52 protein-coding genes and 1 tRNA gene are annotated in these 51,438 nt (G+C 68.0%); 25 read left to right on the top strand and 28 right to left on the bottom strand.

Going from position 1 to position 51,438, the window contains the following annotated elements; translation table 11 throughout:
* From GVY64_RS32745 to GVY64_RS37435, 3 genes are all read right to left on the bottom strand, one after another.
* Window positions 1-1,627: amino acid adenylation domain-containing protein (locus GVY64_RS32745; RefSeq protein WP_159849908.1), on the bottom strand; the 1,627-nt coding region annotated here is incomplete at its 3' end.
* Between the two features lie 294 nt (window positions 1,628-1,921).
* On the bottom strand, window positions 1,922-2,905 hold the full coding sequence (locus tag GVY64_RS32740) for a LuxR C-terminal-related transcriptional regulator (RefSeq protein ID WP_159849906.1): 984 nt from the start codon (window positions 2,903-2,905) through the stop codon (window positions 1,922-1,924).
* A gap of 143 nt (window positions 2,906-3,048) precedes the next feature.
* Window positions 3,049-3,924, bottom strand: coding sequence for a M23 family metallopeptidase (locus tag GVY64_RS37435; protein WP_201298262.1), 876 nt, complete (start codon window positions 3,922-3,924; stop codon window positions 3,049-3,051).
* A gap of 206 nt (window positions 3,925-4,130) precedes the next feature.
* On the opposite strand from GVY64_RS37435, the gene GVY64_RS32730 reads away from it, so the two are divergent.
* The 3 genes from GVY64_RS32730 to GVY64_RS32720 all read left to right on the top strand — a co-directional run bounded on the left by GVY64_RS32730 (window position 4,131) and on the right by GVY64_RS32720 (window position 6,302).
* Entirely contained in the window at window positions 4,131-5,177 is a 1,047-nt protein-coding gene (locus tag GVY64_RS32730) for a nitronate monooxygenase (RefSeq protein WP_201298261.1), read from the top strand.
* A gap of 59 nt (window positions 5,178-5,236) precedes the next feature.
* Window positions 5,237-5,629 (top strand): SCO5389 family protein, encoded by a 393-nt coding sequence (locus GVY64_RS32725; RefSeq protein ID WP_159849904.1) that lies wholly within the window; start codon window positions 5,237-5,239, stop codon window positions 5,627-5,629.
* 124 nt (window positions 5,630-5,753) lie between these two features.
* A complete protein-coding gene (locus GVY64_RS32720) occupies window positions 5,754-6,302 on the top strand; it encodes an HD domain-containing protein (protein ID WP_159849902.1) in 549 nt (182 codons plus the stop codon).
* Window positions 6,303-6,317: 15 nt separating this feature from the next.
* Here GVY64_RS32720 and GVY64_RS32715 read toward each other — a convergent pair whose 3' ends face one another.
* From GVY64_RS32715 to GVY64_RS32695, 5 genes are all read right to left on the bottom strand, one after another.
* Window positions 6,318-7,955, bottom strand: a complete 1,638-nt coding sequence (locus GVY64_RS32715) for a long-chain fatty acid--CoA ligase (RefSeq protein WP_159849900.1) — start codon at window positions 7,953-7,955, stop codon at window positions 6,318-6,320.
* 30 nt (window positions 7,956-7,985) lie between these two features.
* Window positions 7,986-8,372 carry a hypothetical protein gene (locus tag GVY64_RS32710; protein WP_159849898.1) on the bottom strand — a complete coding sequence of 129 codons (387 nt, stop codon included), beginning with the start codon at window positions 8,370-8,372 and terminating at the stop codon, window positions 7,986-7,988.
* 343 nt (window positions 8,373-8,715) lie between these two features.
* Window positions 8,716-9,750: a cation diffusion facilitator family transporter gene (locus tag GVY64_RS32705; RefSeq protein ID WP_159849896.1), complete on the bottom strand. Its 1,035-nt coding sequence runs from the start codon at window positions 9,748-9,750 to the stop codon at window positions 8,716-8,718.
* Window positions 9,747-10,139, bottom strand: a complete 393-nt coding sequence (locus GVY64_RS32700; RefSeq protein WP_159849894.1) for an ArsR/SmtB family transcription factor — start codon at window positions 10,137-10,139, stop codon at window positions 9,747-9,749. Before GVY64_RS32700 ends, GVY64_RS32705 begins: the two co-directional genes overlap by 4 nt.
* Window positions 10,140-10,256: 117 nt before the next feature.
* On the bottom strand, window positions 10,257-10,442 hold the full coding sequence (locus GVY64_RS32695) for a hypothetical protein (protein ID WP_159849892.1): 186 nt from the start codon (window positions 10,440-10,442) through the stop codon (window positions 10,257-10,259).
* A gap of 206 nt (window positions 10,443-10,648) precedes the next feature.
* Here GVY64_RS32695 and GVY64_RS32690 point away from each other — a divergent pair, with 206 nt between their 5' ends.
* From GVY64_RS32690 to GVY64_RS32675, 4 genes are all read left to right on the top strand, one after another.
* The gene (locus GVY64_RS32690) at window positions 10,649-11,791 is read left to right on the top strand and encodes an acyl-CoA dehydrogenase family protein (RefSeq protein WP_159849890.1); all 1,143 of its coding nucleotides are present in this window, start codon (window positions 10,649-10,651) and stop codon (window positions 11,789-11,791) included.
* Between the two features lie 81 nt (window positions 11,792-11,872).
* Window positions 11,873-13,345 carry a flavin-containing monooxygenase gene (locus GVY64_RS32685; protein ID WP_159849888.1) on the top strand — a complete coding sequence of 491 codons (1,473 nt, stop codon included), beginning with the start codon at window positions 11,873-11,875 and terminating at the stop codon, window positions 13,343-13,345.
* 73 nt (window positions 13,346-13,418) lie between these two features.
* Entirely contained in the window at window positions 13,419-14,219 is an 801-nt protein-coding gene (locus GVY64_RS32680) for a DUF1542 domain-containing protein (RefSeq protein WP_159849886.1), read from the top strand.
* A 93-nt stretch (window positions 14,220-14,312) separates the two neighbouring features.
* Window positions 14,313-14,388 (top strand) — tRNA-Arg (locus GVY64_RS32675).
* Window positions 14,389-14,533: 145 nt separating this feature from the next.
* Here the strand turns inward: GVY64_RS32675 and GVY64_RS32670 are convergent.
* The gene (locus tag GVY64_RS32670) at window positions 14,534-15,148 is read right to left on the bottom strand and encodes a hypothetical protein (RefSeq protein WP_159849884.1); all 615 of its coding nucleotides are present in this window, start codon (window positions 15,146-15,148) and stop codon (window positions 14,534-14,536) included.
* 500 nt (window positions 15,149-15,648) lie between these two features.
* On the opposite strand from GVY64_RS32670, the gene GVY64_RS32665 reads away from it, so the two are divergent.
* Window positions 15,649-16,743: a fatty acid desaturase family protein gene (locus tag GVY64_RS32665; RefSeq protein ID WP_159849882.1), complete on the top strand. Its 1,095-nt coding sequence runs from the start codon at window positions 15,649-15,651 to the stop codon at window positions 16,741-16,743.
* A 190-nt stretch (window positions 16,744-16,933) separates the two neighbouring features.
* Here the strand turns inward: GVY64_RS32665 and GVY64_RS32660 are convergent, their stop codons facing one another.
* Both GVY64_RS32660 and GVY64_RS32655 read right to left on the bottom strand, forming a co-directional pair.
* Window positions 16,934-17,443 (bottom strand): putative immunity protein, encoded by a 510-nt coding sequence (locus tag GVY64_RS32660; protein ID WP_159849880.1) that lies wholly within the window; start codon window positions 17,441-17,443, stop codon window positions 16,934-16,936.
* On the bottom strand, window positions 17,440-18,042 hold the full coding sequence (locus GVY64_RS32655) for a putative immunity protein (protein WP_236567434.1): 603 nt from the start codon (window positions 18,040-18,042) through the stop codon (window positions 17,440-17,442). The genes GVY64_RS32660 and GVY64_RS32655 overlap by 4 nt, the downstream gene beginning before the upstream one ends.
* 937 nt (window positions 18,043-18,979) lie before the next feature.
* Here GVY64_RS32655 and GVY64_RS32650 point away from each other — a divergent pair.
* Window positions 18,980-19,630, top strand: a complete 651-nt coding sequence (locus GVY64_RS32650) for a hypothetical protein (protein ID WP_159849878.1) — start codon at window positions 18,980-18,982, stop codon at window positions 19,628-19,630.
* An 88-nt stretch (window positions 19,631-19,718) separates the two neighbouring features.
* On the opposite strand, the gene tuf is transcribed toward GVY64_RS32650, so the two are convergent.
* From tuf to hppD, 7 genes are all read right to left on the bottom strand, one after another.
* The gene (tuf, locus tag GVY64_RS32645) at window positions 19,719-20,909 is read right to left on the bottom strand and encodes an elongation factor Tu (RefSeq protein WP_063053050.1); all 1,191 of its coding nucleotides are present in this window, start codon (window positions 20,907-20,909) and stop codon (window positions 19,719-19,721) included.
* Window positions 20,910-21,009: 100 nt separating this feature from the next.
* Window positions 21,010-23,112: an elongation factor G gene (gene fusA, locus GVY64_RS32640; protein ID WP_159849877.1), complete on the bottom strand. Its 2,103-nt coding sequence runs from the start codon at window positions 23,110-23,112 to the stop codon at window positions 21,010-21,012.
* 137 nt (window positions 23,113-23,249) lie between these two features.
* Window positions 23,250-23,720 carry a 30S ribosomal protein S7 gene (gene rpsG / locus GVY64_RS32635; protein WP_014353063.1) on the bottom strand — a complete coding sequence of 157 codons (471 nt, stop codon included), beginning with the start codon at window positions 23,718-23,720 and terminating at the stop codon, window positions 23,250-23,252.
* Between the two features lies 1 nt (window position 23,721).
* Entirely contained in the window at window positions 23,722-24,096 is a 375-nt protein-coding gene (rpsL, locus tag GVY64_RS32630; RefSeq protein ID WP_039801925.1) for a 30S ribosomal protein S12, read from the bottom strand.
* Between the two features lie 342 nt (window positions 24,097-24,438).
* The gene (locus GVY64_RS32625; RefSeq protein WP_236567433.1) at window positions 24,439-24,996 is read right to left on the bottom strand and encodes a DUF3558 domain-containing protein; all 558 of its coding nucleotides are present in this window, start codon (window positions 24,994-24,996) and stop codon (window positions 24,439-24,441) included.
* A 10-nt stretch (window positions 24,997-25,006) separates the two neighbouring features.
* The gene (locus GVY64_RS32620; RefSeq protein WP_159849875.1) at window positions 25,007-25,528 is read right to left on the bottom strand and encodes a DUF3558 domain-containing protein; all 522 of its coding nucleotides are present in this window, start codon (window positions 25,526-25,528) and stop codon (window positions 25,007-25,009) included.
* 59 nt (window positions 25,529-25,587) lie between these two features.
* Window positions 25,588-26,790: a 4-hydroxyphenylpyruvate dioxygenase gene (gene hppD, locus GVY64_RS32615; protein ID WP_159849873.1), complete on the bottom strand. Its 1,203-nt coding sequence runs from the start codon at window positions 26,788-26,790 to the stop codon at window positions 25,588-25,590.
* A gap of 160 nt (window positions 26,791-26,950) precedes the next feature.
* Here hppD and GVY64_RS32610 point away from each other — a divergent pair, with 160 nt between their 5' ends.
* Complete coding sequence (locus GVY64_RS32610; protein WP_159849871.1) at window positions 26,951-27,475, top strand: Lrp/AsnC family transcriptional regulator; 525 nt, start codon at window positions 26,951-26,953, stop codon at window positions 27,473-27,475.
* Between the two features lie 10 nt (window positions 27,476-27,485).
* Here GVY64_RS32610 and GVY64_RS32605 read toward each other — a convergent pair whose 3' ends face one another.
* Both GVY64_RS32605 and GVY64_RS32600 read right to left on the bottom strand, forming a co-directional pair.
* The gene (locus GVY64_RS32605) at window positions 27,486-28,598 is read right to left on the bottom strand and encodes a winged helix DNA-binding domain-containing protein (protein ID WP_159849869.1); all 1,113 of its coding nucleotides are present in this window, start codon (window positions 28,596-28,598) and stop codon (window positions 27,486-27,488) included.
* A gap of 22 nt (window positions 28,599-28,620) precedes the next feature.
* Entirely contained in the window at window positions 28,621-29,595 is a 975-nt protein-coding gene (locus tag GVY64_RS32600) for an NADPH:quinone oxidoreductase family protein (RefSeq protein WP_159849867.1), read from the bottom strand.
* Between the two features lie 175 nt (window positions 29,596-29,770).
* On the opposite strand from GVY64_RS32600, the gene GVY64_RS32595 reads away from it, so the two are divergent.
* The 3 genes from GVY64_RS32595 (at window position 29,771) to GVY64_RS32585 (ending at window position 32,174) form a co-directional block, all read left to right on the top strand.
* Window positions 29,771-30,070: a type VII secretion target gene (locus tag GVY64_RS32595; protein WP_236567432.1), complete on the top strand. Its 300-nt coding sequence runs from the start codon at window positions 29,771-29,773 to the stop codon at window positions 30,068-30,070.
* The gene (locus GVY64_RS32590) at window positions 30,067-31,191 is read left to right on the top strand and encodes a transglycosylase SLT domain-containing protein (RefSeq protein ID WP_159849863.1); all 1,125 of its coding nucleotides are present in this window, start codon (window positions 30,067-30,069) and stop codon (window positions 31,189-31,191) included. Before GVY64_RS32595 ends, GVY64_RS32590 begins: the two co-directional genes overlap by 4 nt.
* 188 nt (window positions 31,192-31,379) lie before the next feature.
* Window positions 31,380-32,174: an acyl-[acyl-carrier-protein] thioesterase gene (locus tag GVY64_RS32585; protein ID WP_201298260.1), complete on the top strand. Its 795-nt coding sequence runs from the start codon at window positions 31,380-31,382 to the stop codon at window positions 32,172-32,174.
* Between the two features lie 271 nt (window positions 32,175-32,445).
* Here the strand turns inward: GVY64_RS32585 and GVY64_RS32580 are convergent, their stop codons facing one another.
* Window positions 32,446-34,116 carry an FAD-dependent oxidoreductase gene (locus GVY64_RS32580; protein WP_159849914.1) on the bottom strand — a complete coding sequence of 557 codons (1,671 nt, stop codon included), beginning with the start codon at window positions 34,114-34,116 and terminating at the stop codon, window positions 32,446-32,448.
* 181 nt (window positions 34,117-34,297) lie between these two features.
* On the opposite strand from GVY64_RS32580, the gene GVY64_RS32575 reads away from it, so the two are divergent.
* On the top strand, window positions 34,298-34,789 hold the full coding sequence (locus GVY64_RS32575) for a SixA phosphatase family protein (protein ID WP_159849861.1): 492 nt from the start codon (window positions 34,298-34,300) through the stop codon (window positions 34,787-34,789).
* 23 nt (window positions 34,790-34,812) lie between these two features.
* Here GVY64_RS32575 and GVY64_RS32570 read toward each other — a convergent pair whose 3' ends face one another.
* Window positions 34,813-35,016 carry a hypothetical protein gene (locus GVY64_RS32570; protein ID WP_159849860.1) on the bottom strand — a complete coding sequence of 68 codons (204 nt, stop codon included), beginning with the start codon at window positions 35,014-35,016 and terminating at the stop codon, window positions 34,813-34,815.
* Window positions 35,017-35,074: 58 nt separating this feature from the next.
* Here GVY64_RS32570 and GVY64_RS32565 point away from each other — a divergent pair, with 58 nt between their 5' ends.
* The 9 genes from GVY64_RS32565 to GVY64_RS32525 all read left to right on the top strand — a co-directional run bounded on the left by GVY64_RS32565 (window position 35,075) and on the right by GVY64_RS32525 (window position 42,471).
* Window positions 35,075-35,446, top strand: coding sequence for a glyoxalase superfamily protein (locus GVY64_RS32565; RefSeq protein WP_159849858.1), 372 nt, complete (start codon window positions 35,075-35,077; stop codon window positions 35,444-35,446).
* A 97-nt stretch (window positions 35,447-35,543) separates the two neighbouring features.
* Window positions 35,544-35,975, top strand: coding sequence for a MerR family transcriptional regulator (locus GVY64_RS32560; protein ID WP_236567431.1), 432 nt, complete (start codon window positions 35,544-35,546; stop codon window positions 35,973-35,975).
* Complete coding sequence (locus GVY64_RS32555; protein WP_159849854.1) at window positions 35,972-36,982, top strand: aldo/keto reductase; 1,011 nt, start codon at window positions 35,972-35,974, stop codon at window positions 36,980-36,982. The genes GVY64_RS32560 and GVY64_RS32555 overlap by 4 nt, the downstream gene beginning before the upstream one ends.
* A 22-nt stretch (window positions 36,983-37,004) precedes the next feature.
* Window positions 37,005-37,298 (top strand): putative quinol monooxygenase, encoded by a 294-nt coding sequence (locus GVY64_RS32550; protein WP_159849852.1) that lies wholly within the window; start codon window positions 37,005-37,007, stop codon window positions 37,296-37,298.
* A gap of 162 nt (window positions 37,299-37,460) precedes the next feature.
* Complete coding sequence (locus GVY64_RS32545; RefSeq protein WP_159849850.1) at window positions 37,461-38,255, top strand: GNAT family N-acetyltransferase; 795 nt, start codon at window positions 37,461-37,463, stop codon at window positions 38,253-38,255.
* Complete coding sequence (locus GVY64_RS32540; protein WP_159849848.1) at window positions 38,252-39,241, top strand: pirin family protein; 990 nt, start codon at window positions 38,252-38,254, stop codon at window positions 39,239-39,241. The genes GVY64_RS32545 and GVY64_RS32540 overlap by 4 nt, the downstream gene beginning before the upstream one ends.
* A 166-nt stretch (window positions 39,242-39,407) precedes the next feature.
* Entirely contained in the window at window positions 39,408-39,911 is a 504-nt protein-coding gene (locus tag GVY64_RS38205; protein WP_236567430.1) for a hypothetical protein, read from the top strand.
* Window positions 39,908-41,068 (top strand): MAB_1171c family putative transporter, encoded by a 1,161-nt coding sequence (locus tag GVY64_RS32530; RefSeq protein WP_159849846.1) that lies wholly within the window; start codon window positions 39,908-39,910, stop codon window positions 41,066-41,068. Before GVY64_RS38205 ends, GVY64_RS32530 begins: the two co-directional genes overlap by 4 nt.
* Entirely contained in the window at window positions 41,065-42,471 is a 1,407-nt protein-coding gene (locus GVY64_RS32525; RefSeq protein ID WP_159849844.1) for a cytochrome P450, read from the top strand. Before GVY64_RS32530 ends, GVY64_RS32525 begins: the two co-directional genes overlap by 4 nt.
* A 53-nt stretch (window positions 42,472-42,524) precedes the next feature.
* Here GVY64_RS32525 and GVY64_RS32520 read toward each other — a convergent pair whose 3' ends face one another.
* Both GVY64_RS32520 and GVY64_RS32515 read right to left on the bottom strand, forming a co-directional pair.
* Complete coding sequence (locus tag GVY64_RS32520) at window positions 42,525-43,001, bottom strand: SRPBCC family protein (RefSeq protein WP_159849842.1); 477 nt, start codon at window positions 42,999-43,001, stop codon at window positions 42,525-42,527.
* On the bottom strand, window positions 42,998-43,330 hold the full coding sequence (locus GVY64_RS32515; protein ID WP_063025390.1) for an ArsR/SmtB family transcription factor: 333 nt from the start codon (window positions 43,328-43,330) through the stop codon (window positions 42,998-43,000). Before GVY64_RS32515 ends, GVY64_RS32520 begins: the two co-directional genes overlap by 4 nt.
* Before the next feature lie 275 nt (window positions 43,331-43,605).
* On the opposite strand from GVY64_RS32515, the gene GVY64_RS32510 reads away from it, so the two are divergent.
* On the top strand, window positions 43,606-44,229 hold the full coding sequence (locus GVY64_RS32510; protein WP_159849840.1) for a hypothetical protein: 624 nt from the start codon (window positions 43,606-43,608) through the stop codon (window positions 44,227-44,229).
* On the opposite strand, the gene GVY64_RS32505 is transcribed toward GVY64_RS32510, so the two are convergent.
* A complete protein-coding gene (locus GVY64_RS32505) occupies window positions 44,226-45,080 on the bottom strand; it encodes a helix-turn-helix transcriptional regulator (RefSeq protein ID WP_159849838.1) in 855 nt (284 codons plus the stop codon). The genes GVY64_RS32510 and GVY64_RS32505 overlap by 4 nt on opposite strands.
* A 100-nt stretch (window positions 45,081-45,180) precedes the next feature.
* Here GVY64_RS32505 and GVY64_RS32500 point away from each other — a divergent pair, with 100 nt between their 5' ends.
* Window positions 45,181-46,191 (top strand): aldo/keto reductase, encoded by a 1,011-nt coding sequence (locus GVY64_RS32500; RefSeq protein WP_159849836.1) that lies wholly within the window; start codon window positions 45,181-45,183, stop codon window positions 46,189-46,191.
* A 341-nt stretch (window positions 46,192-46,532) separates the two neighbouring features.
* On the opposite strand, the gene GVY64_RS32495 is transcribed toward GVY64_RS32500, so the two are convergent.
* The 3 genes from GVY64_RS32495 to GVY64_RS32485 form a co-directional block, all read right to left on the bottom strand.
* Window positions 46,533-47,039, bottom strand: coding sequence for a PaaI family thioesterase (locus tag GVY64_RS32495; protein WP_236567429.1), 507 nt, complete (start codon window positions 47,037-47,039; stop codon window positions 46,533-46,535).
* A gap of 96 nt (window positions 47,040-47,135) precedes the next feature.
* Window positions 47,136-51,089 carry a DNA-directed RNA polymerase subunit beta' gene (locus GVY64_RS32490; RefSeq protein WP_159849834.1) on the bottom strand — a complete coding sequence of 1,318 codons (3,954 nt, stop codon included), beginning with the start codon at window positions 51,087-51,089 and terminating at the stop codon, window positions 47,136-47,138.
* Between the two features lie 99 nt (window positions 51,090-51,188).
* Window positions 51,189-51,438 (bottom strand): DNA-directed RNA polymerase subunit beta (locus GVY64_RS32485; protein WP_159849832.1); only part of this gene is annotated, 250 nt, incomplete at its 5' end.

Genomic DNA, 51,438 nt, shown 5'->3' with positions numbered 1-51,438 from the left:
CCACCGGCGTCGACGGCGCCCGGAACGCCCGCGCCGCGAACACCGGCTCCGGCAACGCCGCCCGATCCAACTTCCCCACCGGCGTCAACGGAATCTCGTCCAGCACCATGATCGACGCGGGAATCATGTACGCGGGCAAGGACTCACCGAGGAACTCCACCAGCGCGGCGGTGTCCACGTCGGCTCCCGGACGCGGCAGCACATAGGACACCAGCGCGGTCGCGCCCGAGGGCAGCGGTTTGCCCAGGGTGGCCGCGAAGTCGATGTCCGGGTGGCTGGTGAGCGCGTTGTCGATCTCCCCCAATTCGATACGGAAGCCGCGGATCTTCACCTGGAAGTCCGAACGGCCCAGGTATTCGATGACACCGCCGTCCTGGCTCGCGGATTCGGTACGCCGCACCAGGTCGCCGGTGCGGTAGAGCCGCGCTCCGGGGTTGCCGGTGTCGGCGCCGAACGGGCTGGCGACGAATCGCTCCGCGGTCAGGCCCGGCCGGTTGAGATAGCCCTGCGCCAGCGCGGGACCGGACAGATACAGCTCGCCGACCACGCCGGCGGGCACCGGCCGGAGCCGCGAGTCCAGCACGAACGCGCCGACTCCCGGGATGGCCGTGCCGATCGTGATGGGCTCGCCCGGCGCCATCGGCGGCGTGCTGGTGGCCAGGATCGTCGCCTCGGTGGGCCCGTAGCCGTTGTAGAACTCGCGCTCGGCCGCCCAGCGGCCGACCAGTTCGGGACCGAACTTGTCCCCGGCCACCACCACGGCCTGCAGGTCGTCGAGCCCCGCCGGGTCGACCGACTCCAAGGCGCCCGGCGTGATGAGCATGTGCGTGACGTGCTCGCGACGCAGCAGATCGGCCAGCTCGAAACCGCCGAACACCGACGGCGGCGCGATGACCAGCGTCGCGCCGGAGGAGAAGGCCAGCAGCAGTTCGAGCACGGAGACGTCGAAGTTCGGCGAGCAGACGTGCAGCACGCGCGACTCCTCGGTCACGCCGTAGTGCTCGCGCTCGGCGGCGACCAGCCCGGCCAGACCGCTATGGGTCACCACGACGCCCTTGGGCTTGCCGGTGGAGCCGGAGGTGTAGATGACGTAGGCCGGGTGCCGCTCGTCCAGCGGGCGGACCCGGTCGGTGTAGGAGATGGGGTGCTCCGGGCGCGCGGCGATGCGCGCGGCCTGCACCGGGTCGTCCAGCTCGATCCAGTACACGCCGGTGCCGAGCACCGGGCGGTGCGCCGAGGTGGTCAGGCCCACCGTGGCGCCGGAGTCGGCGACGATGTGGTTGATCCGGTCGGTCGGGTAGGTGGGATCCACCGGCACGTAGGCCGCGCCGGTCTTGGCGATGGCCCAGACGGCGAGCACCGACTCGACGCTGCGCGAGATCCCGATGGCGACCACGTCGCCGGGCCCGACGCCGCGCTCGATCAGCTCCCTGGCCAGCCGCGAGGACGCCGCGTCCAGCTCGGCGTAGGTGAGTTCCCGATCGTCGGCCGGATCTCCCGTGGGGTTGAACCGGATCGCGACCTCGGTGGCGGCGGACTCGACCGCGGCGGTGAGCAGCTGCGCGAAGAGCGGACTGCCCGACCTGCGGCGACGGCTACCGCGAGCAGAGCGACGGGCGGTTTCCATTCGAGTGCATTCACCTCTCGCATCGAGCCAGGACCCGGGGCTAACCCTGCTCAGGGTTCGTTATCCGGGGCCAGCGCGGACCGAGCAATCATATAGGGGCTTGACTGCCCAACCCGCGCGCTGTATCGGATTGCCGCGGCTGCCGTCGGTGCGGTCCGCGTCCCCCTTCAGTGGTGCTGTCCTCTCGTCGGACGCCGCCCACTCCCCCATGGAATCGGTGTCTTGCTTGCCGCCTGCCGTTATATCGGCGCCGCGCCCATCATGTTGCAGGACTCCCTGGATCGGTGAGCTTGCTCACAACCAGCCGCGCCGGGTGGCTTGCACCCCCGCTTGGAACCTGGTGCTCGCCCCGAGCCGCTCCAGCAGCCGTGCGGTGCGGCGGACCACCGTGCGCCGGGACATGCCGAGCCTGCGCGCGATGGTGTCGTCGGTGGCGCCCAGCCCCATCAGGGTCAGGATCGCGCGATCGCGTTCGTCCAGCGCCTCCGCGGACGGATTCACCGAGATGGGCGCGGCCATCGTCCACAGTACGTCGAAGGTCTTGATCAACAGCTCGAGCGTGGGCGAACCGGTGATGCGCAGGCCCATCGGGTCGGGCCTGCGTTCGTCGGCGTGCAGCACCAGGCTGGCCCGCTCGTCGTCACTGATGATCAGTTTGAACGGCGGATCCGGCAGGGTTCTGGCCTGCGCACCGCTGGCGTTGGTGGACAGGGCGTGCCGCAGTCGCTCCGGATCGTGATAGACGGAGTCCTGGTACAGGGTCTGATAGCGGATGCCGTCGCCTAGCCTGGCGCGTTTGAGCTCGAACAGCCGGCGTTCGCGTTCCGGATCGCTGAGATAGGGGCCGCGCTCGACGAGCTTGACGCAGCTGCGCGCACCGGTCTGCATCTCCTCGAAATCGGCCAGCATCTCCAGGCGCTCGTACACCGGCACGACCGCGCCGTTGCCGCGGGGCGAGCGACGCACCGAACGGAACGTCTCGCTCAACCGGGCTGCGGCGGCGTGCATCTGATTGATCTCCTGTTGCCTGCGCCGTGCCTCGGCTTCGGACAACGATTCCGGCGCGTGCGCGTCCCACAGCGTTTCGCCGTCGGGCGACTCGATGCGTACCACCGCGCGCACTTCACACAAGACATCCAACGAATCCGCGGCCAGGTCTTCCGAAACGCCCAGGTAATGCGCGATATCGGCGAGACTCGACCGCGGATGGTGCACCAGCACGGCGTAAGTGCGGCCGTGCGGCGACCCAGGCTCGAAGATGTCGCCCAGCTCGATCACGGCCCGAGCCTAGCGACCGACCGGTGCCCATTGGGCGGTTCTCCAAGACCCGGGCGCGAACCGCTTCCCGCGTCACCGGGACGCGGGAAGCTTCGCTGCGTGCAACCATGCACTGCTCGGAATGTCAAGCCGGACAGGGGAAGTCAGTGCGCCGACGGACCCCACTCCATGGGCACGCCCTTGGCGGCCAGGTACGGCAGCGGGTCGATCTTGGAGCCGGACTGGTCCCAGATCTCCAGGTGCAGGTGCGGTCCGGTGGACTGACCCCGGTTGCCGACGGTGGCGATCACGTCGCCTGCGTTCACCCGCTGGCCCGCGTGCACGAACATCTCGTTCACGTGGCCGTAGACCGCGGTGGTGCCGTCGTCCTGCAGCACGCGCACCCACAGGCCGAAACCGGAGGCGGGCCCCGCCTCGATCACGGTGCCGTTGCTGACCGAGTGGATCGGCGCGCCCAGCGCGTCGGCGAAGTCGAGGCCGTAGTGCATGGCGCCCCAGCGGCTGCCGTAGCCGGAGCTGATCGCGCCTGCCACCGGGCGCACCGCGGGCGCCGGAGCGACCTGCTGCTGCACGCCCTTGAGGGCCTCCTCGGCCTGGGCCAAGGGTGCGGCGATCTCCGGGGGAAGATTGGGAATGCCGAACGGAGCGGCGACCGGGGCCGCGATCTCGGCCGCGACCGCGGCGGGTTCCGGCGCGGGCTGCGCGACCGGCTCGGCGGCTGCCTTCGCCTCGGCAACCGGCAGGATGCTCGTACCCTTCACAGTGGTGGGCGCGGCCTGCTGCTCTTCGTCGGCGTCGTGCGAGCCGGGCAGCAGCGGCGCGGCGTAGGCCAACGCGGGAGCGACCTGGCTGGCAGCGCCGATCAGCGCGCCCGCCGCGACCGCGGCGGTGGCGGCGGCCTTCACGCGCTCGGTGGCGGACGGCTCGGCGCGGTGCCGCGTCGGACGGCCCGTTTCGCCGCCGTCGCCGAGGAGGCTCTGGACGGTAATGGAACTGGGGCCTACACGGTGCTGCGACAAAACTGAATCCTCGGTCGTACCACTGGGTCAGGGATGCCGAAACCCGTGCCGAGCCGGTTCTATAACGATCCGGTGTAGCCAGGCGGATAACGGTTTGGCATCCGTCGTGACGGGAACTCTACCGCGTCGTGACCATTCCGCAACCTTCCGGCGGAAAAACGCTGGTGAGGTCCGGGTCACACGTCCAGATGCGCGACAATCGGACCGTGATCCTCGACCGCTTGGACGTTCCGATCGTGCTCGCCCCGATGGCGGGCGGCCCCTCCACTCCCGAGCTCACTGCCGCGGTGGCCGAGGCGGGCGGTTTCGGCCAACTGGCCGCCGGCTATCTGAGCGCCGCCGACACCGCGGCCCGGATCGCGGCGACCCGCGCGCTCACCGGCAAGCGGTTCGGCGTGAACCTCTTCGTGCCGGGCCCCCCGACTCCCCTCGCCGATCTGGCGGACTATCTGACCGAACTCGGCGCCGACCACCAACTCGGGGATCCGCGCTTCGACACCGATGACTGGGACGCCAAGCTGGATCTGCTCGTCGCCGATCCGGTCGCGGCCGTTTCCTTCACTTTCGGCTGCCCCGGCGCCGAGGACATCGAGCGGCTGCGCGCCGCCGGGTCCGAGGTCTGGGTCACCGTCACCTCGGTCGACGAGGCGCGCGTCGCGGTCGAGGCGGGCGCCGACGTGCTCATCGCCCAGGGAGCCGAGGCAGGCGGGCACCGTGCGACGTTCGTGGATCGCGCGGCCGACGACGTAGCCGACCCACTCGGCCTGCTGGCGCTGCTGCAACTGCTCACCGCCGCGACCGACCGGCCACTGGTGGCCACCGGAGGCCTCGCGACGGGCGCCGGCATCGCCGCCGCGCTCGCGGCGGGCGCCGCGGCCGCACAACTGGGCACGGTGTTCCTGCGCTGCCCCGAAGCGGGCACCAATAAGGTGCACCGCACCGCCTTGGCCGCCGACACCCCGACAATGCTCACGCGCGCGTTCACCGGACGCAGGGCGCGCGGGTTGCGCAACCGATTCCTACTGCGACACACCGCCACCGCGCCGGTCGGCTACCCGGAGATCCACTACGCCACCGCCCCGCTGCGGGCCGCCGCACGAGCGGCCGGCAACTCCGACGACGTGAACCTCTGGGCGGGTCAAACCCATGCGCTGGCACCCGAGCTACCTGCGGGCGAATTGGTTGCGACGCTGGCCGCCGACACGAAAGCCGCACTGGAAAAAGCACTTTCGCGTCGAATCCAGCATTATTGACAACGACTTTCGATTAGACTCGGACATCGCATCGACGTCCAGCATTGGAGGAGAGCGCCATGTCCCTTGATGTCCCCACCGCACTACTCGAACGCGCCGAGCGTGGCGAGGTCGACGACGCCGACTTCGTCGAGGTCGTGCGCACTTCGCTGCCCTACGCCTGGGAAGTGGTCAGCCGGGTGGCCGGTGAGCTGCGTTCCGGCACGGCGGAATTCGCCGACAACACGATCGCGCCGCCCGACGAGACGGCGCGCGGGCAACTGTTGCGCGCCATGGCCTCCGACGCGATCCGCGGTGGACTGGAGCGGCACTTCGGCGTGAAGCTCGCCTTCCAGAACTGCCACCGGGTCGCCGCGTTCCCGCTCTCCGCGGTGGGCGGGGAGACCTACACGACGTTCATCGGCACCCGGGCGCAGCTGCTCAACCAGAGCCCGGAACTGCGCAACTGCTGATCCACCTGCCGAACACCCGGCGCGGCAAACCGTTTCGCCCGCGCCGGGTGTTCGCGTGTCCAGGGCCGCGCGCCCGCGCGTCGCCGCCGTCCGCGACGGGCCCCTACGCGTAGGGTGAACCGCCATGAGCAGCAACGATCTTCGCGAAGAGGTCGAGACCCGGCTCGCGCCGTGGCAGCAACAGCTCGGGGCGGATCGCGCCGCCTACACCAATCACGTCCTGCGCGTCCTGGCGCTGTGCGACCTCTTGGCCGCCGACCGGCAACCCCCGCCGAGCACCCGCGAGGAATTCCTGACCGCGGCCGCCCTGCACGACATCGGCATCTGGTCGGCGGGCAGCTTCGATTACCTCGCCCCCTCGTGCGACCAGGCGCGCGCCTGGTTGGCGAGCATCGAACGCGAGGACCTCACCGGGCTGGTGGTGACGATGATCGACCAGCATCACAAGATCCGCCCGGCGGCCCCGCCGCACGATCCGGTCGAGATCTTCCGGCGCGCCGACGCGATCGATGTCGAACTGGGCTTGCTCGGCCGCTTCGGCATCTCCCGCCGGACCTACCGCGAGCTGGCGAAACGCTATCCGAATCACGGCTTCCACCGCAGGCTGGTGACGCTGGCCGCGGGGCGGCTGCGGAGCCACCCCACGTCACCACTGCCGATGCTGAAGTGGTGACGCGGGGCGGCGGGGTCAGCCGAGCGTGGTGACTTCCAGGTCGCCGTCGGCGTACTGGCTGCGCAGCCGCTTCTTGTCGAACTTGCCCACGCTGGTCTTGGGGACCTCGGCGATGAACGTCCAGCGTTCCGGCAGCTGCCATTTGGCGAACTTGTCGGCCAGGAAGTCGCGCAGCTCCTCGGGTTTCACCTCGGCGCCCTCGGCCAGCACCACCGCCACGAGCGGGCGCTCGTCCCACTTGTCGTCCGGCACGCCGATCACGGCGGCCTCGGCGACCGCGGGGTGGCCGACCACGGCGTTCTCCAGATCCACCGACGAGATCCACTCGCCGCCGGACTTGATCACGTCCTTGGAACGGTCCACCAGCGTGAGGTAGCCGTCGGGGCTGATCTTGCCGACGTCACCGGTGCGCAGCCAGCCGTCGTCGAACTTCTCCGGGTCGACCACCGTGCCGTCGGGCGAGTAGTAGGAGCCGGTGATCCACGGACCGCGCACCTGCACCTCACCCAGCGACACACCGTCGTTGGGCACCACGCCGTCGTCACCGACCAGACGCGCCTGCACACCCGCCGGGAAACGGCCCTGGGTCACCCGGTAGGCCCACTTCTCTTCCTCGGTCACCGCGGTGGCGGGCGGATGCGCGACGCTGCCCAGCGGCGAGGTCTCGGTCATGCCCCAGGCGTGCAGCACCCGCACGCCGTGCTTGTCCTCGAAGGTACGCATCATCGACGGAGGAACCGCCGAACCGCCCACCACCACCGCGCGCAGATGGGTGATGTCCTGCGGATTCGCGGCCAGCGCCGCCAGCACCCCGCCCCAGATGGTCGGCACGGCGGCGGCGAAGGACGGCTTCTGCGCTGCCATCATCTCCAGCAGCGGCCCCGGCTGCAGGAACCGGTCCGGCATCAGCAGATTCGACCCGGACATCAGCGCCGCGTACGGCAGACCCCAGGCGTTCGCGTGGAACAGTGGGACGATGGCCAGGATGGTGTCGCTTTCGAACAGGCCCATCCCGTTGTTCGCGGCCACCTGCATGGCGTGCAGCCAGTTCGAGCGGTGCGAGTACACCACGCCCTTCGGGTCGCCCGTGGTGCCGGAGGTGTAGCACATCGCCGCGGCGGCGCGCTCGTCGATCACCGGGAAGTCGTAGGTGTCCGGCTGCGCGCCGAGCAATTCGGTGTAGGAGTGCACCTGCACGCCCTCGGGCGCGGTGAGGGTCGCCGCGTCACCGTTGACCACGACGACGTGGCGGACGGTCGTCAGGTGCGGCAGGATCTGGCCGAACAGCGGCACCAGCGTGCCGTCCACCAGCACCACCTGGTCCTCGGCGTGGTTGGCCACGTACACGACCTGGTCGGGGAACAGCCGGATGTTCAGCGCGTGCAGCACCGCGCCCATCGCGGGCACCGCGATGTAGGCGACCAAGTGCTCGTTGTTGTTCCACATGAATGTGCCGACCCGGTCACCTGCCCCGATGCCGAGTCCGCGCAGGGCGTTCGCCAACCGCGCCGATTCGGCACCGACCTCGCGATAGGTCATGGTGCGCACGCCGGTACCGGTCCAGGTGGACACGGTCGAATCGCCGGCGAACGTCGATGCGTAGCGCAGCAACGTGGCCAGCGACAACGGCTCGTCCTGCATAGTGCTCAACATCGGAACTCCTTTTTCTTCGGTGACTTCCCGTCAGAAAGCCAAGTCGGTTTCGGCCACCCGCGGGGTCTGGCGATGTGATCCGTCGAGCGAGCCCGCCAGAAGGGTCGCCTCGGGATACCGAATCGGATCGCCGCTGGTGAGCACGGCAATCGACAGCACATGTCCGGAATCGGCCCACGCCGCGTGGCCGGCCCGGCCGAGACGTTCGATGGCACGGCGGGTTTCGGGTACGGACGGGCCGGCCGCCCAGCGCAGGAGCATCGGACCGTGCTTCCGGCCGAGGTTCGAACCGGGCTCGATCCGGGTGCGCGATCCCGCAGCCGCGGTGACCGCGTGCGGCCGGATCACCGGCGGGCGGTCGAGTTCGCCGCGAAAGACTTCATTGCCACGGGTGAATTCGGCAGAGGCGCGGACCACGCCCGTGGGTCGCGTGCGCTCGGTAAGGCGGCCTCCGGCCGGTGCCTCCGCCGACGCGACGACGTCGGAATCTTCCGCGATGCGGCAATGTGGGACTCGGCCGGGAAGCTGAACGATGGTCGGTACACGCGGCGGCATGGTTCAGCACGCACCGACCATGAGCCACATCACACGGGCGATGCTACCCAACGGTAGGCCGCCCCGGGCAACGCCTGCGGGCAATCCCGAGCGCATCCATCCGATGGCGCGCGCCCTCAGTTACCCCTGGTCCGCTCGGCGAGAACTCGACAACGGATGCCCTGCCTACCGACCATCCCGGCATGGCGACCTCGATAGCCGATCCCTATGCCCCTGCCGCCCCTGGCACCGCGAACTCGGTGTGCGCCGGATAGGCATGCACCACAGCCGTATCCAGCTTGGGCACCACGTGGGTGAGGGCGCGCTGGGCCTCGTGCGCGACCCGATGCGCGTCCGCGAGCGTGATCGTCGGCGCGACGTCCAGTTCGACGTCGGCGTGCAGCCGATGGCCGATCCACCGCATCCGCAGGCTGCGCACCCCCTGCACGCCCGGCTCGGCGGCCAGCGCCCGCTCCGCCGCGGTGACCAAGCCGGGCTCGACGGCATCCATCAACCGGCGCAGCACGTCCCGCGCCGCGGTGCGCAGCACCGCGAGGATCGCGATCGTGATGAGCAAGCCGACGATCGGATCGGCCGGCGGGAAGCCCAGCGCCACTCCCGCCGCGCCCAACAGGACCGCCAGCGAGGTGAACCCGTCGGTGCGCGCGTGCAGACCGTCGGCGACCAGCGCCGCCGAGCCGATCCGCCGCCCCACCCGGATCCGGTACAGCGCGACCGTCTCGTTGCCGAGGAACCCGACCAGCCCTGCCGCGGCGACCCAGCCCACATGCTCCAGCGGCACGGGATCCAGCAGCCTGCGCACCGCCTGATAGCCGGCGATCAACGCCGACAAGGCGATCATCGCGACGACGAAGAGTCCGGCCAGGTCTTCCGCCCGGCCGAATCCGTAGGTGTAGCGCCGGGTCGCGGCCTTGCGGCCGAGCGCGAACGCTATCCACAACGGCACCGCGGTCAGCGCGTCGGAGAAGTTGTGCACGGTGTCGGCGGCCAGCGCAACCGAACCGGACGCGGCGACGATCACCAGTTGCAGCGCCGCGGTGCACCCGAGGACTACCAAACTGATCTTGACCGCCCGGATGCCGGCCGCACTGGCCTCCAGTGCGTCGTCCATGCTGTCGGCGGCGTCGTGACTGTGCGGGACGAAGATCTCGCGCAGCACACCGGCCGCGCCCGACCGATGCCGATGATGCGGCCCGGCATGGTGGTGGTGCGGGTCATGATGATGATGCCGGTGGGTCATGACGCACTCGCTTCGTCTCGGCTGGGGAAGTCCCGCACGGCGGCGGCGCGATGGTGGGCGGGGACGCCGGGCCCGGCGTGCTCGGCGTTGTACACCGCGTCCATCACCAGTTGCCGGACGTGCTCGTTCTCCAGGCGATAGAAAATCGTCGTCCCGGACCGCCGGGTGTTCACCAACCGCGCCATGCGCAGTTTGGCGAGATGCTGCGACACCGAGGACGCGGGCTTGTGGACCTGTCCGGCCAGGTCGTTCACCGACAGTTCGCGATCGACCAACGCCCACAGCACTTGCACGCGGGTCGGGTCGGCGAGCATGCGGAACACCTCGACAACCAGCCCCACCTGATCGTCCGCGAGCGGCGGCCGCACTTCCTGGTTATCTGCATTCATACGCAGATAATAGAGCAGCCGAGGGTGATCGGTACAGCGCTCCGGGCCGACGTGGCGGCGGCACCCCCTGCGTCGCCGCCGACACGCCGGTCGACCCCGAATCCGAACAGTTTCGTCTTAGCCGAGTGTGGCGTCGGTGCGCCAGGCGAGGGAACCGTTATCACCCGAATGAGACAAACCAATCGTGCAGCCGCACATCCAATTTCGATCCACCTCCGACAGAACCGCGATGACCAGCGCGAATGCGTCGGCAGCACGGGACAGGTTCACGCGCACCTGTACACACAACTGCACGTGCAGCACGGCGGCGCGAGCGTCCGGCAACTCGTCCCGTTCGGTCAGTGTGCACCGCACTGATCACGTCTGCGGCGATCGTGCTGTCCGACTGCGCTCGGCCCGCCGGTGCTCGGTGACTGCGTACGCCGCTGTGGACGACCCCGGAGGACTCCCCACACGCCGGGCTACTGTGAATTCCGGGAAACCCATCCAGCGACCGTGGAGTAGACGACATGCCAGTGGACCGAATGCTGCCCACCCCCGAGGCAAGGGATCTGCTGGAACTGACCCGCGATATCGCCGACAAGGTGCTCGAGCCGCGCGTGGCCGAGTGCGAGAAGACCGGGATCTTCCCCGATGGCGTCTTCCCCGCGCTGGGCGCGGCCGGACTGCTGAGCCTTCCGTACCCGGAGGAATTCGGCGGCGGCGCGCAGCCCTACGAGGTGTATCTGCAGGTCCTCGAGGAACTCGCCGCCCGCTGGGCCGCCGTCGCCGTCGCCGTCAGCGTGCACAGCCTGAGTTGCCATCCGCTGTTCACCTTCGGCACCGACGAGCAGAAGCAGCGCTGGCTGGCGGGAATGCTCTCCGGCGAGACCATCGGCGCCTACAGCCTCTCCGAGCCGCACGCCGGTTCCGACGCGGCCGCGCTGCGCTGCCGCGCCACTCCGGTCGAGGGCGGCTACCGGATCACCGGCGCCAAGGCCTGGATCACCAACGGTGGCCGCGCCGACTTCTACACCCTGTTCGCCCGCACCGGCGAAGGCTCGCGCGGGATCTCGTGCTTCTTGGTCCCCGCGGGCACCGAGGGACTCAGTTTCGGTAAACCCGAGGAGAAGATGGGTTTACGTGCCGTGCCCACCACCACCGCGGCCTACGACGACGCGTTCCTGCCCGAGGAACGGCGCGTGGGCGCCGAGGGCCAAGGCCTCTCGATCGCCTTCAGCGCGTTGGACTCCGGTCGCCTCGGCATCGCCGCCGTCGCCACCGGCCTGGCCCAGCGCGCCCTCGACGAGGCCGTCGCGTATGCCAAGGAGCGAGAAGCGTTCGGCCGCCACATCATCGACCACCAGGGACTCGGCTTCGTGCTCGCCGACATGGCCGCCGCCGTCGACTCCGCCCGCGCCACCTACCTCGACGCCGCCCGCCGCCGCGACGCGGGGCTGCCGTACTCGCGCCAGGCCAGCGTGGCAAAACTCGTGGCCACCGACGCCGCCATGAAAGTCACCACCGACGCGGTCCAGGTCTTCGGCGGCTACGGCTACACCCAGGACTTCCCCGTCGAGCGCTATATGCGCGAAGCCAAGGTGATGCAGATCTTCGAAGGCACCAATCAGATTCAGCGTCTGGTCATCGCGCGCCAACTGGCCGGGACCTGACGCCTCCGGGTGGCCGGAAATACCGATTGATTGACCGCGGATGTCTTCGGACCTGCGGATACCGGCCCGTACCCTCGAAGCATGACGACGCCGTCCATCATCATCATCGGAGCCGGATTCGGCGGGCTCGGCATGGCGCTGGAACTGCGGCGGGCCGGAGTGGACACCTTTACGATCCTGGAGCGCGCCACCGACCTCGGCGGCGTCTGGCGGGAGAACACCTACCCCGGCGCGGCCTGCGACGTGCCCTCCCCGCTGTACTCCTGGTCCTACGAGCCCAAGTCCGATTGGCCACGGCGTTTCTCCGAACAGCGGGACATCCACGCGTACATGCGGGGCGTCGCCGACAAGCACGGCCTGCGGCGCTTCATCCGCTTCGGCACCGAGGTGACCGACGCGGAGTTCGACGAGCGCAGCGGCCGATGGACCGTCCGCACGGCAGACGGAGCGCAACTGACCGCCGACGTTCTCATCTCGGCGGTCGGCCAGCTCTCGCGCCCCGCGCTGCCCAACATCCCCGGTATCGACACCTTCACCGGTCCCGCTTTCCACTCCGCCGAGTGGGACCACGACGTCGACCTGACCGGTAAGCGGATCGCCTGCATCGGCACCGGGGCCAGCGCGATCCAATACATCCCACGCATCCAGCCGGACGCCGCCCACCTCACGCTGTTCCAGCGCTCGGCGGCGTGGGTGCTGCCGAAAGCCGACGTCGAGTACAGCGCCCTGCACCACGCGCTTTTCAAGTACTTCCCGCCCAGCCGCCTGCTCGAACGCTTCGCCATCTGGTCGGTCTTCGAACTGCTCGCCCTCGGGCTCACCGACATCCCGGCCATCAAGACCCCCGTGATCGCGCTGGCCGACCGGCACCGGGAAAAGCAGGTCCCCGACGCCGAGCTGCGCGCGAAGCTGACACCCGACTACGCGGCCGGATGCAAGCGGGGACTGTTCTCCAACGAATACTTCCCCGCGCTGGCACAGCCGAACGTCACCGTGGAGACCACCGCCATCGAGGCGATCACGCCGACCGGAATCCGCACCGCCGACGGCGTCGAGCACGAAGTGGACGTCATCGTCTACGGCACCGGTTTCAAAGGCACCGAGTTCCTGGCGCCGATGAACATCTACGGACTCGGCGGGCGCAAGCTGGCCGACGTCTGGGCCGACGAAGGCGCGCGCGCCTACCTCGGCCTGTCCGTGCCGCAGTTCCCGAACCTGTTCCTGATGTACGGCCCGAATACCAACGTCGGCGCCGGCTCCATCATCTACATGCTCGAATCCCAGGCCCGCTACATCCGCCAGGTGGTGCGGTACCTCACCGACCGCCCCGGCCGCTATCTCGCCGCCCGCGCCGCCACCGAGCAGCGCTGGGACGACTGGCTGCAGCAGCGACTGAAGGACACCCCATGGAACTTCTGCTCCAGCTGGTACCGCAACGCCTCCGGCCGGATCACCAACAACTGGCCCGGCGCCACCGTCCTGTACCGCCGCAAGACCAGGACCTTCGATCCGGCCGACTACGACGAGGCGCAAGCCGCAGCGACCGCGCGCTGACCCGCTCACTCAGCCGCACCTCAGCTAGCCGACAGTAAACTGGGCTGATCCGAGGTTCTGCGGAAGAGGTCCCATGTTCTGGCTGCTGATCGTTCTGGTGCTGGTGGCGCTGATCGTCTTGGTGGCATGGCAGGCACAGCAGAGCAAACAGCGCGGAGCCACCGAACTGGCCGACGCTCTCGCCGACGCCCGGCAAGTGAACGAACGACTGGGCGGCCAGGTCTACAGCCTCTCCGGCGGGAACGACGCCGCCGCCCAAGCGCTCGCCGACGCCTCGGAACGGCATATCGCGGCCGGTGCGCAACTCGACCAGGCCCGCACGCCCACGCAGGCACGGCTGGCGAAGCAGACCGCGCTGGAAGGTCTCTACTACATCAGGGCCGCACGGACCGCGATGAACATGGACCCCGGCCCCGCCATCGCCGCCCTCGACGGCCAGGACACCGCGGGGCAGGTCACCGAGAAGCGCGTGGTCGAGTACGAGGGCAGGCAGATCGCGGCCGCACCCGATCCGTCGTCGTCGACGCCGAACTACTATCCCGGCGGCCGAGTGGCCGGACGGCCGGTACCCGCCGGGTGGTACTCGGAACCCTGGTGGAAGCCCGCACTGATCGCCGGCGCCTGGGGCGTCGGCTCGGCCCTGCTGTTCAGTTCCCTGTTCTCCGGCATGTCCGGCGTCGCCTACGGCGCGCAAGGCTTCGAGAGCGGTTACGGCGAAGGTTTCCAAGACGGACTGGCCGCGGACGACGGCGGTTACGACCAGGGTGGCGACTACTCCGGCGACTACGACAGCGGCGGCTACGAGGGCGGAGGCTATGACGGAGGCGATTACTCCGGCGGCTTCGACGGAGGCGGCTTCGACGGAGGCTTCTGACCCCCCGGTACACCCCTAGGACAGCGATGCGGACTCCGAGCCCATGACCCGGTAGACTGCGAACGTCCCGGGCGGGCCGAGCCCACCCAGCAAGCCTTCGTAGCTCAGGGGATAGAGCACCGCTCTCCTAAAGCGGGTGTCGCAGGTTCGAATCCTGCCGAGGGCACCATATTGTTGCAGGTCAGGCAGGGCAACGACAATCGTCGTTCCCCTGCCGTTTCTTTCGGGCGTCCGCCGGTCGATGAAACGTTCACGACGCCACCTGGATACATAGGCGAGAGAGCACTCGTCGCTTCACGGCAGCGCCAGTCACCCTAAGCAACATCGTCAGGCCCGAACGGCGGGCAGAACTCCTCATCGCTCGAGAGGATCCGGAGGTCGGGGTTCCCCCGGACAGTGTCGCCATGCACGTGCGTACCCGAGTAGAGCGTCAGGTCGGTCAGGTCGGGAAGCGGTGGCAGCGAAACAGACTCGCCGTACAGGTCGAGAGTCAGCGACTTCAGCCCTGGCACGTCGCTGAGCACATCGAACGTCGCGACATCGACCACGGACAGAATCAGATGGCGCACCGGAACTCCATTCAGTTGCCCGAGATCCACGCGCGCAGGGCCACCCAGGAGGAGTCGATCCCACGACCGGATGTGGCCCTCGTGAGTCTGTGTCAGCGGTCCTAGATCCATGCCGTTCTCATCCCACAGCAGAGCTTCGCGCACCGCTGGCAGACAGATCATCGGCTGAAGGTATCCAACCCATTCGAGGTCGGTGGTGAGCCGTCGTCGAAGGAGTATCGATGCCGCGTCAGGTGCGGCCGCTGACGCAGTCCCCGCCACAGCCCGTTGCCACGGCGCGCTCAGGGTCTCCCAGAAGGTCTCCCATGGCAGGTCGAAGCGGGACTCCCACTCGGTGATCAGCGATTGAGTACCGTCCACCCGTGCACCTTGCGGTCGAGCTCGATGTCGTCCACCGCGACCGCTGGACGAAAACGCTTCAATTCAGCATATTCCACCACACGACTTGTCTGTGCCGGCAGTCCCCGGGTGCCGGGTTACCCAAGGGCCGAGCCACCCGAACCAGACAACACAGTGTTCCAGTTTCGCCCATGGCCGGAGTGCCTGACTTCAGTACGCGAGTAAAGGGCGCTGTGCGTCGCTACCCGATGGCCAAGGCCACCTTGACCAGTCCTTCCCATGCACGGACGCCCGGTCCGGCGACCCGGATGTGTCGGCCGACAACCGGTCACCTGCCTCCGTCCGCGGTGGACAGCGAATATCACTCCGCAGTCCGATTCCATGTCATACCAGAGGGTTACAGCTGACGAGAATCCGGCCGATAGCTTCGGAGTATCGACATCGGCGCCCCGCCCCGACATCGACCGGACGGCATTGTCGACGGATGGAGGTGGCGTCTCCGGCTCAGCTCAGGAAGATCTATGACGACACCTGCCTTGACCCCCGAGTCATCTCCACGGTCACCGCGGCGCGGCGCCGACGGTGACTACGCCCGTCTGTTGCGCCGGATCTCCGACGCGGGGCTGATGAACCGGCGTCCCGTCTACTACGCCGTCCGGCTCGGCCTCGTCGGGGTCGCGTTCGCAGCGGGGTGGGCAGCGTTCGTCCTCGTCGGTGATTCGTGGTGGACGCTGCTGGTCGCGGGATTCATGGCGGTGACGTTCGCTCAGATCGCACTCGTCATGCACGATGTCGCACACCGCCAAGTCTTCCGGCTACGGCAGCCGACGGAGCTGATGGGACGGTTCGTCGGCAACGCAGGCATCGGCCTGGGCTACGGCTGGTGGCAGGACAAGCACACCAGGCATCACGCCAACCCGAACCACGAGGAACTCGATCCCGACGTCGCGCCCGACATTCTGGTCTGGTCACAACAGCAGGCGCGGTCCAGCCGCGGTCTGCCTCGTCTCATCGGGAGGTCGCAGGCATTCCTGTTCTTCCCGCTCCTGTTGCTGGAGGGCCTGAACCTCCATGTGGCCGGCGTTCGTGCGCTCAGAAATCGATCGATCAAACACCGCGGATCGGAGGGCGCATTGCTGTTCGGCCACTTCGCCGCCTACCTGGCCGTACTGTTCACGGTTCTGCCCGCCGACAAAGCCTTCGCGTTCCTCGCTGTCCACCAAGGCCTCTTCGGCCTGTACATGGGCTGCATCTTCGCCCCGAACCACAAGGGCATGCCGACCCTGACCGGTGACGAACGCCCCGACTACCTCCGTCGCCAGGTCCTGACCTCCCGCAACGTCCGGGGTGGCGCGTTGACCGACATCGCCCTCGGCGGGCTCAACTATCAGATCGAGCACCATTTGTTCCCGAGCATGCCGACGCCGAACCTGCGACACGCCCAGGTGATCGTCCGCGACTACTGCACCGAAATCGGCGTGCCCTACCACGAAACCGGACTGATCTCCTCTTACCGCGAGGCGCTGAGACACCTGCACCATGTCGGCGCTCCCCTGCGCACGGCGGATCGACACCCGGATGTCGTTGAACACGATCTGGGCAGCAAACGCCGATGACACACCAGGGCGTCGACGGCTGGTTGCCGGGATCGTCACCGCCGCAACGGTGATCGGTCGGGCTCGACCTCGCTTGACGAGACACCGGCCGTCCTCGAGTGAACGCGGTGAGTTCGCGAGCGGGTCCAGATGCCGGCCTCGGGGATCGGATTCCAGGACAGCGGTCGATAGGGCGGAGATGCCGCGAGACTCAGTCGGAGAAGACCGACCAGCAGATGCTGTTGCGCCGGGCCTGGTCTTCGAGGACCAGGTTGCGGATAGGGTCGGGGAGCTGGTCTCGCTGCCAGTCACGCTCGATCCGGCCTGCCTGGGGATCGTCGGGGTGCGCGCTTCGAACGGCTTTGATCGCGTAGGCGGCGGCACCGAGGTCGTGTTCGGCGACATGTCCAACGCATGCGGCTTGTCCGGCGGCATAGGCGGCGAATCGGGCCGCGCCGGAAAGCGGGCGGGCGGCGCCCATCGCGTGTCCGCCTGTCGCGCGGGCCTGCATCATCGGCATGTCGCCTCGCGCCCACGCTCTGGCGGCGGCGATGGCGTCTCGTGGGCGTGGATCGTCGGGCTGTTCGTGCTCGAAGTGCCCGAGAACGTGCTCGGCGCATGCCGCCGCCCACAGCGCGAGCAACTGATGGTCGGCATCGGTCAGGGAGCCACCTCGACGGATGGTCACCATCCGGGGGTCTCGGACCTTGGGCAGGATCATCGTCCCTCCGACACTCGTCCGTGTAGCGGTGGCGGGGTGCGCGGCCGGTCGCGCAGACGGTTGTCGAGCTCGTGCACGAGCCGGCTGACCCGATTCGCGCCGGCGCCGATCCTCGGATAGCGGTGCAGGACGTCGATCAATAGTGGCGTCGCGAGGTCGACGATTCGCTCGACAGGGTCGCAGGCGTCCTCACTGGGGTGCAGCTCGAACACTCGGATGGTGTGCGCGGATGCGCGCAGGATGTGGTTGACCTGAACCGCATCTGCCAGCGGATGCAGGTACGCCGACGCGGCGGCATCACCCGCGGCCATCGCGGCGTGAAACGGCACGGGCGCAGCCGCTTCCCTTCCAGCCCGGTGGGCGGCAGGCGCCGTCACCCGCTGGGCGCGGGAGCGGCGATCGCCGTGGACGAACGCGGCGGCGGCAGCGAGCGCGTCGCGGGGTCTGCTGTCCTCGGGCTGACAAGCCTCGAACAGCGGGAGTACCAGCTCCGCCGAGGTCATGGCAAAGGCCGTCACTGCCCTGATCTCGTCCATGGTCAACACGAAGTCCGGAGTGCGCCGCTTGCGCCGGGGAGGAGGGTCTGACCGGAGGTTCACACCCTCTGATCGTAACTTTGAACATTCATTGAGGGTTGTGGCTTGGTAACCAGGGAATGTCGACGGAATCCTTCAAAGTCATGCCGGGGCACCGCGAATGACCTGGCAGTCGGATCACGACACCTGAGACGGCAGGACGATTCGAGGGTCGCTCGGATGGCGCCGCCAGTCGAACCCCATACGCGCGACGACCTGGGAGTCGCCGATGTGCGGGTCGCCCGCTGGATCACCGCGAATTCCCCCACACCTCCGTAGCCGTCGCTCCGGGTGTGCGGAGCACTCACGTGGAATACCCGAACCAGTTCTCTGCTCGTCGAAGTATCCGACCATCGGAGTCAGGCCGAGTGCGATAGCGACCGCGCGCGGCAGGTCGATTCCTCGCATTCCAGCAAGATTTCGCGTCGAGTAGGGCAGGCCGCGACAGAACCTGCCGAGTACCGGGCAGCGCGGACAGGAGCTTGCCCGGTCTCGGAATTCACCACCGACTCGCGGTACCCCGATGCTTCGATCGTCGAAGCGGGCGGCCGAAAGCGACGAACCGCGCCGGCCATTCGCCTGAATTGCCGGTTGGATACCGAGAGCGAGAAAGACGAATCATGGCAAAGGGTCTGAAGTGCCGGGTCTGCGGCTACTACATGTACGCCCAGCGAGAAGACGATCAACGGATGGGCCGCTGGGTGTACTACGTCTGCCGCAGCTCGAGCTGCTCCAATCAGGAAAGTAATCGAGTCCTATGCCGACAGGTAGCGAGCGCCTGCCCCTCGTGCACACGCCGCGCGCCGAATCGGGAGCGGAAAAGAAAACACGCGCTCGTGAATTCCGATCGCCGAGTACGAGTCTCGCGCAGGCCTGAACCATGCGCGAAGCCGTTGCGCGCCAGCGGTTCGCGCACTCCACGGGAAGTGTGCGAACGAGCGCAACGGCTACCGTGTGCGGTATGCGGTGGGCTGTCTTGATCGGTGTGGTGCTGGTATCGAGTGCGTGTTCGCAGACCGTCGGCGGTGACCCGCAGCCGGTTCCGGGTTCGTCGCCTGGCACGTCGGCGCATCCCTCCAGTCCGGAAACCGCATTTCCGGATCGCATCGCTTGGGTACGTCAGGGCAACCCGGTCGATCTCGGCGCCTTTCATTCGGCCCGCCTCGACGGCGGGCCCGCCACCGACCTGCGGGACGACATCGCGTTCACCAGCCCCACCGGCAAGATCAGTTGCATCACCGGCACCGCGCTGAAGATGGACGGATTCGACTGCATGGTGGAACTGAAGGATCCCGCTCCGGCACCCGGCGAAGGCTTCGGTAATTGGTTCGGCGGGTACGTCACCTACTCGGGGTCACGGATGACCGTCGGTCAGTTCCGCGGCGATCCCGGTCTTTTCATCCACGGCGAAGGCCCCACCTTGCCCTATGACAGCACCGTCACTTTCGGCGACTACCTCTGCCGCCTCGCCACGACCGGCCTCACCTGCGTCGATCCCACGAAAGGAACGGGCGTGCAGATGAGCAGTGAAGGCGTCGTCCCGCTCGGCTGCCTGCGCGAGGTCCCGGCGGCGGAGCGGGAACCGGCCGTCGGCCGCGCTTACGCCTGCTGACATCGAGCCGGATAATTCGGCCGGCCCCCCGAAAACGCGAACGGCGCCGCTCCCGAAGGAGCGGCGCCGTCACCAGCGATTCAACGAATCACTTGATGATCTTCGTGACGCGACCGGCGCCGACGGTGCGGCCACCCTCGCGGATCGCGAAGCGCAGACCCTCGTCCATGGCGACCGGCTGGATCAGCTTGACGGTCATCTCGGTGTTGTCACCGGGCATGACCATCTCGGTGCCCTCGGGCAGGGTCACAACGCCCGTCACGTCAGTCGTACGGAAGTAGAACTGCGGACGGTAGTTGTTGAAGAACGGGGTGTGGCGGCCGCCCTCGTCCTTCGACAGGATGTACGCCTGGCCCTCGAACTCGGTGTGCGGGGTGGTGGTGCCCGGCTTGACGACGACCTGGCCGCGCTCCACGTCCTCGCGCTTGATACCACGAACCAGCAGACCGACGTTGTCGCCCGCCTGGCCCTGGTCGAGCAGCTTGCGGAACATCTCGATACCGGTGACCGTGGTCTTGGTCTTCTCCGGACGGATGCCGACGATCTCGACTTCCTCGTTCACGTTGATCACGCCACGCTCGACGCGACCGGTGACGACGGTGCCACGACCGGTGATGGTGAACACGTCCTCGACCGGCATCAGGAACGGCTTGTCGGTCTCACGAACCGGGTCCGGGATGGACTCGTCGACCGCGGCCATCAGCTCCAGCACCGACTCCGACCACTTCGGGTCGCCCTCGAGCGCCTTCAGACCGGAGACCCGCACGACCGGCGCGTCCTCGTCGAACTCCTGCGAGGCCAGCAGCTCGCGGACCTCCATCTCGACGAGCTCGAGGATCTCCTCGTCGTCGACCATGTCGGCCTTGTTCAGCGCGACCAGGATGTAGGGCACGCCGACCTGACGGGCGAGCAGCACGTGCTCACGGGTCTGCGGCATCGGGCCGTCGGTGGCGGCGACCACGAGGATGGCACCGTCCATCTGCGCCGCACCGGTGATCATGTTCTTGATGTAGTCGGCGTGACCCGGCGCGTCGACGTGCGCGTAGTGGCGCTTCTCGGTCTGGTACTCGACGTGGGAGATGTTGATCGTGATACCACGAGCCTTCTCCTCCGGCGCCTTGTCGATCTGATCGAACGCGAAGCTCTCGTTCAGATCCGGGTACTTGTCAGCCAGCACCTTGGTGATCGCTGCGGTCAGCGTGGTCTTGCCGTGGTCGACGTGACCGATGGTGCCGATGTTGACGTGCGGCTTCGTCCGCTCGAACTTCGCCTTCGCCACTTCTTGGTCCTCCTGGACTTGTTGGTGCGTGCAGTTGCAGCAGTGCGGGGATCATCCCCGCGGACACGGGGATAGGGTCTTACAAACGGCCGGGAGCCATTTACTCGCCGGTCGCCTTGGCGATGATCTCCTTCGACACGTTGGCCGGAACCTCCGCGTACGAGTCGAACACCATGGAGTAGTTCGCCCGGCCCTGGGTCTTCGACCGCAGGTCACCGATGTAACCGAACATCTCCGAGAGCGGAACCAGCGCCTTGACGACACGGGCACCACTGCGTTCCTCCATGGCCTGGATCTGACCACGGCGGGAGTTCAGGTCGCCGATCACATCGCCCATGTAGTCCTCGGGCGTGGTGACCTCGACCGCCATCATCGGCTCGAGGATCACCGGACCGGCCTTGCGAGCCGCTTCCTTGAGCGCCTGCGCGCCCGCGATCTTGAACGCCATTTCCGACGAGTCGACGTCGTGGTAGGCGCCGTCGAGCAGCGTGACCTTCAGGTTCACCAGCGGGTAGCCGGCGAGCACACCGTACTGCATGGCGTCCTGCGCGCCCGCGTCCACCGAAGGGATGTACTCCTTCGGCACGCGGCCACCGGTGACCTTGTTCTCGAATTCGTAGTGCGCGCCGTCCTCGCCGACGAACGGCTCCAGCGCGATGATCACCTTCGCGAACTGGCCGGAACCACCGGTCTGCTTCTTGTGCGTGAACTCGAGCTTCTCGACCTTCTTGGTGATCGTCTCGCGGTAGGCCACCTGCGGCTTACCGACGTTCGCCTCGACCTTGAACTCGCGCTTCATGCGGTCGACCAGGATGTCGAGGTGCAGCTCGCCCATACCGCCGATGACGGTCTGGCCGGTCTCCTGGTCGAGCTTGACCGAGAAGGTCGGGTCCTCTTCGGAGAGGCGCTGGATCGCGGTGCCCAGCTTCTCCTGGTCGGACTTGGTCTTCGGCTCGATGGAGACCTCGATGACCGGGTCCGGGAAGGTCATGGACTCGAGCACGATCTGGTTCTGCGGATCGCACAGGGTGTCACCGGTGGTGGTGTCCTTGAGGCCGATGACCGCGTAGATGTGGCCGGCCGACGCCGCGCCCACCGGGTTCTCCTTGTTGGAGTGCATCTGGAACAGCTTGCCCAGACGCTCCTTCTTGCCCTTGGTCGAGTTGATGACCTGGGCGCCGGAGTCGACCTTGCCGGAGTACACGCGGACGTAGGTCAGCTTGCCGAAGAACGGGTGCACCGCGATCTTGAACGCCAGGGCCGCGAACGGCTCGTCGGCGCTCGGCTTGCGGGTGAGCAGTTCCTCTTCCTTGCCGGGGACGTGGCCGGTGGTGGCCTCCACGTCCAGCGGCGAGGGCAGGTAGTCGATGACCGCGTCGAGCATGGGCTGCACGCCCTTGTTCTTGAACGCCGAGCCACACAGCACCGGGTAGAGCTCGGAGGTCACCGTCAGCTTGCGGATGGCGCCCTTGATCTCGTCGATGGTCAGCTCTTCGCCGCCGAAGAACTTCTCCAGCAGCGCCTCGTCCGACTCGGCGACGGTCTCGAGCAGCTCCTGGCGGTACTGCTCGGCCCTCTCCTTCAGGTCGTCCGGGATTTCGACGACCTCGTACTGCTCACCGAGCTTGGTCTCACCGCGCCAGACCTTGGCGTTGTTCTCGACCAGGTCGACGATGCCCTCGAAGGTGTCCTCGGCGCCGATCGGCAGCTGGATGACCAGCGGCTTGGCGCCGAGGCGGTCCTTGATGGTCTGCACGGTGAAGTAGAAGTCCGCACCGAGCTTGTCCATCTTGTTGACGAAGCAGATCCGCGGCACGTCGTACTTGTCGGCCTGACGCCACACCTGCTCGGACTGCGGCTCGACGCCTTCCTTGCCGTCGAACACCGCGACGGCGCCGTCGAGCACGCGCAGCGACCGTTCCACCTCCACGGTGAAGTCGACGTGCCCGGGGGTGTCGATGATGTTGATCTGGTTGTCTTTCCAGAAGCACGTGGTAGCCGCGGAGGTGATGGTGATACCACGCTCCTGCTCCTGCTCCATCCAGTCCATCGTGGCAGCGCCGTCGTGGACCTCACCGATCTTGTAGGTGATGCCGGTGTAGAAGAGGATGCGTTCAGTTGTGGTCGTCTTGCCCGCATCGATGTGGGCCATGATGCCGATGTTGCGGACCTTGTTCAGGTCGGTGAGCACGTCCTGTGCCACGGAAATCTTCCCCGCTCGTAGCTAGTTGGGATTATCGGGGACGACCCTGTGGTCGCCTCTATGTCAACGCCGGACGCGGCCGGTGAGTGCCGCGTTCCGGCTGTGCCTCCCGACCCAGACGACGGGCCGGGCAGACGTCACCAGCGGTAGTGCGCGAAGGCCCGGTTGGACTCGGCCATCTTGTGGGTGTCCTCGCGGCGCTTGACCGAGGCGCCGAGGCCGTTGCTGGCGTCGAGCAGTTCGTTGGCCAGGCGCTCGACCATGGTCTTCTCCCGGCGCGCACGCGAGAAGTTGACCAGCCAGCGCAGGGCCAGGGTGTTGGCGCGGCCCGGACGGACCTCGACCGGAACCTGGTAGGTGGCGCCACCGACGCGGCGGGGCTTCACCTCCAGCGACGGCTTCACGTTGTCCAGCGCGCGCTTGAGGGTGACGACCGGGTCGGTGCCGGTCTTCTCCCGCGCCTGCTCCAGCGCACCGTAGACGATGCGCTCGGCGGTGGACTTCTTGCCGTCCAGCAGGATCTTGTTGACCAGCTGAGTAACCAGCGGCGAACCGTAGACCGGGTCGTTGATCAGCGGACGCTTGGGTGCGGGGCCCTTGCGTGGCATATCAGCTCTTCTCCTTCTTGGCGCCGTAACGGCTGCGGGCCTGCTTGCGGTTCTTCACACCCTGGGTGTCCAGCGAGCCGCGGATGATCTTGTAGCGGACACCGGGGAGGTCCTTCACACGACCGCCGCGCACGAGCACCATGGAGTGCTCCTGCAGGTTGTGCCCCTCGCCCGGGATGTAGGCCGTGACCTCGACCGAGCTGGTGAGGCGAACACGCGCGACCTTGCGCAGCGCGGAGTTCGGCTTCTTCGGGGTCGTGGTGTACACGCGGGTGCACACGCCACGACGCTGCGGGCTCCCCTTCAGGGCCGCGGTCTTCGTCTTGGCGACCTTGTCGCGGCGACCCTTGCGGACCAGCTGGTTGATGGTTGGCATAGACCGGCTTTCCTTATTAGTTAACGCGGTGTGTGGACTTCATGTCTGTTTTAAGTTCGCGGCGCTCCCGGGGCCCTTCGTGGCGGCAAGCTTCCACTGCCGGGCCCGTCGTTCACACCGCTGTCATCGAGCTTTCACTCGCACGTCCGGCCACGTTTCTCGCGTCCCGAGGTCGGGCGTGTCGCGCGCGGCGCGGAGCCCTGATTCCGGGCACGCTGGATTCGTCGGCCGCTCTCGCTGGCCTACGGTCACGCACGAACTTGCCCGCATGCTTCCGGGCACAGCGATCCACGATACCCGTGGCCGGGACACAGGGTCAAAGCGGGTCGGTCCGATGCTCGTCTACCTGGCCAGGTTCAAGGTCATTTCCATCAGCTTCTTCGCCGCGTCGCACGGATCGGGGTGCGCCGAGCCGGACCGGTAATTGATCCACCAGCCGATCACGCCGTTGTCCGGCGCGCTGGCCGTCACACCGCAGGAGTCCGGATCCTTCGGCCTGCGGATCTGCAGCGCCAGCGAACTCTGGATGGTGATATTGGTGGTCTCGTATCCGAGCTTGTTGTTCGTCTGCTTCTCGTTGCTGAGGGTTCCGTTCTCGTACCAGTTCAGCGTGGCCATCCCGTTGCCGCCGGGCGCGCCGAGCAGATCCCACATGCAGACCGCCCCGAAGAACGACTCGCTGACCGTGACGCTCTCGCCGATGGCCTTGCCGATCTGGTCCTCGGACAAGATCTGGCATTCGCGCATCAACTTGTCCAGCCTGGTGTTGACCGGCTGGCTGCCGCCCACCGGCTGCGCGCTCCCGGAGATCACCTGACTGCACCCGCCCACGAACAACGCGAGCGCCACGGCGACGGCCGCGGACGCGCCGCGCCTGCGCAGGTCTCGGCCGACGTTCACGCGCCACACCTCACTGGATCCGTTGCAGAGTCAGCTCGGCGAGCGCGCGGCTGCGCTCACAGGGGTTGCCCGAGGCGAACGGGCCGGTGTTGGTCGACCACTCGAAGAAATCGTCGCCGAGCTGCACCGCGAGATCGCAGATCGTCCCACCCGGATCCAGGGCGGCGAATCCGTCCCGCCCGGATATCTTGATCGGATCGGGCGCGCGGCCGTTGACAGTCACCCACGCTCGTTCGCGTTCGATCGGACTGCCGCGGTAGGACGCGAAGGTGATACTGGCGGAACCGATTCCGGCCGACTGCCAGTTGCAGCCGACCGCGTTCCGGAACACTCCGGAGATCTGGCCGAGGCCACCGAGATTGCGCACCTCGTCGTCGGTCACGTGACCACACTCCCCGACGAACGGGCCCAGCGCCACCACTTTCGGCGCCGGACGCGACGGGCCCGAGTCGTCGGACTCCTCCCCCGAACCGCAACCCGCCAATGCGAGCACCAGGGCTGTCGCGATACCGACTGCCGACTTGATCCGCATGGCAAGAACTCTACCGACGCACCAGCCGGAGTGGCTCGACGAGATCGCCCGCCCCGGCCTCACAAATTCCCGCGGGCCTCCTGTTCTCGCTCGATCGCTTGGAACAGCGCTTTGAAGTTCCCCTTGCCGAATCCGAGTGACCCGTGGCGCTCGATGAGTTCGAAGAAGACCGTGGGGCGGTCGGTGAGCGGTTTGGTGAAGATCTGCAAGAGGTAGCCGTCGTCGTCCCGGTCGACCAGGATGCCGCGGCGCTGGAGTTCGTCGACCGGGACGCGCACCCGGCCGATGCGGGCGCGCAGTTCCGGGTCCTCGTAGTAGGCGGCGGGTGTCTCCAGGAATTCGACGCCTTCCCGACGCAAGGCGTCCACGCAGGTGAGGATGTCACCGGTGGCGAGCGCGATGTGCTGGACGCCGGGACCGCGATAGAACTCCAGGTACTCGTCGATCTGCGAGCGTTTCTTGCCGACGGCCGGCTCGTTGAGCGGGAATTTCACCCGGTGGTTGCCGTTGGCCACGACCTTGCTCATCAGCGCCGAGTACTCGGTGGCGATGTCGTCGCCGACGAATTCGGCCATGTTCGTGAAACCCATGACCCGCCGGTAGAACTCGACCCACTCGTCCATCTGCCCGAGTTCCACGTTGCCCACCACGTGGTCGATCGCCTGGAACAACCGTGTGGGCGCCCCGTGGCGCCGCTCGTAGCCGGAGCGGCGCGCGACATAGCCCGGCAGGTAGGGCCCGTAATAGGCGGAACGATCGATCAAGGTGTGCCTGGTCTCGCCATAGGTGGCCAGCGCGGCCGAACGGACGGTGCCGAACTCGTCGGTCTCGTCGTGCGGTTCGACCAGGATGGTCGCGCCCTGTGCGCGCGCCCGCGCCACACAGCGGTCGACGTCGGGCACCTCGAGGGCGATGTCGACCACGCCGTCGCCGTGCCGGTCGTGGTGGGCGACCAGCGGACTGTCCGGATGTACCGCTCCGGTGATCACGAAGCGCGCCGCGCCGCTGCGCAGGACGAACGCTTTGTGATCACGATTGCCGGTCTCCGGCCCGGAGTACGCCTCCAACCGCATCCCGAAAGCGGACTCCAGGAAATGCGCGGTCTGCGTGGCGTTGCCCACCACCCAGACCAGGGCGTCCCACCCGATGACCGGAAACGGGTCACCGCTGGCGTCGTGGTCGACCAACCCCACCAGCGTGCGCAGTTCGCCGTCGCTGGGAACGGCGCCGGATCGGGTCTCCGGCAGGTGCTCGATGGTCATGGTCCAAGGAAATCGCCGGGTCCGTCGAGTAGGCAACAGCGCCAACTCGCGGTAGGCAGTGTGGCGAATTCGGCTAGCAACCCGAGGGTGATGCTGGACAATTTGAATAGCACCAGCGAGACGGGCAGCAAGCCCGCCCGGTGCTCGAACGGAGGCCGCCATGGCGCGCACATCGGCGAAGCTCGACGAGCTCGACCTCGCCATCCTCACCGCGATGCACGAGTACCAGAAGGCGGGCATTCTCGAACTGTCCCGCCGGACCAAGGTCGCCAGGGCCACGGTGCAGTCCCGGATCGCGCGCATGGAGGAATCCGGTGTGATCGCCTCCTATGACCCGCAGATCGACGTCACCGCCGCGGGGTTCGACGTGCAGGCGTTCGTCACCCTGGAGATAGCCCAGGGTGCCCTGGACACGGTGGCCGCCGAACTCGACGCCATCCCCGGCGTGCTCGAGGCCTATGCCACGACCGGCACCGGCGACGTGCTGTGCCGGATCGGGGCCGACTCGCACGCCGGGTTGCAGGCCGTGCTGCTGAGCATCGACCGGACCTCGTCGGTGGTGCGCTCGCACAGCGTCATCGTGCTGTCCACCGTGGTGGCCCGCCGGGCGCTGCCGCTACTGCGCACGCTGAGCCCGACCGGGACCACCAAGGCGCCCGCCTATCGCCCCGTCCGCGACCGATAGCGGATCCGGCTCAGGGGCGCAGGTCGGCCCCCACGTCGAGAATCTCCACACTTCCCTGCTTGCCCGCCTCCAGAAAGGCCAGCAGCGCGTGTGCCTCCGACTCGACCTCCGCGCGTTCCGCCTTCGTCCACGTCCGCGTCGGACTGATGCGAAGCCGGGCGCTCCCGGAGTTCGCGAACACCTTGTACAGGCCCGCGAGAAAGCCGTCGACCAGCACCGGGGATACCTGGGCCGCGAAGGCGCGCAGCGGAGGGGCGGCCCCGCCGGGGACGATCCGGGTCCGGTCCTGGTGCGACAGCAGGGCGTTGTCGTACCACCCCAGCAGCCGCACCGGGGCGGGGATGCCCGGATCGGCCAGTTCACCGTCGGCGATGTCGTAGAGCGTGCGGCCGCGTTCGTCGGTGTAGGTGCGCACCCGATCGCCGAGTTTCGCGACGGCCTGCTTCATACCGGGCAGCTTCGACCAGGTCTGCATGTCCATCGTGCTCGCCGGGCCGAACGCCCGCAGGTAGCGGAAGATCAACTCCGCCAACGGATATGTGGGGTCCAGCGGCGCACCCAGCCAGGGCTCGACCCGCGACCAGATCGGCCTGCTGTTGTCCTTCCACTTCCCGCGCGGCGGGGTCTGCAAGACCGGCAGCTGATACAGCCAGGTCTGCACCACCGCACCCGGATCGCGGTCGGGATAACGCTCGGCGGCGCGGGCGCGCAGGTCCGCGGCGGACATCGGCTCGTCGCCGAGCACCGCTTCGCCCTGCGCGCGCACCTCCTCCGGGTCGAGTCCCACCATGGCGCCGTAGTTGAAGCCCTTGCGGAAGGGCACTTTCTCCAGTTCCGGCTGAACGTGCGGCGCGATCCGCAACGCGTCGGGGGGCGTGACCAGATGAATGGTGCCGCGCATCAGAGTGATCCGGACCAGGGAGCGGTCCTCCAGAGCGTCCGACACCGTCGCCGGGTCGAAGGCCGCGACGCGGCTCCAGAGTGCGACGAACGGCGGCGGCGAATCCTGTGCCTGCAACCCGACGAGATGGTCGCACATCTCGTGCACCGTCCACCGCGAGCGGTCGAGCAGATGCTGACGAGCCAGCAGGGTGCGGTTCAGTACGCGGTTGGACAGTTTCATGACGTGGGCGGGCCGGGATGCGTCAGCGCAGCGTGACCACGACCTTGCCGGTGGCCGTCCGGTTGTCCAGCGAGGCGACCGCCTCCGCGGCCTTGTCCAGCGGGTACAGCACCGGATCCGGCGGCGCGATCTTGCCGGAGGCCAGCAGCGGCTCCACCTCGGCCCACTGCTCCTGCAGGTAGCCGGGATGCGACATCACCCATTCGCCCCACGCCGCGCCGGTCACCTCGACGTTCTTCAACAGCAACCGGTTGACCTTGACGGTCGGGATCTCCCCGGCGGTGAAGCCGACGACCAGCAACCGGCCCGCCGAGGCCAGCGAACGGATGCTGTCGGTGAAGCGGTCGCCGCCGACCGGGTCGAGCACGATGTCGACGCCACGACCGCCGGTCAGCTCCTTCACCGCCGCCAGCCACCCGTCGGTCAACACCACATCGGTGGCGCCGTTGGCGCGCGCGACCTCGGCCTTCGCCTCGGTGCTCACCACGGCGATCACCCGGCCCGCCCCTAGCGCGGCCGCCAACCGCAGCGTCGAGGTGCCGATGCCGCCCGCCGCGCCGTGCACCAGCACCGTCTCGCCTTCGGCCAGCCTGCCCCGGGTGCGCAGGCAGAAGTGCACGGTCAGGTCGTTGAACAGGATGCCGGCGCCCGCCTCCAGTGAGACGTTGTCGGGAAGGCGGAACACCATCTGTGTGGGCGTGACGGCCGTCTCGGCCATCGCGTTGCCGAGCATGGTGAGCGCGACGACCCGGTCACCCGGCCGCACGTGCGCGTCCTCGGGGGCTTCCCGGACGATGCCCGCGACCTCGCCGCCCACGACGAACGGCAATTCGGGCTTCATCTGGTACAGGCCGCGCGTCATCAGCACGTCCGGAAAGGCCACGCCGGCCGCGTGCACGTCGATCACGACGCCTCCCGGGAACACCGCGGGCTCCGGGATGTCCACGATCCGAACCGCTTCCGGTCCCTCCAGCTTGCTGACCTGGGCTGCGCGCATGTGCCGACCTCTCTGTCCACGCACCGGCATGATCCGCGCCGGCGCCACACCGACAACATAACGGGCGCCACCCGAGGACGCCCGTCCGGACGCCCGATTTTGCTATGCTGGCCGCGACCTCGCGGTCGGGAGGGAAGGGGGATTCATGGTCGAGCAAAACCAGCCGCTACCTGCGATGACGATGCAGGTCGATCCGGCGGCGCTGCGCTCGTTCGCACAGACGCTGCGCACCGAGGCCACGTCCGTCGCCGAGCTCGGCGGCGAGGGCTTCGGCGCCCTCACCGGGGCGCTGCCCGGCACCGAGTTCGGCCCGGTGGCCGGACGCGCGAACGATGCCGTGCATCGCTGCCTGGAACGGGTCGGCTCGCGGCTCACCACGATCGCGGACAACCTGCACAACGCGGCGGGCAAGTACGAGCTGGCCGAGGACGACTTCGCGGCCAAGCTCCGTGCGATAGGGCTCCAGTTGCCATGACCCTCACCGTCCCAGACGTCGAGAACTGGCAGCCGGAGCAGCTTTCGGCGGCGGGCGCGCTCGCCGGACGGATGTCGCAGGGGCTCGACACCGCCGTCGCCAAAGGCGCCGACGACACGAAAGCCCTGTCCGACGCCGAGCAGTGGTCCGGCTCCGCGGGCGACGCCGCGAACGCCAGGATGCGGACCGAGAAGACCCGCGCCTCCGCGGTGAGCGCCGCCCTGCTCGAGCTGCAGACCGCGCTCACCGCGCTGGTGCAGAACCTGACCGACGCGAAAGCCAAGGTGCTGGGTCTGCGCGACGACGCGCTGAACCAGACGCCGCCGTTCGACGTCGCCCCCAACGGCACCGTGGACGCCAAGACGCGGATCGACTATCTCCGCGGACACGCGGACAAGGCCGACGTCGAGGGGCTCGTGTTCCAGGAGGCGCTGCAGGCCGCCACGCGCACCTGGGAGCTGACCAACGCCCTGAAGAGCGCGCAGGACGTGGCCGGCCATGCCACGACCCAGGTGCAGGGCGCGGTCGGGAAACTCGAGGCGGCGTTCGCCGCGCTCGGTGAGCCCGGCGCGAACGTGCCCGCGGCGCCCACCGCGCCCGCCGCCACCGCACCGGCCGCCACGTCGGGCACCCCGGTCGCCGCAGCTTCGCCGGACCGCTCCAGCCAGCTGATGTCCGGGCACGACAACTCGCACGGCACCTCCTCCGGCACGACGTATCAGGGTGGTCCGAGTTCGTCCGCGCCGACCGGCCCGCTGCCGAGCGGCGACGTCGCGCGATGGATTGCCGAGGCCAAGCAGAAGCTCATCGCGATGGGCTACGACCCCGCGCAGATCGACGAGCGGGCCATCGCGCTGATCATCGAGCACGAATCCGCGGGCAACCCCTACGCGGAGAACCGCTGGGACAGCAACTGGGTCGCGGGGCACCCGTCGAAGGGCCTGATGCAGACCATCGACAGCACGTTCGACGCCTACAAGGCGCCCGGCCACGACGACATCTGGAACCCGGTCGACAACATCATCGCCGGAGTGCGGTACTCCATCGACCGCTATGGGTCGCTCGGCAGCGTTCCCGGGGTCGCGGCGGTGAATTCGGGCGGCGCCTACCAGGGCTACTGAGCCGATCGGGCCCGCTCCCGGCCAGGTCGCGCACGCAAAACCCTGTTTCTGCTGGCCCAGGTCCCGGCAGACGGACTATTAAGGAGGTAGGGACGGCTCGACGCGAGGGTGTGACGTACGCCCCGTAAAGTCGTCACAACAGCACCGCATGAAGAAACGCGGCACACCGTGCAGCGCGAGGAGCACAAGTGTCACTCGATCAGCCACTCGCCCCGCTTCCCCAGGAGGGCATGGGCTTTGCTTCGGCGTGGCCCGTCCGGGCTGGTGATGTGGATCCCTACGACCGGTTGCGGTTCGACGCCATCGCCCGCTACCTGCAAGATATCGCCTGGGAAAACCTGCATAGCACGTTCTTCCACCGGACCGACCCGAACTGGATCGTCCGGCGCACGGTCATCGACGTGATCCGGCCGATCCTGTGGCCGGACGAAGTGCGGCTGCTGCGGTGGTGCTCGGCGATGTCCACCCGGTGGACCAACATGCGCGTGCGGATCACCAGTGGAAACGGCGGACTGATCGAGACCGAGGGCTTCTGGATCAATATCAGCGAGTCCACCGGCATGCCCGCGCGGATCAGCGACGAGGGCCTCGCCTACCTCGCGCGCACCTCCACCGAGCATCGGCTGCGGTGGCGGCCGTATCTGACCGACGCCACCCCGCCGGAGTCGGACACCGACTTACCGTTCCCGGTGCGCGCCACCGATATCGACCAGTACAACCACGTCAACAACGCCTGTTACTGGCAAGCGGTGGAACAGTTCCTGGTCGAATATCCCAAACTGCTCGCGGGCCCGCACCGCGCGGTGATCGAATACGTGGCCCCGGTCCTGGCCCGCCAGCACGTGAGTGTGCGCAGCCGCTACGAGCCGGGGGATCGCACCGGGCAGCCGGTGCTGCGGCTGTGGTTCGTGGTCGGCGGAACCACCACGACCGTCGTCCGCATCATGCCCTTACCCGGCCAGCCCGCCTCTCCGGGTTTCTAGGCTCCCCCGCCTCTCCGCGTCTTCAGGCCGTACCAGTCAGCAGCGCTGGAGTTGCGTTCAGGTCCTGCGTTGGGTGCGGCTCGGGTTTCGGGCGTACCCGGTGAGTTACCCGTGTGCTCGCGAAATCAGTCGGCGGGTTCCGGAGCCGCCAGGGTCTCACGAGTGCGGGCGGGCGGGTTTGTGCGTCTGTCAGGGGCTACCGCAAACGGTCGAGCGGGGAACCGGGGCTCGAGGCCGGTCGGATCTCGGTGAGCCGACCGGCTCCGGGGCGTCAGCCGCGGGCGGCTTTGAGCAGGTCCTCGCGGGTGGTGAACTTGACGCGCGGGCGGCCTGCGGACTTGCCCGCGGACTTCTCCGCTTGGTCGATCGCTCGCCAGCCGGCCCGGTCCACCAGGTCGGCCTGGCGCTCGGCGAGCAGGGCCTTCAGCGCGGCGCGATCGGCTTGCGGGGCTGCGAGTTTGCCCGCGGTGAAGTCGGCGAGCAGCAGCTCGACCGTCTCCTCGGAGTCGATCCGGTTCGAACCGATGACGCCGCGCGGGCCCCGCTTGATCCATCCGCTGACGTAGACGCCGCTCAGCATGGTCCCGTCGTCGCCGATGACCCGGCCGTGCTCGTTCGGCACGACGCCGCGCCGCTCGTCGAACGGCAGCTCGCCGATCCGCTCGCCGCGGTACCCGATCGACCGCAGCACCAGCGAGGCGGCGATGCTCTCGGTGCGATCGGTCGGCCGCGCGACCAACTGACCGTCTTCCTCGAACAGCTCGTTGTGCACGATCTCGACGGCCTCGACCCGCTCGCTGCCGGTGAGCGCGGTCGGCGAGGTCAGGTAGCGGAACACGATCCGCTTGTTGCCCTCCGCCCGGCGGCCGCCGGCGTATTCCTTGGCCAGCGTGTATTTCAACGCCAGCGACGGCTCGACCTGCGGGTCGTCCACGATCGCCTGGCTGGCGTGATCGAGTGCCAGGTCGGTCTCGTCCACGACGACGTCGACGCCCTTCAGATGCGCCAGCGCGAGGAACTCCGGCGAGGTGTAAGCCGCCTGCAGCGGGCCGCGCCTGCCGAGCACGACGACTTCACGAATATTGCTCTGCCGCAGAGCCTCCAGCGCATGATCGGCGATGTCGGTCTTGGCGAGTTCGTCGGGATCGACGGTCAGCACGCGCGCCACGTCCAACGCGACGTTGCCGTTGCCGACGATCACGGCCCGCTCGCCGGACAAGTCGAAGGTCCGGTCGGCGAAATCGGGATGACCGTTGTACCAGGCCACGAATTCGGTGGCGGAGTGGCTACCCGGCAGGTCCTCGCCCGGGACGCCCATCCTGCGGTCGCTCGAGGCGCCGACCGCGTAGATCACGGCGTGGTGATGGCGCAGCAGTTCCTCGTGCGAGATGTGCGTGCCCACCTCGACATTGAGGTAGTACTGCAGGGTCTCGCGGCGGAACGCGGACTCGAACATGCCCGAGACGGTCTTGGTGCCCGGATGGTCGGGCGCGACGCCCGCCCGCACCAGGCCCCACGGCGTGGGCAGCCGGTCGAACATCTCGATTTCCACGTCGGCCCTGCGCAGCAGTTCGTCGGCCGCGTAGCACGCCGCGGGACCGGCGCCGACGATCGCGACGCGCAGGGTGCCCAGCTCCTTCGGCGGACGCGAGGGGGTGACGATCGGATCGAAGTTCGATTCCAGCGGATGCCGTTGGAAGTAGGCGGCATTGATGTCGCGGAATCGCGCCAGCGAAGCGGTCAGGTCGTCCTCGGAGAAGATGGCCTCCACCGGGCACGCGTCGACACAGGCGCCGCAGTCGATACAGGTGTCGGGGTCGATGTAGAGCATCTCGGTCGTCGCGAACTCCGGCTGGTCCGGGGTGGGACGGATGCAGTCGACCGGGCACTCGGAGACGCAGCTGGCGTCGTTGCAACAACGCTGCGTGATTACGTAGGCCATATTGTGCTGATCCTCGAAGAAGTACGTGGGCTGTGGCCACCCAGGGGTTGTGGTGGACAGATGAGCGGCGTTCGTCACGTCCGCCGCGAGGGTCGCCCGCTGGAGTTCGTGATGTGATGCCGCTTTCAGTTTGCCTCGAGTGTGGTCGGGGCCTCTCGCCCGGAGGGCTTACCGTATCTCCATGGCGCGGACCCTGATCCTCATGCGGCACGGTAAATCGGCCTATCCGGAGGGCGTCGGCGATCACGAACGACCGCTCGCGCCGCGGGGCAGGCGCGAGGCCGCGCTCGCGGGCGACTGGTTGCGCGCGACCCAGCCGCCGATCGACGCGGTGCGCTGTTCCACCGCCACGCGGACCAGGCAGACGCTCACGGCCACCGGAGTCACCGCGCCGGTCGTCTTCGAACCCGGGATCTACGAGGCCGCGCCGGAGACGCTCATCGAGCTGGTCCGCCTCAGCGACGACGACGTGACGACGCTGCTGGTGGTCGGGCACGCGCCGGGCATGCCGTGGACCGCGTGGGAATTGGCGAGCAATCGCGATGGCGCCCCCGCGGTCGAACTCAGCCGGAAGTTCCCGACCTCAGCACTGGGGGTGCTGCGTTTCGATCGCGACTGGGCGGAGGTCGATCCGGGGACCGGGGAGCTGGTGCATTTCCACATCCCGCGCTGACCGCACGCGACGGATACGCGCGGTCAGCGCAGTAACCTGCCGCCGACCACGACGACCCCGCCGAGCACGAGTAGCAGCGCGAACGCGGCGAGTCCACCGAACAACCACCACACCACCCCGAGCGCGAGCGCGAACGGCGCGATCGCGACAGCGGTGATCACCGGGCTTTCCTTGACCGTCGCCCAGGCCGAACGAGCCCTGATCCGGTCGATGTCCTTTCCAGGCATGTTCCCAGCGTAGGCCGTAATCCGGGACTTTGTCGGTGCGCGGTGGAATGCTCGCCGGATGGATTGGAAAATCGAGCTCGTCGCCATTCCGGTGACCGACGTGGACCGCGCGAAGGACTTCTACACCAAGATCGGCTTCAACGCCGACCACGACCACCGGGTCGACGAGAACCTGCGCTTCGTGCAACTGACCCCGCCCGGCTCCGGCTGCTCCATCTGTCTGGGCGAAGGCCTCACCGACGCGGCGCCGGGCAGTGTCCGCGGTATGCAGATGGTGGTGGCCAGCGCCGAGGACGCCTATCAGCAGTTGATCGCCGCCGGCGTGGACGCCACGCCGGTTCAGGATCTCGGCTGGGGCCTGTTCACCTTCTTCGCCGACCCGGACGGCAACAAGTGGGCCGTCCAGCAGCTGCCCGACTACAGCAGCTGAATCCGAGCCTTGCTTGGAGCACACTCCAGGTGACTAGCGTCATCGATGTTCAACGGGAAGGGCGAGTGCAGTGAGCGAAACCGCCTCTCACGGGAGCGTGAGCGACGACAGGGAGCAGCCCCGGTATTCGATCGGCGAGGTGTCCGAGCGGTCGGGGCTGAGCCGGGACACGCTGCGCTGGTACGAGCGGATCGGGCTGATGGACTACATCGGGCGCGACCACACCGGCAAGCGGCGATTCAGCGACCGGGATCTGGAATGGCTGGCGCTGATCGGGCGGCTACGCACGACCGGCATGTCGGTGGCGGACATGCTGCGCTACGCCGAGCTGGTGCGGGCCGGAGACGCCACGCTCCCGCAACGGCTGGCGATGTTCCGGGACACCCGCGCGGAAGTGCTCGCCAAGATCGATGAACTTCGTCAGACCCTGGCCGTGCTCGATCGCAAGATCGCCCTGTACGAGAGCAAGAGCCGAGCGATCGAGCAGGCCGTGGGCACCACGCAGGACACCGAAGGGATCAAGGTATGACAACGGTCGGCACGCTGCCCACCACAGCGCTGGGCGGCGGCGACATCCAGGTGGGCACCCAGGGGCTGGGGTGCATGGGCATGAGCGAGTTCTACGGCCCCAGCGACCTCACCGAATCCCGGGCGACTCTGAACCGGGCGCTGGAGCTGGGTGTCACGCTGTTCGACACCGCCGACGTCTACGGCTCCGGCCGTAACGAGGAATTTCTCGGCGATTTCGTCCGCGCCGAGCGCGATCGGTTGGTGATCGCCACCAAGTTCGGCATCGTCCGCAAAGCCGACGACCCCGCCTACCGGGGCTTCGACAACTCCCCCGCCTACCTCCGCAGCTCCGTGGAAGGCAGCTTGCGCAGGCTCGGGATCGACACCATCGATCTGTACTACATGCACCGCAAGGATCCCGCCGTGCCGATCGAGGACACGGTCGGCGCGATGGCGGAACTGGTGCGGGAGGGCAAGGTCCGCGCGCTCGGCCTGTCCGAGGTGACGGGCGCCGAACTGCGGGCGGCGCACGCGGTGCACCCGATCGCGGCCGTGCAGTCGGAATGGTCGCTGTTCTCCCGGGACGTCGAACGCACCGCGGTGCCCGTGGCGGCGGAACTGGGTGTCACGTTCGTGCCGTACTCGCCGCTGGGGCGCGGCTTCCTCACCGGATCGTTCACCGGCACCACGGACGCGAACGATTTCCGCTCCTCGATGCCGCGCTTCACCGGCGAGAACGCGGCGCGCAACGCCGAGCTGCTCGCTCCGCTGCGCGCGATCGCCGAAACACGCGGCATCACCCTGGCACAGGTGGCGCTGGCCTGGGTACACGCTCGAGCAGGCGTGCACGACCTCGCGGTGGTCCCGATCCCCGGCACGCGCAGCCGGACCAGGCTCGCCGAGAACGTCGCCGCAGCGACGATCGCACTGACCCCCGACGAGCTGGCGACGCTGGAGCCGATCGCAAGCCAGGTGTCCGGAACCCGATACGCGGACATGTCGTTCACGTCCGCGGGCCGGGAATGACCTCCGAGATCAGGAGCCGACCATGTCGACGTTGACGCTCAACGTGCGCTTCCTCGCCAAGCCTGGTCGCGAGGCGGAACTGAGGGATCTGTTGCAAGGCATGATCGAACCGACCCTCGCGGAAGGCGGGTGCCTGCGTTACGAGCTCTACCTGCATCCCACCGACCCGAGCCGGATGGTGTTGCTGGAGGAGTGGACCGACGAGGACGCCTTGGCGGCACATTTCCGGACACCGCACTTGAAGGCGCTCGCCACCGCGTTGCAGGAAGTCCTGGTCGAACCGTTCCAGCTGCGGCGGTTCACCGAGATCTCGTGAGGTATCCGGTGATCCGGCGTCGCCCGCCACGCCGGATCACCGGGGCGGCGCTTCCGGCCGCGCCGATCATCGGCGATCGGCTCGCAAACTTTCGGACCGAAGTCCGCTTATTCGGCGGCCTGGTCTGCGCCGTTCACCGGCGGCGACTAACATCCCACGAATATGAAGCCCGAAGCGCCACGCGACCGCGTCTGGATCGACAAGCAGACGCCGACCGCGTTCCGCGCGCTCAACAGCGTCGCGAACGAGGTCAGGGCCGCGGGAGCGGCGGTGGGGCTGGATCGCCGGATCATCGAACTGGTCAATCTGCGCGTCTCCCAGCTCAACGGCTGCGCGTACTGCCTGGACGTGCATTACCGGGCCGCCCTGGCGGCCGGCGCCACCGAGCAGGAGATCGCGGTGCTCCCCGGCTGGCGGCGCGGCGGCCCGTACACCCCGTTCGAGCAGGCCGTGCTCGCTATCGCGGAAATCACGGCGACGCTTCCCGGCGAAGACGTCGTCGAGCGTGAGTACGCTGCGGCGCGCCGGTATCTGACGGATGACCAGTTGTCCGTCGTCATCTGGGTGGCTACCACGATCGGGGCGTTCAACCGGGTCTCGATTCTCAGCAGACATCCGGTCCGTACACGGAAGGAGAAGGGAACCATGACCGAATCGGCTTCGCAGTCCAAGGTCGTCCGCAACGACGAGCGGCATCGCTACGAGGTGTTCTACGGCGGGGAGCTGGCGGGCTTCGCCGACTACGAGGAACGCGACGACGAGACGGTGTTCACGCACACCGAGGTCGACGGCGCGTTCTCCGGCAAGGGCCTCGGGTCCGTCCTGGCCGAGAGCGCGATCGAGGATGTCGTCGAGCGCGGGCGCGTGATCCGTCCGGTGTGCCCGTTCATCAAGGCGTACCTGGACAAGCACCCGGACTACGACAAGCACGTGATCGGCAAGGGCGTCGATCGGTGAGTGATCTGGACCCACGCCCGGCCGAGACGCTGTGCGAACCTGCGCCGGGCCCCGGCCCGGTCGCAGAGCGGTATCCGGCCCGTGAGGTGCCGCTCGGCGGGGTGCGCGGCGTCTACGTCGAACGCGTGCTGCCGCAGCGCGACCTGCCCACCGTCGGCGCGTGGTGCTTCCTCGACCACTTCGGCTCGCCGACGGTCACCAAGACCGGCGCGCCGCCGGACATCGATCCGCATCCGCACATCGGCCTGCAAACGGTGACCTGGCCGTTCGAGGGCCGCATCCGGCATCGCGATTCGGTGGGCTCGGACGTGGAGATCGAACCCGGCCAGCTGAACCTGATGACCTCCGGACGCGGCATCGCGCACTCCGAGTACGCCGTCGCGGGCGCGCCCGCGGGGCACGGCCTGCAGCTGTGGATCGCCCTGCCGGGCGACCGCACCGGCATCGCCCCGCATTTCGAGCAGCACCGCGAGCTGCCGGTCGTGGAGGCGCCCGGCCTCCGGGCGATCGTGCTGATCGGCACGCTGGCCGGGAAGACCTCGCCCGCGATCGCTTACACCCCCATCGTCGGCGCCGATGTGCGACTGGCGGCCGGAGCCGACGTCACCCTTCCGCTCGACCCTCGTTTCGAGCACGCGGTGCTGGTGATCGAGGGCGAGGTGACCGTCGCGGGCGAGGAACTCGCGCCCGGCCCCCTGCTGTACCTGGGTACCGAGCGCGACGAACTCCGGCTCGGCAGCACCCGTGGTGCGCACTTCGCGCTGATCGGCGGCGAGCCGTTCGGCGAGGAGCTGGTGATGTGGTGGAACTTCGTCGGCCGCAGCCACGAGGACGTCACCGCCGCCCGGGCGGATTGGGAGAACCACGACGTCACCCGATTCGCCGACATCGCCGGCCACACTCCGCAACAGCGCATTCCGGCGCCGCCGCTGCCCGGACTGCATCTGAAGCCGCGCAAGCGCCGGATCGGCCCGGCCCGGGACTGAGTCGCGATGCCGCGTATTCCGCGCGGCGGTGGTGATGGGGCCGGTCCAATTCCCGGCCGGGCCGGCAGAACCGGCCCGCACTCACCCGGCTTCCGACTCGGCCTGTGTCCGTCGGTCGTTGTAAAGTCCAGTCACCACCTGTTTTTCGGTGGGGAGGGGGCTTCCGATGGATGACTCGACGCAGCGGGTGATGGCTGCGCGCGAGGCCGTGCTGAAACTCGTTCCGTCGCCTTGGCACAGAGAGAAATTCCTGGCCGCCTTGGGCGAGTGGCGTGGGCGGCCCATCCAACTCGTGCCGGTCGCTTCGACGTTGTTGCCGGGGGCCCTGGAACCGGGCCGCGGCACGCCGTGCGGTCTGTGGCTCGATTGCACCGATGTGGACGTGTTCGCCTACGCCGAGGGCACGACCGATTTCCATATCGACCAGATCATCGCGCACGAGACCGGCCATATGGTGCTCGATCACAATGCCGGGACCGCGGGCCTGACGGGAGTGCGGCAGCTGCTGCCGTCCATCGACCCGGCCATGGTTCGGCGGGTACTCGGACGCAGCGAGTTCGCCGACGATCAGGAACACGAGGCCGAGCTGTTCGCGGACCTGCTGTTGTCGGGTGTCTCCCGCTGGCGCTCCTCGCGTCCGATGCGATCGTTCTGGGGCGGTGAGGGGTGACTTCTTCGGCCCCACCGGTCATCGCGTGGCTGATCATCGGAAGCAGCGCGCTGGTGGCCCTGCTGCGGCTGGCGTGGCTGCACGGCCGGTCCCGGCCCAGCGAACGCCAGGTGACCTATGCCCTGACCTGCGCGGTGATCGCGGCGCTGCTGCGCGAAGGGACCGTCCAGACCGCCTTGGCCGACGCCGGCCTGCTCGGCATCGGCTTCACCAGACAACTCGGCACCACCTTCATCGTCGCGACTTTCGCGCCGCTGATCGTGCTGGCGCAATCGTGGTCGGATCGATGGTCGGAGCAGACTTCGGCGGGGTACCGGCGGATGCGGTGGACCGTGTGGGCCGCGGTGGGCGTGTCGATGACGCTGATGCTGCTGCTCGGCGCGCACGCCCGCGCCCTCGGGCAGTACATCGACCGGACCGAAGGCTGGCAAACGGTCGCCTACTTCGCGTTCTTCTCCGGGTGGTGCGGGGTGACCGGGTTGCTGGTGTCCGCGGCCGGCGTCCGCGAGCTGCGCGCGGGCCAGCTGCGCCCGTCCCACAAGCTCACCTATCTGCTGATCCTGTTCGTCGGCGCCTGGACGCTGGAGGAGGCCGTCTCCATCTTCGCCAGCTCGGTCTGCGCGGCGACCGGGACCGGCGCGGCGTTCGTCGATTTCCGATTCCAGGCCAACGAGAACAACTTCGTCTACATGGTTGGCCTCGGCTCGCTGGCCGCGAGCGCCCGGATCGGCACCGAGATCGCGCGGCGGCTCGGCATCGACTCGGCTTCGCGCACCGTACGACAGCTGGCTCCGATGTGGCGCGATCTGGTGACGACGTGCGCCGAGATCCCACGCCCCGCACATTCCGACCCCGATCCCGACCCGCGGCGGCGCATGCACCGGATGGTCGTCGAGATCCGGGACGCGCTGCTCGTACTCGGACGCTTCGCCGAACCGATGCCGGCGAACGTGCCCGCCGACGTCGCCGAGGCGGTGCAGATCGCGCGCGCCTCGCATCGCAAAGCCGGTGGCGCTCGACCCGGTTCCTATCTTCGGCTGCAGGCGTCGGCGCCCGGTCGAGACATCGTCGATGAAACCCGTACGTTGCGCCGTGTCGCGCGACATTGGGGACGGGCGCAGACCTACCTGCGCGCTCAACTGGACGGAGCGAGATGACCACGACGAATTCCCAGCGCCGGATCCGGGCGAATGACCGAAAATTGCCGCACCCGCCGTTCCGGCTCCCGCTCGCCGGTGACATATGGGATCTGCACGTCACCGACAGCAGTCAATGGGGCATGCGCGGCGCGCAGAAGTACGGCGGGATCTACGAACGCAACATCTTCGGGACCCGCGTGACGTACGTGTCGGATCCGGATCTGCTGCGCGAGATCAACGACGACGCGCTGTGGGCCAAATTTCTGGGTGTGCCGATCCGCGATCTGCGCACCGTCGCCGGAGACGGGCTGTTCACCGCGCACAACTCCGAACCGAACTGGGCCAAGGCTCACGCCATCCTCGCGCCGTCGTTCACCGCGGCGGCCATGCGCGGCTACCACGCCACCATGCGAACCTGCGCTGCCGAACTCGTCGAGTACTGGACGGCGCGGGCGGGCGAGTGGGTCGACGTACCGGCCGACACCAACAAGGTCGCGCTGGAAGTCATCGGGCGCGCCGCGTTCGGCTACGACTTCCAGTCGTTCACCCGCCCCGACCCGCACCCCGTGGTCGCCGCGATGCTGCGCGCTCTGACCTACATCAACCGCGCCGCCTACTCCCACCCGCTCATCGAGCGCACCGTGTTCCGCGAGCAGCGCGCTCAGCACCGGCGCGACGTGGACCTCGTCAACGGGACGATCGATGAGGTGATCGCGCAGCGCAGCCGGGAGGGCGCCGGTGCGCACGGGGACCTGCTGGATCGGATGCTTTCCGTGCCGGATCCGGAAACGGGGGAACTGCTCGATCCGACCAATGTCCGCCACCAGATCCTCACCTTCCTCACCGCGGGCCACGAGACCACTGCGGGCGTCCTGGCCTTCGCGCTGCACTATCTGTCGGTCGACCCGGCCGTCGCCGCTCGGGCCCGCCAGGAAGTCGACGAGGTCTGCGCCGGCGACGACATCGCGTTCGAGCAGGTCGCGAAACTGCGCTATGTGCGGCGCATCGTGGACGAGACCCTCCGGCTGTGGCCGACGGCTCCGGGATATTTCCGCAAGGCGCGCGCGGACACGATGCTGGACGGACGCTACCCGTTCGAGAAGAACGAGTGGGTGTTCATCGTCCTGCTCCAGCTCCATCGGCACGAGCTGTGGGGTGGTGATCCCGAACAGTTCGATCCCGACCGTTTCCTCCCCGAGCGCGTGCGCGGCCGCCATCCGGAGCTGTACCGGCCATTCGGCGTGGGTATGCGCGCCTGCATCGGCCGCCAATTCGCCCAGCACGAGATGGTGCTGGTCTTGGCGACACTGTTGCGCGCCTTCGATCTGACTCCTGATCCGGATTACCAGCTGCGCGTGCGAGAGACGATCACCTTGAAACCGGATCTCTTGCGCCTCAGGGTCTCCCGCCGCGACGGTTAGCCGCCACACGCTTCGGCTCCGCTCCCACCACCGGAGCCGAAGCGTTGTCCGGCTCAGCCGCGTGCGAGCAACGCGTCCAGTGCGCGGTAGCTCTCGTTGAGCCCGGATTCCATGCCCGACTGCAACATTCCGTCCCGCTCCTGCGGCGTGTGGAACTGACTGTCGGTGACCACCTTGGTACGACCGTCGCCGAGATCGACGAAGCTGACGCTGTCGATCGCCACGTGGGCGGGCATGCCGTCCCACTCGAAGGAGTACACGATGCGCTCCTGCGGGGTGACCTCGCGGAAGCGGCCCTCGAAGCCGTGGGTCTCCCCTTCGGCGTGCTCGACGAATCGCCAGTGCCCGCCGGGACGAAACTCCCAGCGCTCGATGTCGAGCCGGTTGCCGCGCCCCCACCACTGGGCGAGCAGCTCGATCCTGCTGTAGGCGTCCCACACGCGCTCGCGCGACGCGTCGAAGATCCGCTCGATGTGGATCGTGCGGTCGGTGTCGGCCGTGATGACGGCCTCGTTCGTGGTTGTGCTCATCGCTCCTGCTCCGTTCGTTCGAGGAATTCGCCGAGACGGTCCAGCCGCGCTTCCACCATCCGCCGGTAGCCCTGCATCCAGGCCACCTCGCGGTCGAAGACGTTCTCGCCGAGGCGGCAGTACCGCACTCGGCCGCGCTTCTCCGTGACCACCATGCCCGCCGCCTCCAGCAGCTGGATGTGCTTCTTGACGCCGGTGAGCGTCATCTCGAAGCGTTCCGCCAGCTCGCTGACGGTCGCGGGACCCCGGCCGAGGCGTTCCAGGATCCCGCGCCGGGTGGGATCCGCGAGCGCCCCGAAGGAGGCATCCAAGAAGTCATACTGAACCATCTAGTTCAGTGTTTCGCATCAGGGCGCGGTCGTCAAGAGGCAATCGCCGGCGACCCGAGCGACGGTCGGCCGCGAATACACGACTCGCCGCAGCCCCGGGGTAAGCGCTCGGCAGTCCGAGGCCACACCGCGAGCATCCGGCGGTGAAGGTAGGGCAGGAACTTTCGCCGGGGACATTCGGTGGAGAACTGTGACTCAGCACTTCTGATCGGGCCCCGCGAGCGGTATCTTGTCCGGACGAACCGGACACGGGGGCGGGACACGGAAAGAGCACGATGAGGATCTCCCAAATCACCGCGACGACTCTGGTGGCGTTGGCGGCCACCGCACTCACCACGAGCGCCGCACACGCGCAGCCCGCGCCCGCCGACGCGCCGCTCGACCTGCACGGCACGTTCCACCAGGTCGCCTACGAGGTCGCGGCCACCGAGGACCGCCGCGCGGCGGTGGCGACCCTTCAGGACGGGACGTTCGAGCTGACCCACGACGACCGGGTGGTGACGGTCGCCGATCGCGACGGGCAAATCGTCGCCGCACTGCCGATGACGCTGCGCCTCGGAGACCAGCGCGTGTCCCTGCGGCCCGTGCTCGAGGACGCGGGCCGCCGGCTCACCGTGGCACCGGTCGCGATGGCCGACGCGCCGCTGCGCGATATCGGCGCCCAGGAGCGGTTCTACGCCGAGGCCGAGAAGGCCATGCCGACCATCCTGGCCGGAGCCGGGATCGGCGCCGCCATCGGCTTCATCGTCGGCTTTCCGCTGGGACTGTTCGTGATCGACTTCATCACCGTGCCGGTCGCCGCGGTCGCGGGCGCCGCGATCGGCGCGATGGCCGGGTATGTCATCGGCGGCGGACAGCCCGCCGTCGACGCGGCGCTCGAGTACGTCACCGCGCCCTAGTCGAGCCGGTCGGCGGGCGTCAGCCGCTGCGTACCGATCACCCGCAACAAGTCCAGTTTCTCCGCCGCGTCCGTGCCCGGACGCGGTAGGTAGACCAGCAGACGCTGGGCGGCGTTGGGTGTGAGCAGCGTTTCGCAGACGGTGTCGATCAGGCCGACCTGCGGATGCCGAATGCGCTTGGTGTCCGAGAGCCGCACGGCTACGTGGTGCTCGTTCCAGAGCCGGTCGAATTCGGGACTCGCGGAACGCAGCTCGGCGATCAACGCGGTCACGTCCGCGTCGCCCGCTCGGCGCGCGGCCGTCGCGCGGAGATCGGCGACATGGTTGCGGCCGAGCCGATCCCAGTCCTCCTCCGGGAACAGGGCGCGTGCCGAAGGGTCGGTGAACCAGCGGTAGGCGTAGTACCGATCCCACCCGCGACGGTCGCCGTGATCGCCGACGAGCAGGGTGTGCATCCGGTTCTGCACGAGAACCTCGCCGAGATCGGTGATGACGGTCGCCGCGGTGTCGTCCAGCTTGGCGAGCAGGTGCATCAGGCCGGGGCCCACGTGCTTGTCGGTCGTCTCGCGTCCCGGCGGGGCGTGGTCGCACAGATGGTAGAGATGATCACGTTCGTCGTTGCCGAAACGCAGAGCACGCGCAAGCGCGGCGAGCACCTGGGTGGACGGACGCGGGCCGCGCGATTGCTCGAGCCGGGTGTAGTAGTCGGTCGAGATGCCCGCGAGCAGGGCCACCTCGTCGCGACGCAGGCCCGGCGTGCGCCGCCGGACACCGGGCGGCAACCCCACCTCGGCGGGCGTGAGCTGCTCGCGGCGACGGCGCAGGAAATCAGCGAGTTCGGGGCGGTCCATGCCATAACTGTCCCGCGGAACGACGTGCTCAGCCAGGGATCGCCGCTCCCCCGATAAGCGATCTCTCCCGCGTCGCTCACGACCGGCGCAGGCTGGGACCATGACGACAACGAAGATCGACCAAGTGCGGCTCGGGGCCACCGGCCCGACCGTGAGCCGCATCGGCCTCGGCGCGATGAGCATGTCCGGCGCGTATGGCGCGACCGACGACGCCGAATCGACCGCGACCATCCACGCGGCGGTGGATTCCGGCGTCAACCTCATCGACACCGGTGATTTCTACGGTGCGGGACACAACGAGATGCTGATCGGCAAGGCCATCGCCGAGCGGCCCCGCGAGGACGTGGTGCTGAGCGTGAAGTTCGGCGCGCTGCGCGGGCCCGACGGCGCTTTCGTCGGCGTGGACAACCGGCCTGCGGCGCTGCGCAATTTCCTGACCTACAGCCTCCAGCGGCTCGGCGTCGACCACATCGACATCTACCGCCCCGCCCGGCTGGATCCGAACGTGCCGATCGAGGACACCATCGGCGCCATCGGTGAGCTGATCGAGGCCGGATACGTGCGCCACGTCGGCCTGTCCGAGGTCGGGCCGGAGACCATCCGGCGGGCGGCGGCCGTGCACCCCATCGTGGATTTGCAGATCGAATATTCGCTGATCTCCCGGAGCATCGAGGAGCGCATCCTGCCCGTCTGCCGCGAACTCGGCATCGGTGTCACCGCCTACGGCGTGCTCTCCCGCGGCCTGCTCAGCGATGCGATCCAGCCCGGCGCCACCTTCGCCGCGAGTGATTTCCGCGCCCACAGCCCGCGTTTCCAAGGCGAGAACCTGGATCGGAATCTCGAACTGGTCCGCGCGCTGAACGCGATCGCGGCGCGCAAGGACGCCTCGGTGGCGCAACTGGCCATCGCCTGGGCGCTGACCCGCGGCGACGACATCGTGCCGCTCATCGGCACCCGCCGTCGCGAACGCTGGGCGGAAGCCGTACGCGCGCTGAACCTTTCGCTCACCGAGGACGAGTTGTCCACCATCGAGTCGGCCGTGCCCGCCGATCGGGTGGCAGGTGAACGCTACGCCACCGCGCAGATGGCGATGCTCGACAGCGAGCAGTGAGATCGCGTCCGGAGCGTGGTCGCCCGGCCGCGCTTCGGACCACCCTTCGAGCGGCATCGCACCGCCGGTCCGGACTTCGTATCGCGAGCGCCGCGGCCACGGTCTCGAAATGCGCGGCACCGGTGCGGCGACGGACACTTCGCCGTGACAACGAGGCGAACAAGATCCTCGACCCCGCAATTCGCACGGCACCGGCGTGCGCGGAGTCCAGGCACTCGGCCCGCAGCACTGGCCGCCGGCCGCGGAACACGGCCGATGATCCCGTCACTGCGCTCGGCTCGCAGCATCGGCCGCTCGTCGAGTAGCAGCTTGATCATCCCGGGGCGAGCACCTGCGGCAGATCAGGATCGACGCGGACGGAGCACGGCCGTGAATGCCGCTGCCGCGATAGTCTTTCCGGTGTTGTCGGTGATGTCCACCGGAACTTCCATTTCGAGTGGCACTTTCGCCTCGATGTCCGCCCGCATCTTCGCCAGCGTCTCGTCGGAGAACGCGGAGGTCGCGCGAAAAGGCCCCGCCTCCCCTTTGGCACGAGCCTTGTACTCGATACGCCCATCCTTGGCGACGATGAACGTATCCCCCATCAAATCCACGATTCCCGACACCGACGCGCCCATCGCCGCGGTCTCCGCCATCCCGAACAACACCGCGGCGTGCAGATCCCCGTTGTGATTCAGGTGTTCCGCCTGCGGCACGATCGACACCACGTTGCGCCCGGCCGCGAACTCCTCCCATTCCACTCCCGCGTACCGGATGAACCCCAGCTTCCGGAACCCGGCCACCACCAAGTCCGCCAACGCCACGCCGTCCACCGCCACCTCCAGGAACAGAACTGAAACCTGTTCCACTTTTACTGGCTCGCGCGCCGGTTGTCCACCACGCGCAAACGAATCCGGCCCCCGCTCCAGAACGGAGCGGGGGCCGGATGCCTTACGGCTGACGGATCAGCGGTAGTCGCTGAAGCCGTAATCGTCCAGCGGGACTGCGGCGCCGGTGGTCTGACCGAAGCTGTCCGGGCTGTAGTAGGTGTCGTCGTAGGACGGCACCGCGTACGCGGCGGCACGGGCTTCCTCGGTCGGCTGCACCTGGATGTTGCGGTACCGGTTGATACCGGTACCGGCCGGGATCAGCTTACCGATGATCACGTTCTCCTTGAGACCGATGAGCTTGTCGGAGCGGCAGTTGATCGCCGCGTCCGTCAGGACTCGGGTGGTCTCCTGGAAGGACGCCGCCGACAGCCACGAGTCGGTGGCCAGCGACGCCTTGGTGATACCCATCAGCACCGGGCGACCCGCCGCGGGCTCGTTGCCCTCGGCGACGACGCGACGGTTGGCGGCCTCGAACTCGGCGCGCTCGGTGAGCGAGCCGGGCAGGAACTCCGTGGCGCCCGAGTCGATGATCGTCACGCGACGCAGCATCTGGCGCACGATGACCTCGATGTGCTTGTCGTGGATCGACACACCCTGCGACCGGTAGACCTCCTGGACCTCGTGGACCAGGTGGACCTGAACCTGACGCGGGCCCATGATGCGCAGCACCTCGTGCGGATCCGCCGCGCCTTCCAGCAGCTGCTGGCCGACCTCGACGTGGTCACCGTCCGAGAGCAGGCGCTCGGTGCCGTCGTCGTGCTTGAACACGCGCAGACGCTGCCGCTTCGAGAGCTTGTCGTAGACAACCTCTTCGCCACCGTCATCCGGGATGATGGTGATCTTGTAGAAGCGATCGTCGTCCTCCAGCCGCACGCGACCGGAGACCTCGGCGATCGGCGCCTTGCCCTTCGGCACCCGCGCCTCGAACAGCTCCTGCACACGGGGCAGACCGCCGGTGATGTCGTCACCCGCGACACCACCCTGGTGGAAGGTACGCATGGTCAGCTGGGTACCGGGCTCACCGATGGACTGCGCGGCGACGATACCGACGGCCTCACCGATGTCGACCAGCTTGCCGGTCGCCATCGAGCGGCCGTAGCAGGTCGCGCACACGCCGGTGCCGGTGGTGCAGGTCAGCACGGAACGGACCTTCACCTCGGTGATGCCTGCCTCCAGCAGCGCCTCCAGCGCCGGGTCGCCGAGGTCGGCGCCCTTCGCCACGATGACGTTGCCCTGTGCGTCGAGCGCGTCGGCCGCGAGCGTCCGCGCGTAGGTGGAGGTCTCCACGTGCGCGTCGCGGATGATCGAGCCGTCGAGCTGCTTCTCCGCGATCGGCACCACGATGCCGCGCTCGGTGCCGCAGTCGTGCTCGCGCACGATGACGTCCTGCGAGACGTCCACCAGACGACGGGTCAGGTAACCCGAGTCGGCGGTGCGCAGCGCGGTGTCGGCCAGACCCTTACGAGCACCGTGGGTGTTGATGAAGTACTCCAGAACCGTCAGGCCCTCACGGAAGGAGGACTTGATCGGCCGCGGGATGAACTCACCCTTCGGGTTCGTCACCAGGCCCTTCATACCGGCGAGGGTACGGGTCTGGGTGAAGTTACCCGTGGCGCCCGAGTCGACGATCGTGATGATCGGGTTGTCGGCCGGGTAGTGCGCGCGCAGCGCCTTACCAACCTCCTCGGTCGCCTCCTGCCAGATCTTGACCAGGGCGTTGTTGCGCTCCTGGTGATCGAGCGCACCACGCTGGTACTTCTTCTCGATCTGATCCGACTGCGCCTCGTAGCGCTCCATGATCTCGGCCTTCTCCGGCGGCACGAGCACGTCGGACATGGAGACCGTCACGCCGGAACGCGTGGCCCAGTAGAAGCCTGCGTCCTTGAGCTTGTCGACGGTCTGCGCGACCACGATCATCGGGTAACGCTCGGCGAGATCGTTGATGATCGTCGCCTGGCGCTTCTTGGGCATCTGCTCGTTGATGAACGCGTAGTCCGCGGGCAGCAGCTCGTTGAACAGCACCCGGCCCAGCGTGGTCTCGGTGGTCCACGCGTCGCCGCGCCGCCAGCCCTCGGGGAACAGCTCCGCCTCGACGTCCTTCGGCGGGCGCTGGTCGGTCAGCCGGACTTTGATCAGCGAACGCACGGTGAGCTCACCGCGGTCCACCGCCATCTGCGCCTCGGCGGGCGAGGAGTACACGCCCTGCTCCGGGCCGTCGGCGGTGGCAGGCTGGTAGGAGCCCTTCGCGCCCTCTTCCAGACGGGTCAGGTAGTACAGGCCGGTCACCATGTCCAGACGGGGCATGGCCAGCGGCCGGCCGGAGGCGGGCGACAGGATGTTGTTCGACGACAGCATCAGCACGCGCGCCTCGGCCTGCGCCTCCGCCGACAGCGGCAGGTGCACGGCCATCTGGTCACCGTCGAAGTCGGCGTTGAACGCCTCACAGACCAGCGGGTGCAGCTGGATGGCCTTGCCTTCCACCAGCTGCGGCTCGAAGGCCTGGATACCGAGGCGGTGCAGGGTGGGCGCGCGGTTGAGCAGCACCGGGTGTTCGGCGATGACCTCTTCGAGGACGTCCCACACCTGCGGCCGCTGCCGCTCCACCATCCGCTTGGCGGACTTGATGTTCTGCGCGTGGTTCAGATCGACCAAGCGCTTCATCACGAACGGCTTGAACAGCTCCAACGCCATCAGCTTGGGCAGACCGCACTGGTGCAGCTTCAGCTGCGGACCGACGACGATGACCGAACGGCCGGAGTAGTCGACGCGCTTACCGAGCAGGTTCTGGCGGAAGCGGCCCTGCTTGCCCTTGAGCAGGTCGGACAGCGACTTGAGCGGACGGTTGCCCGGTCCGGTGACCGGACGGCCGCGGCGGCCGTTGTCGAACAGGGCGTCGACGGACTCCTGCAACATCCGCTTCTCGTTGTTGACGATGATCTCGGGGGCGCCGAGGTCGATCAGTCGCTTGAGGCGGTTGTTGCGGTTGATCACGCGACGGTACAGGTCGTTCAGGTCGGAGGTGGCGAAGCGGCCACCGTCGAGCTGAACCATCGGGCGCAGCTCCGGCGGGATCACCGGAACGGCGTCGAGCACCATGCCCATCGGCGAGTTGCCGTTGGACTGGAAGGCCGCGACGACCTTGAGCCGCTTGAGCGCGCGCAGCTTCTTCTGGCCCTTGCCGGTACGAATCGTCTCGCGCAGCGACTCGGCCTCGGCCTCGATGTCGAAGCTCTCCATCAGCTTCTGGATCGATTCCGCGCCCATGGCGCCGGTGAAGTACTCGCCGTAGCGGTCGACCAGCTCGCGGTAGAGCACCTCGTCGACGATGAGCTGCTTGGGCGCCAGCTTGGTGAAGGTGTTCCAGATCTCCTCCAGCCGGTCCAGCTCACGCTGGGCGCGGTCGCGGAGCTGGCGCATCTCCCGCTCGCCGCCGTCCTTGACCTTGCGGCGGACGTCGGACTTCGCGCCTTCGGCCTCCAGCTCGGCCAGGTCGGCCTCGAGCTTCTGGGCGCGGGCCTCGAGGTCGGCGTCACGCTGGTCGGCGACCGCCTTCTTCTCGACCTCCATCTCGGCCTCGAGCGTGGACAGCTCGTTGTGCCGCAGCTCCTCGTCCACCGCCACGATGACGTAGGCGGCGAAGTAGATGATCTTCTCCAGATCCTTCGGCGCCAGGTCGAGCAGGTAGCCCAGACGCGAGGGCACGCCCTTGAAGTACCAGATGTGGGTGACCGGAGCGGCCAGCTCGATGTGGCCCATGCGCTCGCGGCGCACCTTGGCGCGAGTCACCTCGACGCCACAGCGCTCACAGATGATGCCCTTGAAGCGGACGCGCTTGTACTTGCCGCAGTAGCACTCCCAGTCCCGGGTGGGACCGAAGATCTTCTCGCAGAACAGGCCGTCCTTCTCCGGCTTGAGCGTGCGGTAGTTGATGGTCTCCGGCTTCTTCACCTCGCCGTAGGACCACTGACGGATGTCCTCGGCGGTGGCCAGGCCGATCCGGAGTTCATCGAAGAAGTTGACGTCTAGCACGTAACTTCCTTTCCCCTGTGCGGGTCGAATTCGAGCAAAAGTTCACTAGTGAGTTATGTGCGGGGCCGGATGCCGTTTGCGCGGCATCCGGCCTGCCGCCTAGTTCGCCAGATCGTCGACGGTGGCCGCTTCGTTCCTCGACAAGTTGATGCCGAGGTTGGCCGCCGCACGCTCCAGGTCCTCGTCCTCGCCTTCGCGCAGCTCGATCGCGGCGCCGTCGGACGACAGCACTTCGACGTTGAGGCACAGCGACTGGAGTTCCTTGAGCAGGACCTTGAACGATTCCGGGATGCCCGGTTCCGGGATGTTCTCGCCCTTGACGATCGCCTCGTAGACCTTCACGCGGCCG

This window comes from Nocardia sp. CY41 (assembly GCF_009829325.1).
Lineage (GTDB): Bacteria > Actinomycetota > Actinomycetes > Mycobacteriales > Mycobacteriaceae > Nocardia.
This window is presented reverse-complemented; position numbering and strand designations above follow the sequence as displayed.

Bases quoted from the DNA above. Each gene is read 5' to 3' on its own strand.
- GVY64_RS32510 (WP_159849840.1), top strand. From the start codon at position 43,606: ATGAGGATCTCCCAAATCACCGCGACGACTCTGGTGGCGTTGGCGGCC.
- GVY64_RS32500 (WP_159849836.1), top strand. From the start codon at position 45,181: ATGACGACAACGAAGATCGACCAAGTGCGGCTCGGGGCCACCGGCCCG.
- GVY64_RS32650 (WP_159849878.1), top strand. From the start codon at position 18,980: ATGCGGTGGGCTGTCTTGATCGGTGTGGTGCTGGTATCGAGTGCGTGT.
- GVY64_RS32725 (WP_159849904.1), top strand. From the start codon at position 5,237: ATGTCCCTTGATGTCCCCACCGCACTACTCGAACGCGCCGAGCGTGGC.
- GVY64_RS32515 (WP_063025390.1), bottom strand. From the start codon at position 43,330: ATGGTTCAGTATGACTTCTTGGATGCCTCCTTCGGGGCGCTCGCGGAT.
- GVY64_RS32505 (WP_159849838.1), bottom strand. From the start codon at position 45,080: ATGGACCGCCCCGAACTCGCTGATTTCCTGCGCCGTCGCCGCGAGCAG.
- hppD (WP_159849873.1), bottom strand. From the start codon at position 26,790: ATGACCATCGAGCACCTGCCGGAGACCCGATCCGGCGCCGTTCCCAGC.
- GVY64_RS32620 (WP_159849875.1), bottom strand. From the start codon at position 25,528: ATGCGGATCAAGTCGGCAGTCGGTATCGCGACAGCCCTGGTGCTCGCA.
- rpsG (WP_014353063.1), bottom strand. From the start codon at position 23,720: ATGCCACGCAAGGGCCCCGCACCCAAGCGTCCGCTGATCAACGACCCG.
- GVY64_RS32570 (WP_159849860.1), bottom strand. From the start codon at position 35,016: ATGCCTGGAAAGGACATCGACCGGATCAGGGCTCGTTCGGCCTGGGCG.
- GVY64_RS32660 (WP_159849880.1), bottom strand. From the start codon at position 17,443: ATGATCCTGCCCAAGGTCCGAGACCCCCGGATGGTGACCATCCGTCGA.
- GVY64_RS32555 (WP_159849854.1), top strand. From the start codon at position 35,972: ATGACAACGGTCGGCACGCTGCCCACCACAGCGCTGGGCGGCGGCGAC.
- GVY64_RS32580 (WP_159849914.1), bottom strand. From the start codon at position 34,116: ATGGCCTACGTAATCACGCAGCGTTGTTGCAACGACGCCAGCTGCGTC.
- GVY64_RS32690 (WP_159849890.1), top strand. From the start codon at position 10,649: ATGCCAGTGGACCGAATGCTGCCCACCCCCGAGGCAAGGGATCTGCTG.
- GVY64_RS32590 (WP_159849863.1), top strand. From the start codon at position 30,067: ATGACCCTCACCGTCCCAGACGTCGAGAACTGGCAGCCGGAGCAGCTT.
- GVY64_RS32685 (WP_159849888.1), top strand. From the start codon at position 11,873: ATGACGACGCCGTCCATCATCATCATCGGAGCCGGATTCGGCGGGCTC.
- GVY64_RS32665 (WP_159849882.1), top strand. From the start codon at position 15,649: ATGACGACACCTGCCTTGACCCCCGAGTCATCTCCACGGTCACCGCGG.
- GVY64_RS32720 (WP_159849902.1), top strand. From the start codon at position 5,754: ATGAGCAGCAACGATCTTCGCGAAGAGGTCGAGACCCGGCTCGCGCCG.
- GVY64_RS32525 (WP_159849844.1), top strand. From the start codon at position 41,065: ATGACCACGACGAATTCCCAGCGCCGGATCCGGGCGAATGACCGAAAA.
- GVY64_RS32550 (WP_159849852.1), top strand. From the start codon at position 37,005: ATGTCGACGTTGACGCTCAACGTGCGCTTCCTCGCCAAGCCTGGTCGC.
- GVY64_RS32565 (WP_159849858.1), top strand. From the start codon at position 35,075: ATGGATTGGAAAATCGAGCTCGTCGCCATTCCGGTGACCGACGTGGAC.
- GVY64_RS32545 (WP_159849850.1), top strand. From the start codon at position 37,461: ATGAAGCCCGAAGCGCCACGCGACCGCGTCTGGATCGACAAGCAGACG.
- GVY64_RS32520 (WP_159849842.1), bottom strand. From the start codon at position 43,001: ATGAGCACAACCACGAACGAGGCCGTCATCACGGCCGACACCGACCGC.
- GVY64_RS32610 (WP_159849871.1), top strand. From the start codon at position 26,951: ATGGCGCGCACATCGGCGAAGCTCGACGAGCTCGACCTCGCCATCCTC.
- GVY64_RS32705 (WP_159849896.1), bottom strand. From the start codon at position 9,750: ATGACCCACCGGCATCATCATCATGACCCGCACCACCACCATGCCGGG.
- GVY64_RS32715 (WP_159849900.1), bottom strand. From the start codon at position 7,955: ATGTTGAGCACTATGCAGGACGAGCCGTTGTCGCTGGCCACGTTGCTG.
- GVY64_RS32600 (WP_159849867.1), bottom strand. From the start codon at position 29,595: ATGCGCGCAGCCCAGGTCAGCAAGCTGGAGGGACCGGAAGCGGTTCGG.
- GVY64_RS32680 (WP_159849886.1), top strand. From the start codon at position 13,419: ATGTTCTGGCTGCTGATCGTTCTGGTGCTGGTGGCGCTGATCGTCTTG.
- rpsL (WP_039801925.1), bottom strand. From the start codon at position 24,096: ATGCCAACCATCAACCAGCTGGTCCGCAAGGGTCGCCGCGACAAGGTC.
- GVY64_RS32700 (WP_159849894.1), bottom strand. From the start codon at position 10,139: ATGAATGCAGATAACCAGGAAGTGCGGCCGCCGCTCGCGGACGATCAG.
- GVY64_RS32595 (WP_236567432.1), top strand. From the start codon at position 29,771: ATGACGATGCAGGTCGATCCGGCGGCGCTGCGCTCGTTCGCACAGACG.
- GVY64_RS38205 (WP_236567430.1), top strand. From the start codon at position 39,408: ATGGATGACTCGACGCAGCGGGTGATGGCTGCGCGCGAGGCCGTGCTG.
- GVY64_RS32605 (WP_159849869.1), bottom strand. From the start codon at position 28,598: ATGAAACTGTCCAACCGCGTACTGAACCGCACCCTGCTGGCTCGTCAG.
- GVY64_RS32575 (WP_159849861.1), top strand. From the start codon at position 34,298: ATGGCGCGGACCCTGATCCTCATGCGGCACGGTAAATCGGCCTATCCG.